Here is a 57,671-nt window from a genome sequence, read left to right as displayed (position 1 = left end):
TTGTTTTTATTTGGCTTGACGTACTCGCCGCAGCCCGGACATTCAGATCATCGGTCGTCGTTCCCGTATACTGGACCTTGGGCGTGGCAAGGGTACTGCCGGGTTTAGCAACATACGAGCTGGATACATACGCGACGCCGTTGTTGTAATTTATCTTCAACCAGCTGCCACTCGTACCGATGACTTCAACGCTGCTTCCCTTCTTAAGAGTTGCCTTTATTTGACTCGATGTACTCGCCGCAGCCCGGACATTCAAATCATCCGTTGTTGTCCCCGTATACACTACTTTAGCCGGAGCACTTGGCTCAGACGGCGAAGGTGCAGGGGTGCTGTTCCCTGGCTTTGCCACATATTTCGCGGATACATAGGCAACACTGTTGTTGTAATTTATCTTCAGCCAACTGCTGCTCGTACCAACGACATTGACATTGCTTCCCTTTTTAAGAGTGGTCAAAATTTTATCTGAAGTTGATGTGCCAGTGCGAACATTTAAATTCGATGTTGTTTGGGCGGTATAGATCGTTTTTGGGGGTGCCACGATTGATCCGCCTGCACTGACATATGTTGAAGAGACATAGGCTGAACCGTTCTTATAGCTGATCTGCAGCCAGCCGTCCGAAGTTTTTCCTATAACGGTCACAGGAGTTCCCTTCTGGAGCGTAGCCAGAATGGTACCCTTCAGATTCGGCAGGAAACGGATATTCAAATTATCAGTCGTCTGGCCCTGATAAGCAGAAACTTTTTGCACGGCTTGTGCCGGCGCTGGTTTTGATTTCACAGCCGCCTTAACTACATAGGCTCCGTCGACATAGGCTGATTTGTTTTTATAGACGATTTTCAGCCAGTTTCCCTTTTCGCTCTTTCCCGCAATGCCGGTTACCTGAAAGGTATCGCCCTGTTTCAGTAGCCCGATTCTGGGCTGACCCGTGCTGGGCGTATTCCGGACATTCAGAGTTGTTGTCGCCTGCCCCGTATAGGGCTGGAAAGAAGCCGCGAGTACGTCGGACGGCATCGCAGAAGCTACCGCCGCTACTGCTGCTGCTGTTGCAAAAGTTCCTATAGCTGCCAGGCTGTGATTTGGATTCAAGGTACTGCACCCCCACAAATTGAATCAAAATGATGAAAAGTTTTCTAATCCGTGTCCAAACTGAAGAACCGTATCCGGCCTAATCGTTTTAGTGGGAAAATATTCATCTCTTGATAAGAAAAGGGAGTCTCAAAGGTTGGTGTAGATGAAGATACATCCGGAGCACTTAAAACGCGCCGCCGTGGAGGAGAGAAATAAACTGCTTTTCTGATTGTTTATGAAAAATAAAAATTGCCGCGGGGACTATGTCAAAAGAAATAGACCAAAGGAAGCAATTTTTAACAGACGCGTATGATGACCATAAAAAAAATCCCCATTCATTTACGCCTGATGTCTATTCGCAAACAGTCAAGTACGGCAGTCCAGCCATCGTCAGCAAAAAATGCTTTTAGATCTGAGACTTTGCGTCACTGCTTTTCAACAGTTTTGCCCTTTAGATATAAGAGATTTTCCATTCTATAGTGTTAATATAGCGCACGCGGTAAAATTTTACAAGTTCTTTCAGTGATTCCGTCCTGCTTCTTCCGGACTCCGGTGGCACTTTCAACATTATTAACCTATGAAAAATGATTCCATTTGCTCATGGCCTCTGTTTACTTTGGTCCATAGGTGATCGCCTGGCTGCCAAACTGTTTCCAGGCAGAGATAAAGTCAGACTTGTCCGCTCGGCTGTTACCCTCGTCAGAAAGTGGGTTATTAAAGTAGACAAACTTCTGTCCATATCCTGTGACAAGCACTGAGTGTTCCATAAATGAAATACGAATGTTTCCCTGCCTTGTATGCCAGTTTACCCATTGAGATTCGGGAACAGGTTGGAAGTTGATACTCGTAATTACCCAGACTGGCCGGCCGGCGACAATCTGTTTTTCTATTTCTGACCAGGAACTTCCCGTCAAATCTTCAACTCTATTACCCAGATATTGTCGTGCAAGATTGGCAACCGGTCGGTGATACACCGCCAGCCCGGGGTTATCTTTTGATCCGTGATACATGTTGCCGACAAATCCTTCATTAGGATTTCCGTTATAACCTCCTGAAGAAAACGGCACTTTCGGCATCTGGTCTGCCAGTACCATCTTGTCTGCAGAAATTCCAGCGGAGCGAAGTAGCATCGCGAGGCTGGAAATTTCGCAGCCATTTGGAAGTTCCGGTTTTTGGCTGACAAACGGTTCAATGAGATGAATTTCTTTCGGCAACGGCTTATCCTGCTTTTTCACCTCTTTTTTTGGTTGAGGTTTCTGCGATGTTTTGGGAACTTTAGGCGTCTGCGGTTTCTGCTTCTTTTTTTCAGAAGGAACTGTGACCCGTTGAGATTCCCCTGATCGAGGACTTTTCGCGGCTATGACATATTCTTTAACGACTAAATGCGTCATAAGTAAAATGACGCTGAGCAGAATCAGAAATATGATACCCGCATTTTTTATCCCCGAATTCATGGGTTTCCCCTCCCCGTCAAGGCAGCCGTCATTAGCCATTCTTCAAAAAATTGTCTGCTAAAAACATTCTATTAATTAAAACTCCGCTTTCATCCTTGTTTTCTTTCTGTAAAGCGAAGCAAATGGTAGATTGTTTCAATTGTTTTAACCGGGACCTTATACTGGTCCGCTGTTTTGATCACGAATCCCAGTATTGCCTCAAGTTCCATTTCTCTTCCGCTTTCAAGATCCTGAAGCATAGACGTCTTGTGATTCTGCACTTCCGGATTTGGAAGCAACACTTTGCTGGTGTAATCAGTGCTTATGCTGACACCGGCCGCATCTGCCGTGCTCAGAAATTCGCTTTTTACCTGAGAGAGGAGATATGCCAGATCAGGATCATCAAGCGCTTCGCCGACCCGAGTACCGGTCAGCGCGGTGAGTGGATTATAGATGATATTCCAGAGCAGTTTTTCCCATTTCACTTGCCTGATATCAGCAGATATTTCCGTTCTTATTCCGGATTCATGAAAAACTTTCACCAGATGCTCCAGCGATTTACTGCTTTTCCCTTTCTTCCATTCCCCGATCATGAGTGTACCTTCCCCGACATGGTTCACAATTCCCGGTGCTTCACGGATAATCGATATAAATGCCGACCCTCCGACCACCCGGTCATCACCGAAGATTTCAGCAAGCCTCTCCTCGTTGCCAATGCCGTTCAGCAGGCAGACGATTTCTGTTTTCGGTCCGGACAGTGTACGCAGTTTGGGAATAACGTCATCCAGCGCCGTCGATTTAATCGCGAGCAGAATAAAATCATAGTTTTCCTCCGCCCGAAGCTGCTCCGCATCGACCACCTTCACCGGCAGTGAAAAATCACCACGGATGCTTTTAACAATCAGATCATGCTGACGGAGCCGCTCCAGTGTCCTCCCCTTGGCGACAAACGTGACATCCATGTCTTTTCTTTCCAGAAGCCCTCCGAAAAAACAGCCGATCGCTCCGGCCCCAAGTACCGCAATTTTCAAGATCTTACACGCTCCTTATTCGTCGCGGATCTGTTTCAATCCGAGCCACTATTCTTCATTAACTACTTTTTTTCTTAATTTATTCTTAAAATTCATTCTAGCGTATTTTAATTATATTTTCTAAGACAGTGTCACCTTTTCAGACCCGCTCGATTTGAGGGCTTCCCGGATCGGAATCATTGTCTGGAAAATCCGTTCCTCCTTTTGCTGAAGCATCGCCTCGGTTTATAATATAAATAAGTGAACTCTCAGTGAAAAAGGTGATTTTTTTTGGACAACATTATTATCTATTGTGACGGAGGTTGCCGCGGTAATCAGGAAGATCATAATATTGGCGGCTGGGGCGCCGTTCTTCAGTATGGCGGCCGCTCGAAAGAATTGCATGGCGGCGCAGCGGACACAACAAACAATATTATGGAACTGACGGCAGCAATCCGTTCTCTTGAAACATTAAAAACAGAACATATTCCGGTCTCTTTTTATATCGACAGCGCCTATGTTGTCAATGGCATGAACAGCTGGGTGGCGGGCTGGGTCAAAAAAGGCTGGAAAACTGCCAGCGGGCAGCCTGTAAAAAATAAAGAATTATGGATGCGGCTGAACGAACTCGCAGGCAGACAACAAGCGATTACTTTTAATAAAGTTAAAGGGCATCATGGAGTTACCCTGAATGAGCGTGCAGACGAGCTGGCCAATCAGGCCATGGATGAAATTGAGAGCAGGAGTTAATACAAAAACCTGATCGGGATTCCGCTCCCGGTCAGGTTTTAATTTTTTCATTGGAATCTTAGAACGGCCCGATTCTCTTTCAACGATTCCTGCACATTAAGGACGCGCTGATTGGATGAACCCCGGAATTTAAGTTTCAGATTCCGTTTATCAATCTCAAACGGTCCGTCAACCAGTACATCGATCTGATTCAGCATTTCTCTGCGTTCCGGATCATTCACCAGATCCTCAAAGTGAAAGCCTGTCCAGCACCAGATATCCTTGCCCTTACATTCCGATTTAACCCGCCTGACCAAATGTGTCAGCGTTTCCGGGTGATCGAAGGGTTCACCGCCAAGAAGGGACAGGCCCTGCACAGGCAGTTCCGGCTGATTCAGATCGTCAATAATCTTATTTTCAACATCTTCCGTATATGGTTTTCCGAAACTCGGGTTCCAGGCAACTGCGTTCCAGCAGCCTTTGCAATGGAAATGGCAGCCGCTCACAAACAAAGAGTGGCGGATCCCGGTTCCGTTCAGAAAATCAAAACGTTTATAGTCCGCATAATTCATTGTCTTCCGGATGCGGTGGACATGTTTCTGTCTCCGCATCTTCCCCCTCTCATTCGCCTGTCTGTCAGCTCTGCTGTTTTTCCCGGCTGTTGATTTCCTTCAGGCGGCCTTTGATCGGTTTGCGCTGAATAACGGATCCCAGATAGCCGCACAGCCGACGGATGCATGAGGTGGTTTCCGGATTGTGGTTGCCGCAGCTTGGGCACTTGAAGCCTTCCGCCGTCGACTCAAATTCCCCTTCATAACCGCATTCATAGCATTTATCGATCGGTGTGTTTGTTCCGAAATAGCCAACTCGGTCATACGCGTAATTCCATACGGCTTCCAGCCCTTCAGGGTTATTGATCAGGGATGGGAACTCACAGTAATGGATGAACCCGCCTGCCGTATATGGTTCATAATCTTTTTCAAAATCAATTTTTTCAAATGGAGTGATTTTCTTCCGCACGTCATAATGGAAACTGTTCGTATAATAGTCCTTGTCGGTAATATCCTTAATGCTGCCGAAATGCTGCTTGTCCAGCCGGCAAAAACGGTCTGTCAGGCTCTCCGAAGGTGTCGCGTAGACACTGAACGCGTATCCTGTTTTAGCACGCCATTGCAAGGATACTTCCTTGAAGCGCTTGACGATATCCAAGGTAAAAGTCTTCGCTTCCGGATTGTGTTCCCATTCCGGTCCGTAGAAGACCGTCGCTGCTTCATAGAGTCCGATATAGCCCATCGAAACCGTCGCGCGCCCGTTTTTGAAAATGTCGCTTACAGAATCCGTGCCATGCAGCCGCTTGCCAGTCGCTCCGTATTGATAAAGGATCGGTGCATTGTTGGCCTTGACCTTATCCAGTGTGTGGATACGGAATTCGAGAGCCCGGCAGACGAGATCCAAACGTTCTTCAAACAGGCTCCAGAAAGCTGCCTTGTCGCCATTGGACTCGAGCGCAATCCTTGGAATATTCAATGTCACCACACCCATATTGTTCCGCCCGTCGGCGATGTACTCGCCATTCTCCTGATAGGAAGGAAGGAAAGAGCGGCAGCCCATCGGCGCTTTGAAATCACCGGTAACTTCCACGATCCGGTCATAATTCAAGATGTCCGGATACATCCGTTTGGTTGAGCATTCGACGGCCAGTTTTTTAATGTCATAGTTTGGATCATCCGGATGAAGATTCAGACCGTTCTTAATGGTAAATACCAGTTTTGGGAAAACAGCGGTCTTGTGATCGCGGCCCAGTCCAAGAATTCTGACCTTCAGGATCGCTTTCTGAATTTCTCGGGCGAACCATGATTCCCCAAGGCCAAAATTCAAAGTGAAAAATGGTGTCTGACCATTGGAACTGAACAGAGTATTAATTTCATATTCCAATGACTGCATCGAGTCATAAATTTCTTTTTCCGTCATTGCGTAAGCGTATTTTTCCTGTGCCTCCGGATCAGAAAGCCATGCCTTGGCTGTCTTCAGATACTTCTCAAAACTGATTTTCGCGTAGGGTTCCAGCACTTCGTCGGCCCGGTTAAAGGAAGTCCCGCCGTAAATATTAGACGAAACATTGGCCACAATCTGTGCCACCAGCGCCGTCGCTGTCTTAATCGATCTTGGCTGCTCCACGTCGGCGTTGCCGATCGAAAAACCGTTTTCCAACATACCTTTGAAGTCAATCAGCATACAGTTGTACATGCTGAAGAACGGGGAATAGTCCAGATCGTGAAAATGAATGATCCCCTCATTATGCGCATCAGCAAATTCTTTCGGAAGAATATGACGCAGAGCATAATCTCTTGCTGCGACTCCGGCAAGCAGATCGCGCTGCGTATTAAACACCTTTTCATCTTTATTGGCGTTTTCATTCGCTACATATTCATCCATATTTATTAAGTCGCGGATTTTATCGTCCAATGTTTTGGTTTTCTGTACAGGCTCTTTGATCAACTACGTCATCTCCCGATCAACTTTATAGGAGTATTATAATCCAATATATAGTGTGATCAAGAGTGGAAAATCTACAAGATGTAGTTGTTTCGAGAGGATTTCGCCATTTTTTATGATAACAGTGCGAAAAAAGAGGATTTTTCTGTTTTGTGACGATTTTGTTAACACGAGGTAAAGCAATATAATGTGTCTCATGTTTTTTGTGTATTGCGAAGAAAGTCCTGACACTCTATATATCGTGTGTCCTTTCACAAATTTTAAGTGCTTCTCCAACTTATTTCTTATTCCGGAATTATCCAGCGCTATTTCTTTAATTCGTTAACGTGAACTCAGATATATCGTTATTGACTTCAAAACTTTTGTCGTGGCTTAGGTGAACTACTCGGCTATTAATAGCCGAGTAGTTCACACTGAATTTTTTCGCTCGGACTAGCCAATAAGGCACAGCCCGAAAAAATGAACAGATATAAGATAAAGAAGCTTGGAATAACCAATTTGCTAATTTTCATCTGATATTCGCCCTTTGAAAATTTGCATCAACCAAAGGTTTTTTTCAGAAAATGATACAGCCCGTTTTCCGCATAGGAAAAATCGGTGACCTCATCGGCCTGTTCCTTAATATGATCCGGCGCATTCTTCATGGCCACGGCATGACCGGCAATCTGAAACATCGGGAGGTCATTTTCTCCGTCACCGAATACGAGTGCTGATTCAGGTGACAGATGAAAATAACGAAGCAGTATCCGGATGCCGCTCGCCTTGGAAATGTCCTTGGCGTTCACTTCAACATTGCTGTGAGATGAAGAGAAATAATCGAAGGGTTTCTCATCACTGAGTGACGCAAGCTCCGTTTTCCATTCGTCCATTTTCGCGACACTTTTACTGAAAAAATAAATTTTACTGATTGCCTCCTGCTCGCTGGCACTTAAATCCTCCTTCCAGATCATGTCTCCGAATACTGCTTTTTTACGTGACAGCCATTCATTTTCGGATACCGACTCAGGCTGATCTCCGCCAATCTGTTCTTCAAAATACGTCCTGTCGCGTGTCAAAGCTATCTTTCCTCCGCTGCTTGGATGCAGCTGGTAGTAGAGCTGTTCAGATTCTGCACGATGCAGCAATTTTGCGACAAGCTGTCCCGGCAAGGCACTCTGAAAAATTTGTTTCGTCCCTGCATATACAGACATGCCGTTTGCCGTGACAATGCCTTCAATCGGGAAATCGGTTGGCAGCACCTCCTGCGCTTCGCTGAGCGAACGGCCCGTTACAGCAAAAATGCGTACGCCGCGATCCCGAAGTATCTTCAGATAATCCGTTAATTCCGCATTCACTGTGTTTACCGGCGTCAAAACCGTCCCGTCGAGATCTGTCATCACTGTCTGATACATTTTTGTCCCACCTTCTTCATAAACGTCCCACTATACTGTTTTATTTTACCATACAATGACAGCGCTTTAAAAAATGATTTGAAAAAGGATGCAGAATTTTTTACTTTCCGCACCCTTTAAAAATTTGATCTTTTGCACTCAGTGAACGGCCTGCAAGGACTCTTCAACACTTTCGGTGATGATCTTCATCGCCGCATCAATCTGCTCCTCTTTCACGATCAGGGGCGGAATAAAACGAATCACATTATGATCCACGCCGCAGGAAAGCAGGATCAGTCCTTTCTCCAATGCCTTCTCGCGGATCGCCGTGACAAGCGCCGCATCCGGTTTACCTTCGTGGTCGACGAATTCCGCACCGATCATCAGGCCAAGTCCTCTTATTTCAAGAATTTCTTCATGTTTTTCTTTCAATGCTTCAAGCTTTTTCTTAAAATAGGCCCCGATTGCCGCAGCATGGTCGGCAAGGCCTCCTTCGAGCAGATCAAAAACCGCCACCCCGGCCGCGCAGGCTACCGGATTGCCGCCGAATGTCCCGCCATGGGTTCCTGCGGGCCATTGGTCCATCAGTTCACGCTTCGCCACAATGGCGCTCAGCGGAAAGCCATTGGCAATCGCCTTGGCGAGGGACATGATGTCCGGTTTTACGCCAAAATTTTCATACGCAAAGATTTTCCCTGTCCGACCAAATCCGGTCTGCACTTCGTCGAATGCAAGAAGGATTCCGTGCTCGTCGCAAATCCTGCGTAACGCCTGCAGAAAAGCCTTGGGTGGCACAATATATCCGCCTTCACCCTGAACAGGCTCGAGGATCATGACGGCCACCTGCTCCGGCTCGATCAGATCATGGAAAATTTCATCAAGCTGATTGAGGCAGCGGGCCACTTCCTGTTCTTCTGTCAGCCCCGTACGCGAGGCATAAGGGTATTCGGCATAATAGACACTTGGCAGCAGCCCTTCATAATTTCTCCTGTACTTCGCGTTCGAAGCGGTCAGTGTCGCCGTCGCCAGTGTCCGCCCGTGAAAACTGTGCTTGAACGTGATGATGCCGGGGCGACGCGTCACCTGTTTGGCCAGCTTAATCGCGGCTTCGTTCGCTTCCGCGCCGCTGTTTGAAAAGTAGATTTTATAGTCCGGCCCGACATGACCCAGTATTTTTTCGGCCAGATCAATATACGACTGATAATAGACGACATTGTGTCCCCCATGAACGAGCTGCTCCATCTGTTCCTTAGCTTTTTCAATGACCGCCGGATTGTTGTGTCCGCAATTGACTACGGCGACGCCGCTGGCAAAATCAAGATATCTTTTGCCCGCCTCATCCCAGACATAGGCACCTTCTCCCCTGACAATCCCGAGATGTGTGGCGCGGCCCGCAACAGGAGGAAAAAGATCGAGTGACTTTTCGTACATACTTTTTTCAGACATGATGGCAACAACCTCTTTACTTTTAGTTGTAGGCTTTGTTAACTGTTTGTTGTTTTTCGCTCCATCAATGGAGTGAAAAAAATCAACAGTGAATTTAAACTGAGCCTAGTTATAAAAAGAACCCGGGCTTACCCAAAACAATGGATCATTTATTATATAATAATTTAAAAGATCGTTTGATTCATCCTTCGATATTATTGAAACCTGTCTGTACAAGGAGCTGCACGATATGGAACTGAGAAATCTAAAAACATTTCGGCTAGCCGCGGAGAAGCTTAATTTTACCCAAGCAGCCAAATTGCTTAATCTCTCTCAACCAGCCGTGACGGCACAGATCCGGTCGCTTGAAAATGAAATCGGGCATCCGCTGTTCTTCAGAATCGGAAAGCAGACCTTCCTGACCTCCAGGGGTGCGATCATGAAGCGCTACGCGGACCGGCTCTTCACTTCACTGGATGAAATGCGCCGGGAACTGTCGGAGCCGGATCCCTCGGGAACTGTCCGGCTGGTGATCGCCGCCTCGGAAACCTTCTGCACGCATTACTTCCCGATGATCATTCGTAAGTACCTGGATCACTTTCCCGGTTCCGGTATCCGGCTGGTATCCTGCGACAGTGATCAGGTGATCACAGGCATTGACAGCAATGAATATGATATCGGCATCATCTCCGGAACATACCATAAAAACGGCATTACAAATGTGGTCATATCCGAAGAAGAAGATCTTGTGCTGATTGCTTCACAGAATCTGGTCAGGAAGCAAAAGCCCTCTGAACTGGTACACCATTTTCCCTTTATCCGCTATGAAATATCCGGTACGTTTCATCAGCAGATGGAAAACTATATCAGGGAGGCCGGCATTAATCCACAGAACGTGATCGTCTCCAGCAGCCTCGAAGCTGTGAAAAGTGCCGTCATGAACGATATCGGTATCGGCCTGATCAGCCGGAACCTGGTCCGCTCGGAGCTTGTTGCAGGACAGCTGATCGAGATCCCGTTCAACAAAAAGCCGGTGAAAATCATGACCTCGTTGATTATCGCCACCCATAAATTAAGTGATGAACGAACGATGCGTCTGATCCGGCTCATTGAACAGAACTGGAATGCAATCCATACCGATCGCCTCTGACACCGGCTTTACTCGCCCGGCGTGAGGATCCCTTCGGTCATCTCACGGATCAGCCCCGGGAGCACACCGTAGGAATAAGGTTTATAAACACGTTCCATCCAGGTGTGTGCGCGCTTGCCATAGACACCCATATCAAGAACCGGAATGTTCAGTTCCCGGATTTTCTCAAGCGGGATACTGTACGTTCTGCCCCATCCAGGAAAATTTTCGATGATCTCCTCCGTTTCATCCGCGGTCTCACTCATCGCCAGATAACTGCTATCCGCCAGATACGGGAAAAACCGTTTCTTAGCAAACGGTTCGCCGGTTGCTTTTTCAGCCTTCGTCAGAATCCGGTCAATCAACGCGTCACAACGCTGTTCTTCCGCGACTTCTTTCCGCAGGAAGTTATGCGGACAATACGGGGGAGCAAAAAAGACAATGACCTTCGGTTTTTTGTCCCCGGCCTCCGCTTCCAGAGCTTCGATGATTTTGAAACTGGTCTGGCGGAAGTCTTCATTCCTATTCTCCTGAACCGTTTTCTCAGTCACCTGATCAACATTGATACCCGCAGAGCGGAGCTTCTCAGCAAATTCACTGTAAGTCGTCACCTCGACTGACCAGTCGGGGGCGTTTCCCTTCAGGCGTCCGTTTTCAGCGAAGACGGCATATTGCTCTTCAAGAAAGTATTTCAGATCCACGCAGGCTTTTTCAGCCGTTTCTTTCAACTGTCTGAGCGCTGCTTTCGGAGACCGTTCATAAAGAAAATAGTTAAAGTACAGATACGTTGCACCGGCGGTCTGAACATTGTAAAAAGCCTTGCGGTCGCGTAAGTACAGACAGGACGGCGGCAGCACGACCTCACCCGGAATCTGTTCAGCGCAGTCCATCTGATTATTCAGCGCGTTGTTGAGCCGACTCGCAATCAGGGTCGGATCGACGCCCGCCAGTGTTTCCCCGACATGAGTTTCACGCCCTCTGATATAAAAACAGCCGAGGAGTTTTCCCGCAGAACCAGTGTAAACATAGCGGGTCGGATCCCCTTTATAGAGCGGACTGACAAAATCGGCGTTGATCGCCAGCCGATAGTCCAGATGTTTTTCATGTTTCAGCCGGATCAGCTCGTCCGCAGCTTCCATGACTCCCTCATGGTCATTCTCTTCCACAGGATTGAACATGACGAGCAGGCTGCCCTTCAGCAGATTACGGTGCTCCGAATAGTAGAGGAGATTGGCCAGATGGACCGCGTCGCCGCTTTTCATGTCCAGCATGCCACGGCCGAACAGCCAGTCACCGCTCGCCGCGTCCTTCTGAACATCGCTGTCCTTATCAAAATTTTTGAAGTATTCCAGCAGGAAATCCGGATCCAGAGCGTGCTCCTCCAGCGCGCCGAAGTCGTCAATGCCAACTGTATCCATATGTCCATGGTAAATGACCGTCCGACCCTTGGATTCTTCACTCTCAAGCAAAGCAAACACGTTTTTTCTGTCCAGCGGATCATCTTTCAGTTCCTGCGTCCATACCTGATCCGGATGCTCCTGAAAGTACGGGAATGACCGGAGGATCGCCTCCAGTTTTTCGGCAATGGCCACTTCTCCGGATGTCCCGTTGACACTTTTTACACTGACGAGCGCGCGGGCGATTTGTTCCGCCTGTTCTTCCTGTGGCAGATCTTTGATCTCATGATACATGGAAATCCCCTCTTTAATCATTAGTCATCCAGGTTGTCACGCTGCAGCACAAGGGACGAGCAATGAATGCCTCCACCCATCTTATTCAGTTCATCCACTGGAATAGCTATGACTTCTACGCCCGCTTTTTCAAGCGCGTCAATCGTTCGCGTTCCAAGTGATGTGAACAGCACCTTTCCCGGAGCCAGGCACAGGCAATTGGTCGTCATCGGGGGATCAAGCGGATCGGTATAGATCAGATGAATCCCGCGGGCCTGAAGCTCCTGAAGGAACCAGTGCGGCAGATTGGAAGGGTCGACAAGCGCCTTATCCACATCCACCATATTAAATACTTCATCCAGATGAATCATGCTTGACGGCAGATCGACAACAATCAAGTCCATACCCTGCCAAGAAAGAATCGCCCGCAGCTGATCGATGCCCGCCTGATTGACGCGGATCGAACGACCGGTGATCGCGGTTTTCTTGTCCAAAACCATGAAACTTCCGCCCTCGACAAACCCTTCGCCCTGAATGGAGGCGAGAACGGGCATGCCGATCTTTCCCGCCGTTTTCAGGGTCCTGCGTGTTTCACCAACCCTGAACTTCAAAGCGAACCGGGTAAGAATCAGGCCCCCGGGAATCACCATGCCGACATCACGGGCAAACAGGTTGTTGGTCAACAGCTCCCCGTCATCCATCAGCGGAATCACTTCCACGCCCTCCTTCTTCAGGATGGAGGTCATCCGGTCGTGTTGCTCCTGCATCTTTTCCAGATTAAGCGGATCCTTGCTCAGACAGTAGCTGACAATGCTTCCGTCTGTGTCGCGCAAAATTCGCGCATGTGCTTCCGGCTCGTATTTTGCTTTGTTTAATTCAAGAATCTCTTCGCCCGGCCGGTGTACAAACACTTTGCGGACTTTGCCGACCGCGTTGCTGTTTCCCCAGTCGCTCCCCCAGTATTTTTCCAGCAGGTTCCGGCTTTCAAAAGGATCCCTTACCATGTTTTCATCCAGAAATTTATGTAAAACCGACAAAATGATCACTCCTTCAAAAAATTGACGTGAAGTAAAAATTGTGGCATAAAAGTTAACAAGACCACACTCTTTATAATAATATAACATTCGAAACAGCAACACTTAAATTTTTCTATGTCAGCTATCAGCTATTTTTATACAGATTCATCATGCATATTTTTTGACACACGCAGTCAGACTCATGACCTTTTCAAGACTTGTTTTCCCGCCGGAAATGCATTGATCCAAGACCCAAGTGACAGATATATTGAAAATGTCAGATTATTTTCCCAGAAAAATATTTAAGGTCAGATATCCTGACAATCCGTTTGACGTTCTCCGTTCATTCGTCTATTATTAAGACCGTAAACTTCATCCTTTCTGTTTTCGTATATCCTTAATAATACGGTTTGAGGGTCTCTACCGAGGAACCGTAAATTCCCGGCTACGAAAAATATGCATGCATATTTTTCGTAGCCCTTTTTTTGTTTCTTATATTCGGAGGTGAATAGGATTGGCCAAATTGCTGATCAAAAATGCTGAGATTATTACAATGAATGCCCGTGAAGAGATTGTGAAAGGAGATCTTCTCATTGAGGGAGACAAAATTTCATCAGTCGGAGCGTCTATTGATGAAGAAAATGTTGATCAGGTCATTGACGCTTCCGGAAGAACAGTGATCCCCGGTTTCATTCAGACACATATCCACCTCTGCCAGACACTCTTCCGCGGAAAAGCCGACGACCTTCAACTGATGGACTGGCTCAGGACGAGGATCTGGCCCCTGGAGGCTGCCCATGATGAAGACTCTGTTTATATCTCCGCTATGCTGGGCATCGGTGAACTGATTGCCGGCGGATCGACGACCATTGTTGATATGGAAACAGTGCATCATACAAATGAAGCTTTCGAAGCGATCGCCAAAAGCGGCATCCGCGCCCTTTCAGGGAAAGTAATGATGGATAAAGGCGATGACGTGCCCGCAGGTCTTCAGGAAAAAACCGAAGATTCAATCCAGGAAAGTGTCAATCTTCTTGAAAAATGGAACGGGTATGATAGCGGGCGGATCCGTTATGCTTTCGCCCCGCGTTTTGTCATTTCCTGTACAGAGGATCTGCTCGTCCAGGTCCGCGACCTCGCCGAACAGTACGGCGTATTCGTGCACACACATGCTTCCGAGAACCGCGGCGAGATCGCCATTGTCGAACATGATACCGGGATGCGCAATATTATCTATCTGGATCATATCGGCCTCGCCGGAAAAAAGCTGATCCTTGCCCATTGCATCTGGCTCACCGATGAAGAAAAGGCCATCATCAGGAAACGTGGCGTACATGTCAGCCATTGCCCGGGATCTAACCTGAAGCTCGCTTCGGGCATCGCCTCGGTCCCGCAGATGGCCGGAATGGGGATCAATATCGGTCTCGGGGCAGATGGAGCCCCATGCAACAACAATCTGGACATGTTCAATGAGATGCGGCTCGCAGCGCTGATCCATAAACCGGCGAATGGACCGACTGCGATGGACGCGCATCACGTTTTCCGTATGGCAACCATTGATGGAGCGCGCGCAGTCGGTATGGAAGATGAGATCGGCAGCATCGAGCCTGGGAAGAAGGCAGATCTGGCCATTCTCAACATGAACCAATTCCACTGCAGCCCTTCATTCGGAACAGATCCTATTTCCCGCATCGTTTATTCTGCGATCAGTACGGATGTCGAGACCACAATCATCAATGGGAAAGTGGTTATGGAAAACCGGTTGATGAAAACGATCGATAAAAAGATTGTTCTGAAAGAATCCGAACGCGCGATCACCCGGCTGATGAAACGGACCGGAATCCGGGTGTGACTGAAAAAAGTTTGAATAGTCTTTTTTAAGGCCGGGCACGTGCCCGGCCTTTTTACTATGGAAATGTACGATTTAAATCCTTTAATCTGAGCAGAATAATTGAAAGGCTTTCCATTTGTTGATTTAATATAAGGGTAGTTAATATACCTTTTAGTTTAAAAAATAGGAGGGATCTTTTATGAGCCAGTTTGAACTGCCGGAACTCGAATTCGCGCCCGATGCCATTGAACCTTACATTGATAAAGAAACAATGACGATTCATCATGACAAACATCATCAGACCTATATCACGAACCTGAACGCAGCCCTTGACAAACACCCCGAGCTAAAAGACCAGTCACTGACCGATCTCGTATCCCACCTGGAACACGTCCCTGAGGATATTCGGACTGCTGTACGGAATAACGGCGGCGGACATTACAATCACAGCCTGTTCTGGAAAATTTTGATCCCCGGCGGTGCGCATGAACCGTCTGGAAGTCTGAGAGAAGCCATAGACAGCCAATTGGGCGGTTTCGAAGCGTTCAAAGAAGCTTTTACAGCCGCTGCCACTGGCCAATTTGGTTCCGGATGGGCCTGGCTCTCCCTGGATACCCAAAACCGTTTGAAGGTCGTGAACACGCCGAATCAGGACAGCCCGCTGATGGACGGCGAAACCCCGCTGCTCGGCATCGATGTCTGGGAACATGCCTACTACCTTAAGTACCAGAACAGACGGCCGGAATACATCAAGAACTTCTTCAGTGTCATTAACTGGGATTTTGTATCCGATGTCTATGAAAAAGTACGGAACAAAGCCGTTCAATAATCGGTGAAAGAAAAGAGGTGCCATCCGGTACCCCTTTTGTTTTTTATAAGATAAAGAGGTATAAATCTGGTCAATAAAACAGTGCGTTGGATGAGATTCAAAGCGAAGAGTCGAAGCGTTGATCCAACACCTCAATAACACAGGGTCAATGATTAGGAACCGGGCTTGTCCGGTTTTTCTTATACAAATAAGAATATAGATTAGCGGTATTAGTATACGAAAAACTAGAATTCAGCTCGCGTCAAAGACTTGGCATCGCCAAGTTTATCTTTAAACGTGATTCTAAATCGGCAATGGGCCCTGCCATCCGCCTGGCACGCGATTCGTTCCACGCTTTCCGCTCTGAGCACATCTTTAAACAACTTGGTTTCATTCGTGCAGGCCGCCCCGAACTGCCGGGCGACTTCAAAAATCGGACAGTTATACTCCGTCAGTTCATAGGTCGAATCATTGATTTGACGCAGCCGGCTCATGTAGCCGTTCTTTATCCGTAACTCGTTTAACTTCCGGGTTCTGGCCTCCGGAACGGATCGGCTGTCGAGTTTCGCCTGATACTCCATAAAGAGCCGGTTTTTCCGCCTGTCAAACAGCGTGTCTACAGCCTGATCGCCGTAGAGATCCGTAATATCTTTTAAAAGTTGAACAGTCATTGTTTCATAATTCTTCGGAAATACCTGATCAGCTCTTTCACCAAGCGAAAAGATCTGGACCGGACGTCCGACCGGTTTTCTGATATCTTCAACCTGAACCAGCCCGTCATGGATCAAAGACATCAGATGCTTGCGCACGCCCATCTCGGTCATTTGCAATATACCGGCCAGATCATGGGCAGAAAGTCTTTCCTGCTCCTTCAGAAGATCCATAATTTTGCCTTTAGTGCCGGTCATTATGATTGTCACGAAACAGCCCCCCTGCTTGATTTTACAAACTGTTTGGTTTATGAATAATAACGTAATCATTTTAAGCAAGAGTGTCAAGAGGTGAGCTTATGCAGGAAGGTATGGGACTGATTCTGATCGAACTCTGTGATTATAATCTTCTCGCGCCGCAGCATCTGGAAAAGATCGCCGCCCATCCCGAGGTGGCGGTGATGAGCTATGACTGTCTGAATATTTGCGGCATGTGCAGCATGCGCCCATTCGCCATTGTGAATGGACAACGAATTTTCGCTCCGACTGTAGAGGAATGTGTGGAAAAAATCGAGCAGAAAGTGAATGAAGAAATAGAAAAACTTGCCTGAGATCATTCTATTTTTATAGATGCCATTAGTAAACGAATCATGCGCAACTGCTACAATTGCTGAGGCACTTTTAATCTTATGGTGCTGACTGAATCTGTGTTCTCCATAGACTTTTCTGTCTTTTTTATTCATTCAGCACCGTTTTTCGGCCGTTACCAGCGCCGTTTGACCATTTACCGGCCGAGTTCGGGACTTTACCAGCCGGATTTTAACATTTACCAGCCGGATCCGGAATTTTACCAGCCGACTGAGGCAGTTTACCGGCCGCTGATATAACTGGGTTGCCATCAGGACGATTTTTAATAGGATGATGGATATTTCGGCGCTGTTATACCTTTCGGGTCTTACTGCATGTCATGAAACAAAAAAGGAACTTTTACCCCCAAGGGGAAAGTTCCTTTTTTATTTATGGTTTAGACGCATGTAAAAATTTAACGCACACCGGATCCGGAACGGAAATAGACGATTCGAGCGGAGACAGCCGGCCTGTCTCCACATCCCGTTCATACAGAAACAGGTCGCCGGAATTCTGGTTGGCAGCGATCAGAAAATGTTCTGTGGGATCCAGTTCAAAGTCGCGGGGCCAGTTCCCCCGGGTTGAAACATGCTCCACTAAATCCAGTTTTCCCGATTCCGAATCGACTCGAAAGACCGCGATGCTGTCTGCACCTCGATTTGAGGCATAGACATACTGCCCGTCCGAGGTTATCTTGATCGCCGCGCCCTGGCTGTGGTCCTGAAAGTCGGACGGCAATGCGCTGATTGTCTGGATCGTCGAGAATTGTCCGGACTGATGATCAAAATGAAGAGCAATGATTTCGTTGCTGAGCTCCGACATCACATAAGCGTAAGGAGCGGACGGATGAAAGGCCAGATGGCGCGGCCCGGTTCCCGGTGTAAAATCCAATACGCTTTGTGCGACCAGCCTTCCGTCTTCTTCTCGGTAAACGGTCAACTGATCCGTACCAAGGTCAACCGATGCAATAAAGCGTTCATCCGGTGAAAAATCGACGAAATGAACATGCGGGCCCTCCTGCCGCTCAGGGTCAGAACCTGATCCTTTATGCCAGTCCGTATCCGAAGCCTCTACGATACCTGAATCAGTGATTGGGTAAACGTCCACGGATCCTTTGTGGTAATTAGCGGAAACAACAGTCCTGTTCCCCCGATCCGTACTGACATAGCATGGCGACGCTCCTTCTGAAACACAGACGCCTAGATTCTTCAGGTGGCCCGCCTGATCAATGGAGTAAGCCGCAACTCCGCCCTGACTACCTTTTTTGATTACTGAATACAGACGACGGTTATCTCCGCTGATAACCAGATAAGTCGGGTTTCCCAGCTCAGCCGCCAGGCCGTCCAGTGACAATGTTTTTTTAACCGTGTCCAGCGTAAAAGCATAGATTCCTCTGCTCTCACCCTTCGTATAAGTACCGATAAATCCCTGAAACTGACTCATCCTCTTTCCTCCCGCCTTGAAAGTTATCCTATCCGTTAAGCCTCCGCAGACTCAAATACAAAATACCGCTGAGTAATACTTTGATGACTGAGAAAACGATGGCCAGGCTCAACAGAAGCAGCAGGCAAAAATTAAACCGGCCGATCAATGACGTGATTTGGCCGTTCAGTGACGGATCCAGAAACCGGCTTAACGTGTTCGCCACTGCAATCAGTAGAAAAAGGGTCCCCGCGCCGCTGGCCGCACCTCGGATATCTTCGCGGCTCAACGACATATGGGAAGCGATGCACAAAGAAAGAACGAAAAAAAGCCAAAATGCCGGATTGGCCGCATTTTCCCACGAGAACAGGCCGGAGAAGATGGAGCGGACGGTCTGTCCAAACGTCACCCATGTCACCGGATCAAGGAGTGAAAAATGTTGCCGTCCGATCAAATAATCAAGAATCGTCCGGTAGCTGTCTCTTACCAGAACATAGGTGCAGAGAAAAATGGACAAGCTGCCGCTGACCAGCGGCGCGAGACCGATAAAGAAGTTGCCTGTTTTCTGATACAGGCTGTCCGGATTGTACGCGTGCGTCACGTAACCAATTGTTCCGTCGGGCGCAGTTGCCTGAAGCAATTTAATCCCTGTCACCCTGTGCCCGAAAATGAGGCACATTACCGCGTGCCCCAGCTCATGAACCGGTGTCCCGAGCCACGCTGTAAAGTAAATGCCCTTAATTCCGAAAATCCGGATCACATTTTTGTTGGACTGCCGCTCCAGGGAACCCAAGATAAAACCGCAGAGCACAAGTCCGCCTGTAAATGATATAAACTCAACCAGGCTTGACCACAGGATGCTCAGAATGATGGAGAAAAATGGAGCGACGGACACCGCTTAACGAAGCCCCAGATGCTGTTTTTCAAGGAACGGCTTCAGGGCTTTCCGGTATGGGTTTTCAAGTCCCTGAGCGATCTGCCCCGTCCATGTTTCCTCACGCGTTCCCCCGGTTCTTGTCCGGTAATACTTCCCTACTTCTTCGTCGTAAGCTTTGAGGGCATCTTCTGAAGGCTCCGGGTTATAGTGATTCTTGTGATAGATCACATCAAACGGAAGGCGCGGTTTTTTTTCGGGTTCCTGATCCGGATAGCCAACGGCCAGGCCAAAAATGGGATACACATCATCCGGCAATTGTAGTATTTCAGCCGTTCGATTGATATCATTCTGTATACTTCCGATGTAGCAAATGCCAAGGCCCATTGATTCCGCAGCAACAGCCATGTTCTGAGCAGCGAATGACGCATCGCCAAGGGCAACGATTAATCGTTGCGTTGTATCCAGAGCTGAGGTGTCTTCATTATATTTTTGGCCGATTTTTTTGTTGCGGTACTGATCAGCCACAAAAACGAAAAAAAAGCCGTTATGCTCAACGTAAGACGAGTTATAAGCAATCGTTCTCAACTGCTTTTTGATTTCAGGATCGTCCACGCCAATGATCGAATAGGATTGGGTGAAGCTTGATGTTGAAGCAGCCTGCGCGCTTTTAACCAGCAGTTCAATCTGGTCCTCTGTCAGTGCCTGATCCTTAAACTTACGGATCGAACGGTGGTTTAACAAGGTCTCGATGACTGGATTCGTCTTCATTTAGTGTGAATCTCCTTTATTTCAAGTGATTTTTCCTTCATTATACTTTTTCTGGCCGTATCACGCATGGATCACGCCTTTAAACAGAAAAAGCAGCGAGGGTGACTGCCATCCTCGCCGCTTTTTCTTCCGTTATAGAACGGATTATTTTGCCAATTCTTCTGTCAGAACAGGAACGATCTGTTTCTTTCTGGAAACAACACCCTTAAGAACTGCTGTGTTATTTTTAAGTTCAATGTGGAAGGCTTTTTCCGCAGCGGCGGCAGCCTTGCCAAGAATCAGTGCTTTCGAGTCGCTCGTAAGAATATTCGTTACGGCGAGGACAAACAGGTCAAGATTTTTCGCGTCGATTTCTTTGTTAATGGCTGTCTCAAGTTCTGCCTGACGCGACAGAGCATCATCAAAATCAACCACATTGACCTGTCCGATTTCGACGTTGTACTTGCCCATCTCGAATGGCTTCATATCCAGTCTGATCAGTTCTTCAGCAGACTTGTCGCCGATGTTCGTGCCCGCTTTGAGCATCGCAAGGCCATAGGTCTGAGTGTCGACACCTGAAATTTCTTCAAGCTCTTTAGCAGCCTTGACGTCTTCATCCGTGCAGGTCGGCGATTTAAAAAGAAGCGTGTCCGAAATGATGGCTGACAGCATCAAACCAGCGATCGTTTTCGGAACAACAACACCGTTTTCCTTGTAAAGTTTATTAAGAATCGTCGCCGTACAGCCGACCGGCTCGGCCCGGTAATAGAGCGGCGCCTTCGTCTCGAAGCCTGAGATCCTGTGATGATCGACCACAGAAAGCACGTCCACCTTGTCAATATCGTCAGCGCTCTGCTGCGGCTCATTATGATCGACCAGATAAACAGCCGGCACTTCATTAGAAACCGTCTTTACCAGCCTGGGAGCATCAGTATTAAAATGTTTCAGAACATATTCCGTCTCGCCGTTCAGTGCCCCGAGACGAACGGGTTCCACGGTCTCTCCGAGTTTGTTCTTCAGTTCGGCAAAAGCAATGGCCGAAACAATGGCATCTGTATCAGGGCTCGTATGCCCGAAAACAAGCACTTTTCCCATTTTTCTACCCCTTAATCACATATATTGGCTACGCACGAATCATCCGTTCATAGTCTCTCAACAAAACCATACCTTATGTGCCGCAGAATTTCAATAGCGATGCGCTTACACTTCCGGCTACTCTCTCTTTAGTATTTTTGTATTGGCAATATAAAGAGCCCCGACCAATACTAAAATCGCAAGCGCATAAAGCAGAACGGAACGTGGATCGTCATGGCTGACCACAATCAGGCGCACGATCGCCGTGACACCGATGTATACAAAATAACGCAGCGGGAAGTGGTAGTGGGCCTGAAAGTATTTGATAATCAGGGCGATAAATTCGAAGTACAGAAAGTAAACGAGAATCCCTTCAAGGAGGCGATAGTATGAAGCATTTTCGCTTAAAAATAAATAAGTGAAAAACTGGTAGGTCTCTTTAACAAGAGCGACACTCAGAATAACAGCGAGCGCAGCCAATACGACATTCAGAAGCCATTGCAGCCCCGTTGTGATCAAAATGTCAATTTTCTTATTATTATTTTCCAATGAGTCTTCCCCCCTATGGTTCTGTCAGAACCATCTTCTTGTTTATTCGATCATCTATGCTTTTCATACCTTTTTTCTGTCTTAGGAACAATAGATTTTCCTAATTTTGAGATAATAAACCGTCACTTGGACAAGAGGAATGATTAGCAAAATAAATACAGGATAAGCCGGGAATAAATCGCGAACGACCGGATAAAAGACCATCAATCCTCCACAAAACGGAAAAACAATCCAAATGATGCGAAATGCTTCATAAGATGCTTTTGCTGTGATCGTCCGTTCACGCTCATCATCTGATGGCGTGATGAGTGGATACTGCCAGAAAGAGGGCTGTTTCCTTTTCTTCTTCTTCCCAATATAAAAGTCGATCCTTTCAATCACACTCAATATGAGTAACGGAACCATGGGCATAAGGTTTACTTCAATAAAAAAATTTCCATGCGAATGGACCAATTCCTTAAAACCTTCAGCCAATTGGATGATCGGAATCGTTGCCAGACCAAATGCAAGAATTATTGCCACAGACATCACAAATGAAAAAATCAGTCGTTTCACGTTTCAATCCCTCCTTTTTCCAGTTCAAATACCTCTTCCACGTTCAGACCAAACGCATCGCAAATCTGCAAACCCAGCAGGAGTGACGGGACATAGTCACCCTTTTCAATTGAAGCAATGGTTTGCCTTGTCACGCCAACCCTGTCTCCTAGTTGCCCCTGTGTCCAATCATGCCGCGCTCTCAGCTCTTTAACTCGATTTTTTAAAAACAACAGCGAATCACCCCGTACATGTAAGGCAGAATAAACATTTTGTTAAACTAATTTAACATCTGTTTGAACATAAAGTCAAATAACTTTTAGAAATTTTTTCCCTAAAAAAACAGCCGTCCCCATTTGTGGGGACAGGCTGCATCTATTCTCAATATATTTATTGATGTTTCAGTTTTTCTTCAGCCTTCTCGCAAAAGCATTGCCAAACGACTGGATACACTGGACGATCACGATCAGAATAATGATGACGGCGTACATGACATCCGGCTGAAAGCGTGTATACCCGAACTGATAGGCAAGATCCCCAAGCCCGCCGCCGCCGACCAGGCCGGCCATCGCCGTCTCGCCGATCAGGCCAATTGTCGCGATTGTCAGGCCCAGAACAATGGATGAGCGCGCTTCGCGGATCACCACATACCAGACAATCTTCGGTGTGGAAATGCCCATCGACTGATACGCTTCGATTACCCCGCGGTCGACTTCAAGCATCGCCGATTCCATCAGACGGGCAATGTAAGGCGCGCACGAAACAACAAGTGGAAAAATAACACCCTGAACGCCGATGGTTGTCCCGGCAACTGCCTTTGTCACCGGAAGGATCAGAAAAAGCAAAATAATGAACGGTATCGAACGGATCACATTAATGACCGTGTTTAAAATCGCATACACGGTCTGGTTTTCCGCCTGGCCGTTTTTGCGCGTCAGAATCAGCAAAACGCCCAGCGGAATGCCGACAATGACCGACAGGATCAAGGCGATAGCGGTCATTTCCATGGTCTCAATAAATGCCTGCCAGATGGCAGAACCCCATTGATTTAAAAAGTCAGCCATGTCAGCCGATCACCTCTTCCACAATAATATGTTCCGACTGCAAGAAGTCTACCGCGTCCCTGATCTTGCCCGTTTCTCCCTTAAGATGTACAAGCAGATTGCCGATCGACTGATCCTTCAGCTGGTCAATGCCACCGGCGATAATGCTCGGCAGAACATCGAACTTCCGGGCAAGCGTTGCGAGTGCCGGATCTTTTGCCGATTCGCCAAGAAAGGTCAGATTCACAAGCTCACCGGTCGAAAGCAGCTCCTTGAGAAGCGGATCAGGTATCTTGAACCGGGACTCATTCCGGACAAACTGCTTTGTCAGAGGTTCCCGAGGCTTTGTAAAGATATCAACGACGGAACCTTGTTCAATAATCCGCCCTTTTTCCATAACCGCTACACGGTCGCAGATCCGCTGAATCACGTTCAGTTCATGAGTGATGAGGAAGATTGTAATTCCAAGCTCTCGATTGACCTTGAGCAGAAGTTCGAGAATCGAATCCGTCGTCGCCGGGTCAAGAGCACTCGTCGCCTCATCACTGAGCAAAACCTCCGGCTCATGAGCCAGCGCGCGGGCAATCGCCACCCGCTGTTTCTGACCGCCGGACAGTTGACTTGGAAATGCCTGACTGCGGTCCTGCAGGCCGACAATCTCCAGATATTTTGCCGCTCTCTCTTTAATGACTTTTTTCGGAACCCCCGCAAGTTTCAGCGGAATGGCGATATTATCATAAACATTTGCCGTTTCCAGGAGATTGTAGCCCTGAAAAATCATGCCGATTTTCCGGCGAAGCTTCCGGAGATCGTTACTTCCCAGCCCGCCAATGTCCGTCCCATCCACAAAAACGTAACCGCTCGTGGGATGCTCCAGCAGATTCACGCAACGGATCAGCGTACTCTTTCCTGCACCGCTGTAACCAATAACGCCGAAAATCTCGCCCTTTTGAATTTCCAGCGAGACATCGTTCAGCGCTTCAATCTTATTTTTTCCTGTAACAAATGTTTTGGATACATTCTGTAACTGAATCATTGCAATAACTCCTTACCACGCCGGAACAACAGAACCGCCGAATTGTTTCTGGATGAATGCTTTAACTTCAGAAGAATGATAGTATTTTTCAATGGTTTTCACAACCGGATCATTTTTATTCTCTGTGCGGACAACGAAATAGTTCGGATATGGATTATTAACCAACGGCTCATGATAAATGGAATCTTTCAGAACCGTCAGGCCCGCGCCCATCGCGAAGTTCGTATTGATACCGGCCGCAGCTACTTCGTCCAGCTGCTTCGGAAGCTGAGCCGCATCGAGCTCGATAATCTGCAGATGCTTCGGATTGCTGATGACATCGCGTTTTGTGGATGTGATGTCGGATCCCTTTTTCAGCTTAATGACACCCGCTTTTTCAAACAACTGCAATGCGCGAAGTTCGTTGGCCGGGTCGTTTGGTACAGCGATTTTGTCGCCGTTCTTCAAATCGCTTAAACTCTTAATGCTTTTTGAGTAAATGCCCATTGGGAATGCAACAGTTTTAAAAGCGTCCGTAATCTTGTAGCCCTTATTCTGAATCTGGTTCTTCAGGAAAGGAAGCGTCTGGTAACTGTTTGCATCCAGTTCCTTATCATTCAGCGCGATGTTCGGCTGATTGTAGTCATTAAACACCTTCAGATGGATGGTCAGGCCGTCTTTCTTAGCCAATTTTGCCACTTCTTCCATAACCTGCTGATGCGGTCCCCCTGTCACACCCACGGTGACTTCTTTTGTGCTCAGGGCACCTGAAGATCCATTACCACATGCTGAAAGTGCGAATACTACTGTAAGAGTCAGTAAAACTGACATTACCTTGACGAATTTTTTCAATCTGCTTTCCCCCAAATCGTTATATGATGGCTTAGTCTTCCAACACGAATACTCAGATCCAGAGAAATGCGGTAAAAAAAACAGCTTCTCCGGCAAGAGAAGCTGTTCGTTTCCGATTCTTCTCTTATCTTTCAAAATCCGGATTTGGATTTTGCAGGAATTAGCACCTTAATCTATGAATCAATTGGGTTGCCGGGTTTCATCGGGCCTGTCCCTCCGCCGCTCTGGATAAGAAGTATTTAATTGGTTAGTGATTTGATTGTACATGGAAATCGACTTTGTGTCAAAAGTTTGTCGTACCTTTTTTATTGGAATTTTACACCAGTGTATAAATCTGTCGGAATATGATCCAAGTCAAGGCATGGCCTGTTACGCCAGCAATGCTGATTATCAATGATTCATCAAAAAATTTTATGAAATCATTTGTTTAATTTAATTTTTTCAGAAGAAATATGAGCCGACAATAAACATTCGAAGGCTTCAATCTCTTCTTCTTTGTCAAAAAATCTCTTGGGGATCATGATCATTCTTAGCGCTGACACATAAAGCAAATAAATATTTTTATAGTCACAAGCGGAGCGAAGTCCGTCCCACCCATAAAACACCTCAGAATTTTTAGTAGAAACATGAAGGCCATCCTTTTGAACTGAAAAACAACGCTCATTCCTCAAAATTGGATCCGTTTTAAATTGAATACGATAAATGATCCATAACATCATTTGCAATAAAACAACAAATACAAGGGTGTAGAATAAAGAAATAATTACTGAGGCTATCAAAGGCGTGTTTTTTGCATAAATTAAGAAGCCAAGGATCAATATCAAAAGAGTGGCGATCCAATCAATCATTCTCATTTTATGGCTTCTTGCTTGTCTATATTCTTTAAAAGTCAACTTGCCGATGAAATTAATGTCGTTATTCTCCATAGGCTGATCACTTCCATATCGATTTTTTTTAAATACTCGCCGAATGACTGTTTGGTATAATATTCGTTTAATTCATAGTAAAAACCTCTAGCCTTGAACTCTAGATTATGCTAAAGCTTCTATCATTCGTGTTGAACTTCTTAAATTGGGTTGAACTTTAATCTGATTCGGTTGAATTTTCACTTAATTAGGTTGAATTCGAACTTTGACTTTCAATTTTCTATTGCACTGTTTTCGTCTTCTACGCCTGAATCGCCGTTACAAACAAAAAAGCTCCCCACTCGCGGGAAGCTCAATTACTTATTTGTTTTCTACCAAAGTCGCGTAACCTTTCGGGTGGCTGCTGTGCCACGACCAGGCATCTGCCAGAATTTCCGGGATGTTTGTGTGTTCCGGTTTCCATCCGAGCACTTTCTTTGCCTTGTCCGACGAAGCAATGAGTGTGCTGGGATCACCGGCCCGGCGTGGTGCTATTTCAGCAGGTATTGATTTGCCAGTCACTTTGCGCGCGGCTTCAATAATCTCTTTGACTGAGAATCCTTCATTCGAGCCAAGATTGAAGACATCGCTCTGACCGCCCTTCAGCAGGTAGCTGAGGGCCAGACGATGCGCAGCAATCAGGTCTTCAATATGCACGTAGTCACGGATGCACGTACCATCTTTGGTCGGATAATCATCACCGAAAATTAATATTTTTTCACGTTCTCCGGCCGCCACCTGCAGAACAATCGGAATCAGGTGTGTCTCTGGATGGTGATCTTCGCCGATTTTTCCCTTCTTGCTCGCTCCGGCAACGTTGAAATAACGCAGCGCAACAAACTTCATTCCATAAGCGCGATCGCACCACTTCATCATTTTTTCCATCGCGAGTTTTGTTTCGCCATAGGGGTTGGTTGGCATTGTCTGCATCTCTTCAGTGATCGGAACCTGCTTCGGCTCACCGTAAGTCGCCGCAGTCGATGAAAAGACAATATGCTTCACATTGTTGTCCTTCATCACTTCAAGAAGAATCTGCATACCGTAGACGTTGTTGTTAAAATACTTCAACGGTTTTTCAACAGACTCCTCGACGAGCGAATTAGCCGCGAAATGAATCACTCCGTCAATTTTTTCATTTTTAAAAACCGAATCGAGAAACGCTTTATCGCGGATATCTCCCTGATAGAATTTAGCCTGCGGATGCAGCGCTTCCTTGTGGCCGGTCTGCAGATTATCGACAACGACAACATCTTCTCCGGCATCAATCAGCTGATAAACGGCGTGCGAACCAATATATCCTGCACCGCCCAAAACTAAGATTGACATAACCTGACTCCTCCCGATGAACTTACAGATACAGATTATTTGAATTTCCAAACACTTTCATTTTCCGCCTATTCTCCGGTTTTGACAAGGACTGATGTCAGAATTAACTGGCGCAGGTCCTTCCGATCAGTGTTTAATAAACCGGATGGCTACCGGCAAATTCAGGGCCCGCTCCAGATGTTTTTTATGCTTTTGGGCGGCCTGTTCTTCAAAAAAAGCATCGTCATGGTAGTAAGCGGTCAACTGCAGCAGCTTTTTTTTGGAGACTTTAACTTTCACTTCATCCACAACATGTTGCCTTGTCCGGTCAAAGTCATGAGCCAGTCTGAGAACGGCCCCGAGCATTTCGTACATTTTCAGTTCATCTTTGCTGGCCATCCCTGCATAAGGCGCAGCAAAATCAAGCATTTTTTCACGATTTTTGAACGAGGCAACCAAGGCAAGAGCAAGTCTGTTATGGTGACTGATTCCGTTAATGCTGATGTTCGTCAATAAATAAAATGTATGCGCACTGCTCGATTCATTGTTCACGTACTCGCCAATATAAGCCAGGTCCGCGCTGTGGGACAGCACCCACGCCATCCTCTTGTCAGAAAATTTACTGACAATCACCGGAATGATTCCATTCAATAGCTGAAAGGCCAGTGCCTTCACATAACTGGTATGGCTGGAATCCAGATTAAAATTGTGTCTGAGATGGCGAATGCTTTCATTCAGGACATACGGAATTTTCTCCACACCCCTTTGATGCAGCATCCATTCAAAGAAGACACCTTCGCGCAAACCTTCATTACTGAGTGTGAACGTTTCACCGCTGTTCATTTGCACGAGCATATTGATGACCGCAGAGGCAGGCACAATAATATCCGACCGGTCCTTGGACAGCCCATCCATATTTTCCCGTGCTTCCTGACCGATCAGAGCCAGCTCATGGGTCAGATTGGCTAATCGTTCACGCGGGATCGTATACTGATGCAAACCAACCATCGGATAGTGCTGGCGAACCTGATCAATTTTTGCCAGGTTTCGCGCCGTACCGCCAACTCCGATTACTGGAAGTCCCTGGCCAACCAGCCAGTCAAACTGGGAGAATGTCCTTTTCAGAAAGGATTCGAGCCTGGACTCAGCCTGGGGGTCACCACTCGCAAAATAAGTTTGGTACAAAGTGACGGCGCCAAACGGAAAGGAGTGCGCATGAATCAGTTCACGATTACGGAACATGGTGACTTCAGTACTCCCGCCGCCAATATCAATTGAGATACCATTTTCAATGAATGTTGAGTTTATGATGGCATAATAGCCATAATAGGCTTCTTTTAAACCGGACAGCAGCCGGACACTGAGACCAGTACGCTCCTTAACACGTGCAATAACCTGATCCCTGTTTTTTGCTTTGCGCATCGCCGCCGTTGCCACCACGTCAACAATGGTCACCTTTCTTTCACGCGAAATAATCGACTGAAAGCGATCGAGAACGGTCAGCAGGACAGCAATGCCTCTTTCGCTCAGATTTTCACTTGCATCTATGTAATTGCTTAATCGGGCAACAGCTTTAAAATTCAATAATTCCTCGAAAAAATAATCCCTGTCTATCCCGATGACAACAAGACGTATTGAATTAGAGCCAATATCAATCATTGCGTGCTTCTGTACAATTTCCAATACGCCCACTCCTCTCAATTAATATTGGTGCGTAAACATGTCCGGCCGACACTTGCAACGATCAGGTTTAAATGAAGTATCGCTTACTGCATCCATTGTTGCTGACAATCATTTTCTGCCACGCCACGTGTCTCGTTTGAATGATCTTGAAGGTTTATTTCTCCGCCTTATCTTTCGACCGAAGATCCGGATAAGTGGGCAGCGTGACACCGCGTTTTTTCAGATCGTTTTCGATCGCCTGAACCATCTGCCGGATGACTGCCACACGGGCGTACCACTTGCTGTTGGCCGGAATGATGTGCCACGGTGCATAGGGCTGATCGGTTTTTTCAAACATTTCTTCGGCCGCGGTCAGATACTTGTCCCATTTCGCCCGGTTCCGCCAGTCTTCATCTGTTATTTTCCAGTGTTTCATCGGATTGCTTTCACGCTCTTTAAAACGTTTATACTGTTCCTCTTTGCTGATATGCAGCCAGAATTTTTCAATAATGTAGTGGTCATCTGTCAGCAGTTTTTCAAAGCTGTTGATTTCTCTATAAGCCCGTTTCCACTCTTTTTTTTCCGCGAAACCTTCCACTCGCTCAACAAGTACGCGCCCGTACCATGATCGGTCAAAAATAGCCACTTGTCCAAACTGGGGAATTTTTCTCCAGAACCGCTGCATATAATGATATCGTTTTTCATGAGGGGCAGGCGCAGCAATAGACGTCACCCGCACACCTCTGGGATCAAGATTGGCGACGGCCCGTCTGATTGTACCGCCTTTTCCCGCTGCATCCCATCCTTCAAAAACAAAGATGACCGCGATGTTCTCTTCGAAGAGCAAATGCTGCAATGAAAGAAGCCTTAACTGATACTTTTTTAACTTTTTTTCATACTCATTTCGGGTTTTAATCGTCTTTGTCAGATCTGTATCGCTCAAACGATCCATCTGAATCACCCCTTAACTTCGGCATCCCCGCATAACGTACTTTCCTTCAGTTTCATGCGCCCCAGCAGTTCGGCTAACTGGCCATCCATACGCCGAAGTGTTTCCTCATCCTTGATCGGCGGATTCCCGGTGCGGCTGATTTGTTTGTCCATCACATAAATTCCTCGCAGAATATCGCCCTTCATAAAAGCAAGCACCGGTTTGAGTGCATAGTCCAAAGCCATAAAATGTTTCTCAGTTCCCCCCGTCATCATGGGCAGGACCGGCATGCCACTGAAAATATCTCTTGGAAGCACGTCTAGCAGCGCTTTTAACACGCCCGTCAGAGAAACATTGTAAACCGGCGAAGCGACGATACATCCGTCTGCGCCGGCCAGAAAATCCGCAATTCTGTGGATCTCCCGGGCTTGAAAATCAGCGTGAAAAAGCGTTTCCGGCGACACTTCGCGAACAGATATGATTTTTACTGAAACGCCATGCTCCTGAAGCTTATCCCCCATAAACTGAAGAACCTTTTCCGTGCGCGATCCTGGAGCAGGACTGCCTGATAATATCACCACTTTATTCATATTACCCCTCTTATTCCAAAACACGGCAGACCATGTTCATTTTTTCTTTGTCTCTTCAGATTATGAACGAGGCAGTTAACAGTTGCAAACCCTTGATCTCCTGTTTCCATTATTGACCGCAGATCAGCATAATTGCGGAAAAACAGTTCACACTAATGAATGGCGACAAAGCGCCAAAATCTTAGAGAAAGCTGTGAGTCAAATGTCCGATTTTAATTTGAAAGCCGAAAACTTGAAAAACCAGCAACAGAAGTCGGAAAACCTTGCAAATGAAGAATTTGCCCAGCCGCTGGATGAACATTCTATTGAAGAAAAAGAACGTGCCCAGAGAACCGGAGACGGGCACGATTGCGGTCCTGAACATAAGCAGGATAAAAAATAAGTGACACAAGGGGATCCGCGTGAAGCCATACGGATCCCCTTTTTTATCTTCTGTTCCGTTCTAACTTTGGGCTCTGTGTTAAATCTTGTCTGTTGCTTTTCGTCTCAAGCGTTCGTTTGGTCTGCTGTTTCCGCAAAAGCCAGCACCCCTTACGCTCAATCAACAAAATCAACATTGAGCTTTAACATAGCCTAGTTTTTAAATGAGTGGATTGGTGCCGGAATACGGCCGCCGCGTGCGATAAATTCCGCGGCTGAATGACTGCTCACGGCCATGACGGGGGCTCGTCCAAGAAGTCCGCCGAATTCAACGTTGTCCCCGACTTTTTTGCCCGGGGCAGGAATGACCCGCACGGCTGTTGTTTTGTTATTGATCACACCAATTGCTGCCTCGTCAGCGATCATGGCCGAAATCGTTTCAGCCGGCGTATCACCGGGGATCGCGATCATATCAAGACCGACGGAGCACACCGCGGTCATCGCCTCAAGTTTCTGTATGTTAAGAGCCCCGACTTCCACAGCTTCAATCATGCCCGCGTCTTCAGACACTGGTATAAACGCTCCGCTCAGCCCGCCGACATGGCTGCAGGCCATGACGCCTCCTTTTTTAACCGCGTCATTCAGCAGGGCAAGCGCCGCTGTCGTGCCATGTGTCCCTGCCGACTCAAGGCCCATTTCTTCAAGAATGCGCGCTACTGAGTCACCTACGGCCGGGGTCGGAGCAAGAGAAAGATCGACGATCCCGAATGGAACCCCCAGTCGTGTCGAGGCTTCGTGCCCGACCAGTTGCCCCATGCGCGTAATTTTGAAGGTGATTTTCTTGATCGTCTCAGAAACAACGTCAAACCGTTCTCCTTTAACTTTTTCCAGAGCGCGCTTGACAACGCCGGGACCGCTGACTCCTACATTAATGATACAGTCCGCCTCGCCAACTCCGTGAAAAGCTCCAGCCATGAATGGATTGTCTTCGACCGCATTCGCGAAAATAACCAGTTTGGCGCAGCCCAATCCCTGTGCATCAGCCGTCCGTTCCGCCGTCTCTTTGACGATTCGGCCCATTTCCCCGACCGCGTCCATATTAATACCCGAACGTGTCGAACCGACATTGACAGAAGAGCAGACGAGTTCAGTTACAGCCAGTGCCTCCGGAATCGACTGGACCAGCCTTCGATCTCCGACCGTATACCCTTTCTGAACCAACGCACTGAAACCGCCGATGAAATTGACTCCCGTCGCTTTAGCCGCCTCATCTAGTGTCTTCGCATAAGCCACATAATCCTTGTCCCCTGAGGCCCCGGCAACCATCGCAATAGGTGTTACTGAAATTCTCTTGTGAATGATCGGGATACCGAATTCATTCTCGATATCTTCTCCCGTTCTGACCAGATTTTGAGCTAGTCGGGTTATTTTATCATAAATTTTCTGACGCGCTTTTCCTCCGTCGCTGTCGATACAGTCAAGCAGGGATATCCCCATTGTAATCGTACGGATATCTAGCTTTTCTTCCTCGATCATCCTTATTGTTTCCAGGATCTGATTTGTCTCCATCGTTTCCGAGAACCTCCATTTTATAAACTGTGCATCGAAGTAAAAATTTCTTCACGCTGGATCTTAATCTGCACGTTCAATTCATCGCCCTTGTCCGCCAGAGCTTTCTTGACGTCTCCAAAAGTTTCTTTGGCTGCTGAGAGATCAAGAATCATCATCATTGTAAAATAGCCGTTCATGATCGTCTGGGATACATCCAGAATATTCACCTGCAGATCGGCGAGCTGCCGGCTGACGCCTGCAATAATGCCGACATTATCCTTACCGATTACTGTTAGGATGGCTTTCATAAAGAACACCTCTGATTTCCATTTTTTAGTCAATCATTAAAAGGGCACGCACGAAGACGTGCGAGTACCGGACATTGACAAAAAGACAACTTTCTTATAAGATAATCATTGTCTTTGTCAGGCGCTGCCTAAAGGTGCGGGTGTAGTTTAATGGTAAAATTAGAGCTTCCCAAGCTCTCGTCGTGGGTTCGATTCCCATCACCCGCTTAAGTGAATCAATATCCTTGAAAGAGCGATCCGTCGCTCTTTTTTATTTTGCCGGCCGCATCAGATGCTGGTTACCTTTCCAAAACTTTTCAAGTGGTCAATTTTGTTATAGTCAATAATTTTCCACGAATTTCCCGCAGACACAATATGACTGATACACGTGTTAAAAAGTTTGGTTTTCCCAGTGCCGATCTTTCCATCCGACAGGATTGCCAGAATCACGTTGATCAGTCCTCCATGCGCGACAAGCAGTACATTTTCATCGGGAAATTGGCCTCTGATCGTCTCAATACCTTCTGTAGCCCGCTTACAGATGTGATCGAAGGATTCCAGATCCGGAATATCCCCGTCCGGGAAATGTTTGTCCCGCTCCACCACCGTCATTCCCGAAGCCTGACCATAGTCTTTTTCAATAAAATCACTGCTGATATAAAGGGGAAGATGACCGACAAAATGGTTGCAGATCATTGCCGTTTCTTTGGCACGCAGAAGAGGACTGGCGTAAATCGCCGCAAATTCTGTATTTTTCAAATAACGGCCGACCATTATTGCCTGTTCTTCGCCCCGGTTGTTCAACGGAACATCTTCACGTCCCTGAAGCTTTCCCATCGCGTTCCAATCTGTTTCACCATGCCTGACCAGGCATATTGCTGTCATAACTCATCCTCCATCTGTTGATTCAAAAAGCTGCGTAAATTCATTATAGCGAAAAAAGAAGGATTATGCCCTGACAAAAAACGAATTTTTGTCATTATTTGTGCAAATCGCATGACGAATAATTAAAAAAAGACGCTGCCTGATTCAATTCTCTCAGACAGCGACTTTTAATAACATCGGAGTGTTACCTTTGTCCTTTAATATATGGAACGCCATCAGCCTTCGGAGCCTCCGCTCGTCCGACAAAACCTGTCAGGACAATCAAGGTCAGCACATAGGGTGCAATCAGCATGATGACTGATGGAAGCCGGTCAAGGTACGGGATCTGCTGGCTTGTAATACTAAGTGCCTGGGCAAATCCGAAGAAAAGAGAACCCAGCATCGCTCCGATCGGATGCCATTTTCCGAAAATCATGGCAGCAAGTGCCAGGAAGCCCTGACCTGCGATTGTTGAAATATTAAAGTTTGAAGTGATGGTCACCAAGTAAACCGCTCCACCGATGCCACCAAACACACCGCTTAGAATAACGCCGATATAGCGCATTTTGATCACGCTGATCCCGAGAGTGTCCGCAGCCGCCGGATGTTCACCCACCGCGCGCAGCCTGAGCCCGAAAGGCGTCTTAAACAATAGATACCAAACTGCAAAGGACGCGAGAATCGCAATATAAGAAGTGTATGTTACCTGCTGGAAGAAGATCGGACCGATAATGGGAATATTATGCAGCACAGGAATACTGATTTTATCAATATTGTTCGTAATGTACGGTGTCTGACCCTGACCATTATAAATCATTTTGACCAGGTAGATTGTCAGCCCGGAAGCCAGAAAGTTGAGCGCCACACCGCTGACTGTCTGATCCGCCCTGAATGATATGGACACCACGGCATGAATCAATGAAAATATACCGCCGGCGACGCCGGCAATCAATATAGCGATCCACGGCGACGCCTGGCCCATCCCGGCATGTTCAAGTGTTAGCGTAGCGACAGCTCCGGTAAAAGCGCCCACCCACATCAGCCCTTCCAGGCCAATATTCACAACCCCGGACTTTTCGGAAAACACACCGCCAAGAGATGTGAAAATCAGCGGCGCGGCCGTTAGAAGAGTCGAAGGAATAATAATCGTGAGTACCTCATAAAAGCTCATTAATTACGCCCCCTTCCGGAAAAGCGAAGCAATGCCCATTTAATAACATAGCTCGATCCGATAAAGAAAATAATAAGTGCGATGACAATCTGAATCAATTCTACAGGAACGCCAGCGACTGACTGCATCGTCAGGCCGCCGGTCTGGAGGCCGGCAAAAAGTGCGGCTGCCAGAACAACGCCGACAGGTGTATTCATGCCGAGAAGCGCAACGGCGATTCCGTTAAAACCAATCCCGGTAAACGCCGAATTGATGGTCATATACTGGTATGTTCCAAGGCCTTCCATTGCTCCTGCAAGACCTGCAAACGCACCTGAGATGGCCATCGACAAAATAATATTTCGACCGACGTTCATTCCCGCATATTTTGATGCGTCCGGACTGAATCCGACAGATCGGAGTTCATAGCCCATGGTTGTCTTCCATAAAATAAGCCACATCAATATAACACCAATAATAGCGACGATAAAGCCCCAGTGAAGCCGGGAGCCTTGCGTAATATTAGCAAGAAAATTGGATGCAAGCGAAGCCGAAGCCGGGATTGTGGGCGTCCGTTCGCCTTCCGTGTAAAGAAAGTTTTTTATAATGTAAGCTGTCGCATAGAGAGATATATAGTTCATCATGATTGTTGAAATAACCTCATGAACTTTAAATCGCGCTTTCAGTAAACCCGGAAGATAGCCCCACAAACCACCGACGACTGCACCGGCAATTATGGATAGTGGAAGCAGAATAATTCTCGGAAGCCCGTCCAGTTCAATCGCGCAGGCGACAGAGGCCAGCCATCCGGCCATCAGCTGTCCTTCAACGCCAATGTTGAAAAGGCCTGTCCTGAAAGCAAAAGCAACGGCCAGCCCGGCGAGAACCAGAGGAATCATTGCCCGAATCGTTTCTCCGGCATAATAAGGCTGAAGAAAAATGGATTGAATGATAGACCCATAAGCCAGAAGCGGATTATATCCGCCGGCCAGCATGATGAGGGCCCCGCAAAGAAGGCCCAGAAAAACTGATACAAGAGGGACGACGAGTGTCATCCAGTTAACTTTTTTCAATAGCCCGCTCATTCCCGGCTCTCCTCCTTTTTATGGCCGGCCATCAGCAGACCCAACTCATGTTCACTCGTTTCTTTTGGATTGACAATATCGATGATGTGCCCTTCATAAATCACCGCAATGCGGTCGGCTAAATGCAAAATTTCATCCAGTTCAAAAGAAACAAGCAGTATGGCTTTGCCTTTTTTCTTTTCTTCAAGCAGCTTCCCATGGATAAATTCAATTGCACCGATATCCAGGCCGCGTGTCGGTTGCGCTGCGACAAGAAGTTTCGGACTCCTGTCCACTTCACGGGCAACAATAACCTTCTGCTGGTTGCCTCCTGAAAGAGAACGTGCCAGTGTTCTTTCCCCGGGCGTTCTCACATCATATTCTTCGATCAGCTGTCTGGCTTTTTTTGAAATCACTTTCTGGTTTAAGATTCCCGCTTTCGCGTATGGCTTCTGATAGTAAGTCTGAAGCACAAGATTTTCGCCAACGGTAAAATCAAGTACGAGTCCATGCTTCTGCCGGTCCTCAGGTATATAGCCCAATCCGGCTTCAGTTATTTTTCTTGTCCTGTGGTTGGTCATATCACGACCGTCGATCTCAATGATACCGGATTTCACCTTTCTCATGCCGGAAATCGCTTCGATCAGTTCAGTTTGTCCGTTGCCGTCCACACCGGCCACGCCAAGAATCTCTCCGCCATGCACCGTCAGGCTCAGATCATTCACAGCTTTGACTTTTCTCGAGTCCAGCACAGTCAGATTTTGGACATCAAGAATTTTTTCTTTGGGTTCATAAGGTTCATCATTGATCTGGGTATTGACCTGGCGCCCAACCATCATATTGGCCAGCTCATCAGGATTCGTCTCGCCCAGGCTGAGGGAATCAATGACTTTTCCGCGCCGGATGACGGTCACTCTGTCACACGCTTCAAAGATTTCCTTAAGCTTATGTGTGATCAGGATGATGGACTTGCCCTCGCTAACCAGCCGTTTCATGATTTCAATCAGTTCCTGAATCTCAATCGGTGTTAGTACGGCGGTCGGTTCGTCAAAAATCAGAATATCGGAACCGCGATACAAAGTTTTCAGAATTTCGACACGCTGCTGCATGCCTACAGTAATATTTTCAACCTTTTCCAGAGGATTCACATCAAGTCCATATTTTTCCGACAGATTGCGGACAATTTTCACAGCCTTGTTCATGTCCAGCCTGCCATGGATCCTGGGTTCTCTGCCAAGAATAATGTTTTCAGCCACAGTGAATTTTTCAATCAGCATAAAATGCTGGTGAACCATGCCAATTCCCAAGTTGTTTGCATCGTTGGGATCTGTGATCTTCGCTTTTTTCCCATGCACTAATATCTCGCCTTCATCAGGCTGATAGAGACCAAAGAGGATATTCATCAGCGTTGATTTGCCGGCTCCGTTCTCTCCGAAAAGGGCGTGTATCTCACCCTCATTAACTTGGAGGGTTATATCGTCATTGGCAACAATGCCCGGAAATGCTTTCCGGATATGTCTCATTTCAATCGCGTAGGCCATGCCTTTTATCTCCCATCCCGGGTGTTGTTGATCTTTATTGTTAGACGGATCGACAGAGCAGCCGTTCCGAGCTGTCATCTTCCGTGAACAGTCAATGGAATAAATTCGTGTGTTCCTTACATGAAATCTTTCATTCTATGTAACAGAATAACAAAAAACAGATGACTGGAGAACCTGTATCCATTATTTAGCATAATTTCATATTAATAATGATGGATGGAGCGCATAGACCCACCCCATCCATCAGGAAAAATTTTTATTTCAGTGTAGAAAGAAAAGACTTATATTCAGCGTCTGTCTGCGGCACCTTAATGCTGCCGGCAACAATTTTCTGTTTGTAGCTGTTTACTGCGTCAAGTGCTTTCTTAGAAACGTTCTTTGTTGTCGGAGCAATGCCGACACCATTCTGTTCCAGACCGTACTGAAGCACCTGGCCGCCTGGGAATTTCCCTGCTTTTGTCTTTGCTGCAACATCATAAATTGCCTTGTCAACGCGCTTAACCATTGAAGTCAGAGTGACATTTTCAGGAAGTCCCTGAGCATACTGATCTTTGTCAACACCGATAACCCAGACTTTCTTGCCTGTCTTTGCGCGGTTCTTTGCTTCAGTGAAGACACCGTTTCCTGTATCGCCGGCCGCTGCATAGATGATGTCAGCGCCCTGTGTATAGAATGTTGAAGCAATGGCCTGTCCTTTGTCCGGAGCGTTGAAGGCACCGGCATACTGTACATAGATCTGTGCTTTCGGATTGACTGTTTTGACACCGGCTTTGAATCCATTTTCAAATTTTTTGATCAGAGCTGAATTGATACCGCCGACAAATCCGATTTTGTTCGTTTTCGTTGTCAGACCGGCAACAACACCGACAAGGAATGAACCCTGTTCTTCTTTGAATGTCATGCTGGCTACGTTTTTCAGCGGCTTGTTGTTTTTGTCAACAGCAACAGCATCGATAATTCCGAGTTTAGCATTAGGATTCTGTTCGGCAATTTTCTGAACATCGTTCTGCATCAGGAATCCAATACCAAAAACGACATTGTAATTCTGATGAACGAGCTGGTTCAGGTTCGGAGAATAGTCAGAAGCCTGGGTTGACTGAAGGTATTTCACGTCTGTCCCGATTTTAAGATTATTATCCTTGCCGAATTTCTGAAGGCCTTCCCAGGAAGACTGGTTGAATGACTTGTCGTCAACGCCGCCTGTGTCCGTTACCATGCCGGCCTTAAATGCTGTCGTCTTGGTAGATGAACCGGAAGTGTTGCTGCTGCCGCAACCTGTAAGAACTGTTGCGAGAACTACGACGCATGCGACGAGAATTGCTATTCTCTTTTTAAGCACAAAAAAACCCCCTGTTATTCTTAATGTCACATCTCACAGATTTAACTATAGCCTATCCTAAAAAAAAAATAAATATGAAATTGTACAAAAAAAACGTAAATTTAGCGAACTTGGTCAAAAAATGTTCGTCTTTAGGAAGCGAAAACTCTGAAAACTCTTACATATGTATATAAAATCAGCAATATGCACAAATTCAAAGACCGAAAGAGAAAGTTCTTTTATATTAATTGCGGTGACCAACTAATGCTCGTATAAATTCTATATCTTTTCTGGTTTTGATGGGGAAATGTGTCGGATTATCTGACATATTGATTTTTTCTCCTGAAACTGCGGAATGTTATACTATTAGAGTCTGTTCAAAAAGGTGATGAAGGAGAAGCAAGCCAATGAAGAGATTCGTCGCTGATCATTCGGTGACCTTTTGAAAACCTCTATTATTAAAATTGAAAGCGGGGAACGTATCATGAATCATCTGCTTTTTATTGAAACAGGCGTCGGTGTCGATGTACACGGCCAAGATGTAACGACCGCGGCTGTCCGCGCAGTGGTCGACGCCATTCATAAAAATTCGATGCCCGGAATTACCGATCTTCTTCCTGATCATGATCTGAATAACATGGAAGTCACGATCAGGCTTGCGGTCCCCCTCGACAAAAAATCGCTCGATCTTGACCGGGTGAAAGCTGAAATACCTTATGGAACAGTTACTGTGATTGTTATGGATGGGGGAATGGCCACCCCAAGCGGAATTTTCCTTAAGGATAAAAACGACAAAAATGATTTGATGTACATTGTTAACGCTTCTGTTGAGGTGGGATACTGAGTTTTTCTTGCATGGTTGGCGGGAACTGCGTAATAAAACATTGCTTCTTTAGGAGTCAGAGACGGGTCTAACTAGGGAAGTAGGGTGACTGGAACTACGATTCTGTCCATTCAGAGAGCCCTATCAACGAACTTGGAATCAAAATCAATAAAAAATTGAGTGCCATCAATAAAGATCTATCATCTATCGATGAAAATAGACACTTTATCAATAAAAATGAAAGGAGAATCAACAAAACTAAATATTCAGAACAAGTCTACCCATTCACGATCAAGACTTTTCTGCTTTTGGACAAAGCCAGCGGGTTCCATCGTTTACTATCCACATCGTATCTTGAACAAAAGGAATTTGGCTGCTTTTCGCAGTTCATATTTTACCGCGAAATATCTAAACTTGCGTACTGGATCAACGGCGTTCCTCGAACCAAAAAAAAGACTGGGCATTGTTTGTGCCCAATCCTTTTTATTATTATTTTTTTAGGGATTTTGTTAAAATTAGCGCTAACCCGAAAGTGAAAACTGAAAGTATCAGCACAAGAAGAGTGGCATTGTACGCTGGTTTAAAATGAGTTTTGTCATCAGTAATTTCAAAAACACCGAGAGGTCTGACAGAAAGATAGCCGCCTCCGCCCCCACCGCTTGCCGGATCCTCAGATGGGGCTCCAGGATCGCCGGAAGCCCCACCGCCTCCGCCTCCGGTTATCCGTAACCTGGCTACCGGAACAACCTTTTTGTCTGACAAAACAATTGGATCGCCGAAAACCGTTGTCACGTCTTTATCCTTCAAAGCATTCAGAATACTGCCTGCGAAAGATGAGTGCCCACTGGTGTTTTCATGTTCTGATTGAATGTCCGTACGGATTTTATCCATGTTGATCGCCTCCGCTTCCATTTTTTTGTGCCCTTTTTTAAAAATGGAGGGTTCTACTTGTTGACTTTGCCTCCAGAATAACCGTTTCAAGTTCTTCAGGCCGGTCCAGCAGATAATCGGGATCTGCAGCTTTCAGTTCTGCATCCGAACCCGATCCCCATGTCACGGCGCATGTTCTTATTCCGGCGGCCTGTCCCATCTGCACGTCATAAATCGCATCGCCAATCATAATAGAGTCATCCGGTGACGGATCTCCAAGTTTTTTCAGTGCGGCATACACACCGTCGGGAGCCGGTTTAGGCCGAAGTGTTTGACTGTCTCCAAAACAAACCATCGTGTCCAGCCAGCGGCCAAGCTGCAGCTGACCGACGTTCCGCTTCGCAACGGCCGCACTTTTGCTCGTCACCAGAGCGATGCTTACACCGCTGTTTTTCAGTGCGGACAGAACTTCGGGAATATGCGGGAATGAGCGGATTGTGTCCTGCTCACTCTCCTGGTAGAAATTCCGAAATACATCCAGTATTTCATCCAGAACACGCTCTGAGAAAGTGCGTCCAATCATTTTCGGCAGATCGACTTCAAGCGGAATACCCATGCCCGCCATGATTCGTTCATCCGTCGGAACCTGAAATCCAAAATGTTCAAACGTCTTTCTTGTAGCGACAATGCTGCACTGTTTCGTGTCGGCCAGAGTGCCGTCAAAATCAAATAAAGCTGTTCGATAACCCATATATTACTATTCATCCTTTCCTCGGAAACTTCCTGCCTTACTCCAAGGTTTTACGCTCTTTTTGCCAGTTCAATCATTTTCGCAAAAAACTCATCTGCTTGCACATCGTAAACTACCTCAACCGGTCGGCCATTATCAGCTTCTTCAATTTTTCCCTGGCGGGGTTCTTCCGTGTGCACAACCGTGCGGACAGTTCTTGCCCGAACGAGTTGCGGAAACCCGACAGACAGGGTTGTCAGCACATCCCATAGGAAGTAAGTGGAATTGGTTTCAAAAGAAATAAGCGGAGGGACCGCCGCATAGCACTGGCCGATAAAGTCCAGACCGGTGTATCTCCTCAATGATGCCCATTGATTGCGCACCGGCACTGTAAGTGGTACCTGATGTGTGCTCTCCAGTGCCACCATCCTGATCGGAACAGTACTCCGCCAGACGCGCGCCACCGCTTCCGGATCCCAGAAGGCATTCCACTCCGCCGATCCGTCGTGCTCCGGCTCCTGCACATTGCCGACCGGATTCAAAGTTCCACCCATCCATACCAGACAATCGATTTTTTCTTCAATATCCGGCGCCTCATCCAAAGCGCGCGCTACATCAGTCAGCGGACCTGTGCAAAGTAAGGTCGTTTTCCCGGAATGTTGCCTGACTTTTTGAATCAGATGCTGATGGGCAGGTAATGATGCAAGCGGTGCCTCTATCTTTCCCGATTCGTTCAGTAGAGGCAGCGCGTCTACAAAAAAAGGATGCATCCGCCATTCTTTCGGGAACGAATTATGGCCACGCGAATCTGAGCGCGCGACCTCCACCTTTTTCTTGCCGAAACGATCAATGATCTTCCGGCTCGCCTGCACTCCTGGTGTCAGATAACCATCGGCGGGGATAACCGACACACCGCTCAACGCGACATTACTCATCTGCAGCAGGAGAAAGAGCGAAACGAGATCATCAACGCCCGCATCATGGTTAAAATAAACAGTCTGCCCGCTCACTTCAGCACCTCCTCTTCCGTGCAGTTGAATCGTTTGTATAGCTTGTCCCGATGGGCATTAACCAGATCCTCCAGGCTCAGGTGGTAAAGATTTGCCAGTATTGCCAGATTGGAGAGCACGTCCCCCATTTCTTCAGCGAGATTCATCCTGATTTCTTCCTTGGTCAGTCTGCTTTCCTCTGGATGATGGTCCCGGCCGATTTCATAAGTTCTCACCGCTCGAGAGACCTCACCGACTTCCTCTAGCAAAAATCCAACACGTATGTAAGGTGGAAGATCCTTCCATCCCCTTTTCCCGTAAAATTTTTTCTCCCATTCCTGGACTTCATCTAAATTCAATCTTATGCCCCTCCCGCTCTTACGGATATTCCAGTTTTTCTTTTAGTTTATCATGCATCCGGCTGCTGAACCGAAATAATTTTTCTTCGAAGCCACCGATCAGTCCCCGTAAATTTCACTGTTGACATTTCATGTGTCTTTACACATGTAAAACATGACTCTATAATAAGATGAAGCTATCATACACATTTTATTAAAAGCGTCTGGATGAACGTCAGGCGCTGCAATCATGAATGCAGGGGGATATTATGACTGGCACAAATCATCAATCAGAAAGAAAATTGCTCGGTGTTGCCGGAATGGCGTGGTTGTTCGACGCCATGGACGTCGGCATGCTTTCATTTATCATTGTCGCGCTCAAAGCCGAGTGGAACCTGAATGAAGCCCAGATGGGGTGGATCGGGAGCATCAGTTCGATCGGTATGGCCGTCGGCGCCCTGATTTTCGGGCTTATGGCCGACCGGATCGGCCGCAGAAATGTACTGATTTTGACCTTGCTTGTCTTCTCGCTCGGCGGTGGGCTTTCTGCCGCCGCTGCAGGCCTCGGATTATTTATGGTTCTGCGTTTCTTCGTCGGGATGGGACTCGGGGGCGAACTTCCCGTCGCTTCGACTCTGGTTTCAGAAAGCGTGGCTACAGAAAAACGAGGCCGGATCGTTGTACTGCTGGAAAGCTTCTGGGCATTGGGCTGGATCGTAGCCGCACTGATTTCTTATTTTGTGATTCCTCAGTACGGCTGGCGGATTGCTTTGATCATCGGCGCTCTGCCCGCTTTTTACGCCATCTATCTCAGATGGAATATTCACGATTCTTCTAAATTCGAAGCGCAGAAAGCTCTTGAAAAGCAAGGCATATTCAAAAAAATCACTGAGACATGGTCCAAAAAATACATCCGGCAGACGGCAATGCTCTGGATCCTCTGGTTCTGTGTCGTTTTCTCCTATTACGGTATGTTCCTCTGGCTGCCCGGCATCGTAGTGGCAAAAGGCTTCGACATGGTCAGAAGTTTCCAATATGTATTAATTATGACTCTTGCCCAGCTTCCGGGTTACTTCACTGCCGCATGGCTGATTGAAAAATGGGGCAGAAAGTGGGTGCTGATCGTCTATCTGCTCGGCACAGCAGTCTTCGCTTTCTTCTTTGGCGTCGCAACCACCCTGCCGCTGCTTCTGACCTCGGGCATCCTGCTCTCCTTCTTTAACCTCGGCGCGTGGGGCGCACTTTACGCCTACTCACCAGAGCAGTATCCTACAGAAATCCGAGGAACCGGAACCGGATTGGCGGCGGCGTTCGGACGCATCGGCGGGATCTTCGGCCCGCTGCTCGTCGGCTACCTTCTTGTCCGACATGTTTCGATCGCGTCCATTTTCACGATATTCTGTATATCCATTGTTATCGCGGTCTTTGCTGTATTGCTGCTCGGAAAAGAAACCAAAAACAAAGAACTGGTTTAATGTATATACGTAATAATGGCCTCCCGAAACCGGGAGGCCATTTCTTTGCCTTTTTCCATTTATATTTCCTCTGCCTGCTGTTCTTCAGGAGCCACCGTCCGTTTGAGAAACAGGGAGAGAACCAGGGATGCCAGAGCAATGAGCATCGATATGAGGAAAGCACCGTTCATCCCTGAAACCAGCGCACTCAGCATTTGGTCAGGTGCCGTCGGATGAGATGACCGGCTGAGATAGGACTGAGAGCCTGATGCCATAATTCCTACGAACAGCGCTGTTCCGACTCCACCCGCAACCTGCTGCAGCGTGTTCATGATCGCTGTCCCGTGCGGGTAAAGTTTCTTCGGCAGCTGGTTGAGTCCGGTTGTGGAAACAGGCATCATCACCATTGCCATACCGATAAGCAGGGCCGCATACAAAATAATGACATATAATGAGCTTTCAGAAGACGTCAGTTTGCTGAACAGCCAGATGACAACACTCATGAGCACCAGGCCGGGAATGACAAGCCACCTCGGTCCGAGCTTGTCAAACAGCTTACCCATCAGCGGCGAAAGGAATCCGTTGATCAGCCCGCCCGGAAGCAGCACAAGCCCCGCGCTGAACGAAGTCAGCATCATGACTTTCTGCATGTAAAGGGGGAGAAGAATCATTGTTGAGAACAGGGTCATCATGACCAGGATTAGAATGATGGTCGAGAGCGCAAACATCGGATACTTAAATGTTCTGAGATCCAGGATCGGATTTTCAATCACCAGCTGGCGCCAGACAAAAAGGATCAGGGATACCGCCCCGGCGATCATAAAAATCGGTCCCATCAAGCCCCCTTCCGCACTGGATCCCATTCCATAGACGAGTCCGCCGAAACCGATGGTCGACAGGAGGATGGATGGGATTTCCACTTTCGGACGCGTCACTTCCGAAACATTTTTCAGAAAATAAGCGGCAAAAAGGATTGAGAAAATGGCGAGCGGAATAACCAAGTAAAACAGCCAACGCCAGGAGAAGTAGGAAATGATCAGTCCGGACAAAGTCGGTCCGAGCGCCGGGGCAAACATAATAACAAGCCCGATCAGGCCCATCGCCGCTCCCCGCTTTTCGGGAGGATAGATGTACAAAATGGTATTCATCATGACCGGCATCAGAAGACCGGAACCGGAAGCCTGGACGACACGCCCGAGCAGCAAGAAACCAAAACTTGGCGAAAGGCCACAAATAACGGTTCCCAACAAAAACAGGCCCATCGCTCCCAAAAACATCTGCCGGGTAGTGAACCAGCCGGTTAATAAGGCTGTTACAGGCATCAGAATGCCAATAACAAGCATATACGCTGTGGCCAGCCACTGAACGGTCGTGGCCGATACGTTAAATGTACGCATTAAATCGGCCAGAGCGATATTCAGGAATGTTTCATTTAATATGGCAACAAATGCGCCAATAATCAGGGCTACTGTAATTGGCCCTCTTCGGATTGTCTGATCCCCTGCTGCACTGATCTGTGTAGTCATGTAATGAAAACTCCTTCTCTTTTTTATACAGTTTCGTAAAAAAGAGCCCGGCGAAACGGATTCAGGTTCCGCTAAGCTTTTTTTATTTCTGTTTTTTTAGTTGATGCGCATTTATTTTCTCATATATTCCATCCAAGAAAAAGAAATTTACATAACCGTTCCAGAAAATGAATTTTTTTTGCACAAGGAGTGGGTCGTTTCAGTCATTCCCCTCACACTTATCGTATTAACAACAAAGCGTCCGCACTGTGAGGCGGACGCTTTTTAATCTATTTTCAAAAAAGCTTATCCTTCTGATTACCGCTGAGCCGACCAAAACCATGTGTCTGATCTTGCCACGCGGTCATTATCCGATTTTTTACTTGCGGAAAGCTTTGATGACAGATCCATAAACCAGTCGCGGTCGGATGTGATCAAAGCCAGATCAGTGATGCTTCGCAGCTGATCGTTGTTCATTGGCAACACCGGGAATGGCTTGATCAGATAGTTCAGGGTCTCAACAGTCCGGCCCACCGTTGATTCACGGTCACAGGCAACGACGTTAACTTTTACAGTGCCGTCATCGCTGTCAAAATCGACAATATATCCGTGCATCAATTCTCCGTTTACCGTTCTCCCTTTGACCCAGTCACCTTTGTTCCACTTGGTTTCTTGCTTCATCCTCTTTCACCACCGATCCTGTAAGAGTTTATCAGTCTGTCCGAACCTGCCGCAGCTGGATATGCCTCCGATAAAAAACTGCTTTTCTTATTTTTCATCACTTTATTCATTTCTTTAAAGAGGAGATCGATTGTCCACTGCTCAAGATAGTTTTCAAGCATTCTTTCCCCTATGGAAAAAGCCTGGTCAAGTACCAGTTGAATGCCCACCATATCCTGATCTTGTCCACATTTTTTGGAATCAGAGCACCAATTGAGTTTCAGTGCGGAACAGGAGGTAATCCTGTAGATCCTGGCTAGTGTACAATCCGCCGGATCGCAGCTTAAGCGGTAACCGCCACCTAACCCTTCCTTCGTCGCTACAAGATCGTTATTTCGAAGAAGGCTCATAATCTTGCGGACACGTGCCGGATGAGTATGCACTTTCCCTGACAGAGACTCACTGTTCCAGATTTGATCCGGTGCGCTGGCCAATATGATCAGGCAATGGACTGCTATCGTAAATTCACTGTTCATACTATTAATTCCTCTTTATAAAGATTAGTGTAATTATAGTAGATACAGTTTATAAAATCAATTGATCAAGCTGCAAAAAGTGTGCTGGAAACTTTTTACTCGGATCATTATTCTGAGAGATTCATATGCAAGATCACACTGTCTATATGCCAAAAAGCCGCCATGCATCAGGGATGGCAGCCTTCATCTTTTGAAAGTCTGTACTCCATCAGGGATCAGTTTCCGGTTCAGGGTCTTCCTTCCATCCCTTGCATACATCCACCCATTCCTTTGCATGGCCAAACTCATATAACTCATCAATACTCAGTTCGATTGCCGAGTTGCTGCTGCCGCATGCTGGAAAAACTGTTTCAAACCGTTTCAGTGATTCATCCATAAATACCGGCCAGTTAGTTTTCAGCGCAAACGGGCAAACACCGCCCACCGCATGCCCGACCAGCTCAAGTGTTTCTTCCGGAGATAGCATGTGTGCCTTGAAGCCAAAAGTATGCCTGAATTTTTTGTTATCGATTTTAGCATCCCCGGCGGAAACAACCAGTATCGCCCCTTCCTTATCCTCTCCCCGAAAGGCCAACGTCTTTGCAATGCGCTCTGGTTCTACATGCAGATGTTCCGCTGCAAGATCCACCGTTGCACTGGAAAGTGTGAGTTCAATAATATCCTTTTCACGTCCGAATTGTCGGAAATAAGTCCTGACATTCTCAACAGACATTCTGATTCCCCTCGTTTCTTACACCTTTTTTATTAAATTTCAGTGTAACAAAAAAGCTTGGTAAGTCAACAATTAGCCCGTCAGGCAAGCTCCTTTTGCAAATTCGGAAAAACTATTATAAATTATAGGTACATCTGAAAATGTACGGAGAATGAAGAAGGGGTAGTCATGGCTGAATATTTAACAGGAAAAGAAATTTGCAGCAGATACAATGATATTGAAAATGATGCTTTTGGAACAGAGGACCATAAGTTTATTCTCACCGAGGTCGACAAGGAATCCCTCTATGACGCGCCATGCACGTTCAGCAGCAATGGCAGGAATCTGATGACGTTCAAGGAATGGGAGAATCACCCTGAAAATTACGATGATTATCATACAGACAATATCAAACAAATGGTTGACTATATCCATGACGGGGGAAAATTCCCGCCATTGATTTGCAATAAAGATTTCGGGCTCTATGACGGGCAGCATCGTCTGACTGCCTACAGCATGGTTCCGGAAATCAGGGACGTCGAAATTTATAAAGAGATCTGATACTCAAGATTTCAAAAACTCGGGAGGCATTTAATGATCCTTGAGTTTTTTTACCATTCATAAAATCGGCATTGCAACAAATGGCCGCTGAGATAGAATTCAAGATCGTTTTCTGAATCCAGACGTCGGACGAACCTGAGTCACAAAAATGAATGCTTCTGATGACAATCCAGAAATAAAACAGACACAGCATAATGATTGCAAGGGACATCGAAACAACTCTTTTCTAAAAAGATTTAGTCCAACAAATCCTTCTGCATAATTTTTTCAAGAAAGCGGAAATTAACAGTGTTAAAAATTTTCAGGAGGTGCCGCAATGACCATTCAGCGCGCGCAGGAAATTTCAGAATCACCGACTATGGTTCATGTAACCTATAACGGGGATTCCGTCTACATTCAGCATATTGATACAAATAAGGAAACCGCTCGAATCTATCCATTGAGCGATCCTCGGAAGGAACAGGATGTCCCCGTTTCAGATTTAATGGAAAGCGATAAGTCAATGGTGCGCGAATAAATAAAGGCTCACTGATCTAGACATGAAGAGGACTGTCACCCAGTCGAAATGGCGACTGATGTGACAGCCTTTTTCTTTATCTGCACGGATGCCAGGGAACTTGCGAACAGGGCGGCTGGCCCGAGAGATAAATATTCATTATAGTATTTTTTAAGAATTTATGTTTGTTTTAGGTTATTTTCTTATTTTTTCCCATGAAAAATGATCATGACACGTCTATTATTTGGATTTACGATAGTCGAATTTTATCCATTTTCACGCTAAACTATCAGCATAAGCATTTGAAGATTTTCCATTCGACGTTGAAAAAGGTGAAGGCCATTGATTATAAAGAAAAGGAACACACCGCGCATTCTCCACCAGCTGCAATCCTTAAAATGCCGGATTTCAATCCACCATTCCCAGTATACTGAGATCAAGAAAAACGAATTAAGACGATTTAAGGGATTTAATGGCGAGAAAGCCATAGATTATTACTTATCGGAACTACCGGGAGATAGATATTTTATTTTCCACGGCCTTCGTCTCCCCTTAAATGACAATTGTTTTCAAATGGATACGTTAATTCTCACCCAGTATTTTTTACTCATTATTGAGATTAAAAATATTGCCGGCACAATCTATTTTGATCCCGTCTTTCACCAAATGATCCGTACCTGGGGTGAGAAGGAGGAGGGATTCTCCGATCCAATAACACAGGCGCAACTGCAGAAGACACATCTCGCTCGCTGGATGGTAAAGTATCATTTGCCCAGACTCCCCATCGAATTTTTTGTTGCGGTAAGCAGCCCCTCGACAATCATCAAAACATCGCCAGGAGATACAACTGTTCCTCAGAAAGTATGTCACATGCATCAGATTCCTGAAAAAATTCAGTCCATGACACAAGTTTATCCTAAGGAGACGATTACTCTGGCCGATCGAAAGAAAATCGAATTTCATTTTACAAAATATCATACGCCACCTAAAATAGATATTTTAAAAGAGTATCAAATTGATCCTGACGAATTGATCACAGGTGTCCATTGTCCTCAATGTTCCGCAATTCCGATGAAGCGTATTCCGGGAGCATGGCATTGCCAATCCTGCGGGTGCGTATCAAACAATGCACATATCAAAGCGCTCTTCGACTATTTTCTTATTGTGTCCACAACAATCACAATAGAAGAATTTCAAAGATGGACACACTTAGAATCTCATAAAACTGCTTCAAGACTACTAAATGAGCTTAATCTCCCCGTATCGGGGAATAACAGATGTAAAATTTTCCATCAGCCGATCGGATTCGATGACGACTAATGGGGGCTGTCCAATTAAATCACTTAACTGTCCGATTTCGAGTGATCTCTGTCCAATTAATCCAGATCTCTGTCCAGTTTCTTTCAGTTCCTGTCCGATTTGGCACCTCCTCTGTCCGATTCAGTGTCTTCTCCAAATAATTTTCCTGTATTGAATACGATGTAGAAAAAGGCCTGCTCCGGAATCCGAGCAGGCCTTTTTCATAATTATTTTAAAGCACTTTACTCAAAAAGGCTTTCGTTCGCTCCTCCTGAGGGTTGCTGAACAGTTCGTGCGGCTCATTCTCTTCCACGATATAACCGCCATCCATGAAAATGACCCGGTCACCGACTTCGCGGGCGAAGCCCATCTCATGAGTGACCACAACCATCGTCATACCGTCCTTCGCCAGCCGCTTCATCACATCGAGAACATCGCCGACCATTTCCGGATCGAGGGCCGAAGTCGGCTCATCAAACAGCATCATTTTTGGTTCCATAGCCAGTGCCCGGGCAATAGCAATACGCTGCTTCTGCCCGCCGGACAAAGAATCCGGGTAAGCATCCGCTTTTTCTTCCAGACCAACTTTTTTCAGTAATTCAATGGCCTTTTCCTTTGCCTGATCCCTTGCAATCTTCTTGACCTTCATAGGAGCCAAGATAATATTCTCAAGAACAGTCATGTGCGGAAAAAGATTAAACTGCTGGAAAACCATGCCGACATCCTGACGAATTTTATTAATATTTGCTTTCTTGTCGGAGATGTCCGCTCCTTCAATCAGGATGTGACCCGAAGTAATCGATTCAAGCTGGTTAATGCATCGAAGCAGGGTCGACTTGCCAGAACCCGACGGTCCAATGACTACAACAACTTCCTGCTTTTCCACACTTACATTGATATTTTTCAATACTTCGTTTTCACCAAAGGATTTTTTTAGATTTTCTACCTGTATCATCATTTTGTGGCCATCCTTCTTTCCAGGCGATGTACAATGAAACTCATGATCAGCGTCAGAATCAGATAGATGAACGCGATGGTCAGATACGGCTCCCAAACGAGTGTATATTGTGCGTTCATCTCTGTCGCCACATAGGTCATTTCAGGTGCAGCAATCGCTGAAATTAGAGAAGAATCCTTAATCAGACTGATAAATTCGTTGCCCATCGGTGGGAGCACTCGCTTCACAGCCTGAGGCAGAATGATATAACGCATCGCCTGCCAATGACTCATGCCCAAGGATCGGGCAGCCTCCGTCTGGCCTTCGTCAATCGATTGAATACCTGCGCGGAAGACTTCTGCGATATACGCCGCTTCATTCAGCGAAAGGGCGATAACTCCGGCAACAATAGCATTGGATTGGCCCAAAATTTTCGGAACGACACCAAAATGAATAATCAAAATCTGTACAAACAAAGGGGTGCCCCTGAAAAAACCGATATAGCAAACAAAGGGAGCTGAAAGCCATTTATTCTTCATCATTTTTCCAAATGATACGATCAGGCCAAGAATGGTTCCAAACACAATACCTGCGAGCGAAAACCCAATGGTGAACATCATACCACTTAGGAAGAGGGGCCCGTATCCCCAGATCAAATCAAACCGAAAGCCCAAATAAACCCTCTCCTAACTTTAAAAAGTTGCCTAACTGTCAGGGTTAAGCAACTTTTTGGTCATTCATATTTCATTAAAGTTTTATTATTTCTGCTGTGCTTTCAACGTTGCCAGATCTGGTGTACTCTTAAACCATTTTTCATAAATCTTGGTATAAGTGCCGTCACTGTAAATTTTATTGATCGCCTTGTCAAAAACGGGTTTCAGTTTGCTGTCTTTTGGATACATAAGGCCATAAAATTCAGGAACGAAAGCCTTTTTGTCGTCAATGACCTTCAGGTTTTTGCCTGGATTGAGTCTTGCATACTGCTCAATAACTGTATTGTCGGCTACAACTGCATCTGCCCCATGATTCAGCATTTCCATGATTGCAAGGCTAATCGTCTTGAATTTTTTGATTTTCGGGCTGTTCTTGCCAAGAATCTTTTCTACAGCGATCTGACCTGTTGTCCCTGTCTGAACAGCCACAGTCTTACCCTTTAAATCGGCGGCTGACTTGACCGCACTATCCTTTGGAACAAGAATCTTGTTTGTTGAAAGGAAGTATGGCACAGAAAAGTCATAAGTTTTCTCACGGTCGCTGGTAATCGAAATCGCGGAAATACTCATATCCGCTGTCTTGCTTTTCAATTCAGCGAACACCGGATCCCATCCGACATTGACTAGGTTGTACTTATAGCCTGCTGCTTTGGCGAGAGCCTGCATCACATCAACATCAAAACCGGTCATTTTCCCTTTGTCCAAATATTCAAAAGGAGCATAAGTCGCATCATTCACAACGCGCAGTGTTTTCTTAGTCGTCGTGCCATTGCCTGAACCGCTGGAGCTGCCGGAAGCACAGGCCGTCAGTGCGAGCACCAACGCTAAAATAATGGAGAGAACTGAAAATTTCTTGATCATCTTTGAATTGCCCCCTGTTTCTGTCTCGTCATTGTTTCTTAGGCTTAAATTAGTTTTTATTATACCCTCATTTTTTTGAGATTGGCAAGATGAATGTAGAATTTTTAAATAATTTCCGACTTAATTGAAATTCATGTCGGCTGCATGAACAAATTTTTTCATCAAATAAGAAAAACCGGGCGAGCCCGGTCCCTAATCATTAACCCTGTGTTATTGAGATGTTGGATCAACGCTTCGGTTGCTCGCTTGCCGCGGGCGATCCGTGAGCCTCCTCGTTCGGTACCCTCGCTGTGGGGTCTCCCTTGGCTCGCTATCCCGCAGGCGTCTCGCACCTCCGCTTTGAATCTCATCCAATGCCCTGTTTTATTGGCCAGATTTATACTTTCTGACCTTTTAAAAAAGAGATCGTGTGATAACCACTACGATCCCTCTTCTTGCTAATCAGGCTAGTCTCCGATCAGCCGAACACTTTAACTCGTTCATCAATCGGCTGAAATTCTTTCGGATCGGCCGGAGCCACGATGTTACCAAATGGCATCTGGCCGCGAAGTTTCCAGTTTGCCGGGATATCAAATGTTTCACGAAGCGCATCATCAATCAGCGGATTGTAGTGCTGAAGCGATCCACCGATTCCGATATTCGCGAGTGCCGACCATACGGCAAATTGAGTAATGCCTGTGCTGTGCTCAGACCACACTGGGAAATTGTCTGCGTATAACGGGAAATTCTTCTGCAGACCTTCAATCACATCCATATCCTCGAAATAGAGAATTGTGCCGACTCCGGCATTGAAGGAAGCAAGTTTCTTCGCTGTCGAGTCAAAGGATTGCCCTTCAGGCAGAACCTTACGGATGGCCTGCTCAGCGATACCGCCTTCTCCCCATAGCTTGTCACTTTCCGCACCGAAAAGAACAACGACGCGTGCTGACTGGGAATTGAAAGCCGACGGAGCATTTTTTACAGCTTCCTCTATTGTGGCTACAATTTCTTCCTTGCTGGATTTAATATCCTTATCGAGCGCATAAATCGTACGGCGCTTTTTCATCCCATCCAAAAATTCATTGGATTTAACAAATGCTTGCAAAGTTTCGGACATTTTACGGGCTCCCTTACTTATTTTTTTTCTTTAACTTACGTAAGTATAGTATCATGGTGAAAAAAAGTAAACTAATTTGTCTTCTGTTCCTGAGTCCCCGCGACAAACCATTTGTCTGCCCAGCGGTGCACTTCATTAAGGACAGGCTGGATTTCCCTGCCTTTATCTGTAAGCCGATAGGTCACTTGCACGGGATAGCCGGTATCCACACAGCGTTTAACAATTTCCAATCCTTCAAGTTCCCTCAGTCTTGCGGCCAGCATCCGGTCACTGAGCTCAGGAATAGCGTCGGCAATATTGCTGAAGTGGCATTCGCCCTTTAACAGGACTTCGATGATTAAACCATTCCATTTTTTCCCGATAACCTGAAAAGCGCGCTCAAATTTTGGACAAAGTGACAGATCCTTTTTCATGTTAATCACTCCTGCTTATATTGTACTATAACACGAAAAAATAACCTACAAGTAAGAAAAAAATAAGAATAATTTTTTGAACGTTTATGATTCACACCCTTATTCTATGATGCGCCCGGTTTTCAAGCATGTCGTTTGTCACGCTTTTCTAGAATCTTATATTTCATTGATTTAACGAACGGAAATGCTTGATCTCTATATTGGAAAAAACAGAAGTGCCGCCTTCGGAAAAGAGCGCGATCCCCTGATCACTTAATTTTGGAAAGATCTCATCCGAATAGACAACTTTTCCATCATCAATAAACACTTCAATACTCGTCTTATCGACTAATATTCTGAGATGCGCCTGTTTTTTTCTTACATCAAACGGCATTCTGCTTTCCAGATATCTCTTGCTTTCGTCCGGTTGTCCGGAAAATGCCCGGTTGAGATAGGAATATTTTCCCTCCACAAAGATTCCAGTATCAATATGCCTTTTTTGGTCTGATGACTCTCTGAGTTGTAATCCAACATTTCTGGCATCAGACCACCTGATATCCGCATCCAATTGATAGGCATCGCCCTTAAAATCCAGTGTTTTTGATCCGCTCACTTTAATCTGTTTCAATCGGTCTGTTGACACAGTCAGCTGTTTCAGCGAATTCACCGGCTGAGAAATCAGAGTGTACGTGTTGTTATCTTGTTTCTTCAGCCTGATCTGCCGGACAATCGAATCCATACCGTTAAATCCATTTTTCAGCGTCGGTGTACTGTTCGGATAATCCCAATTATTCATCCAGGCCAGCGCATAGCGTTCTGAATATTTGTCGGTGCTGGTCCCATTCTCGAATGTAACACCGGCATACCAGTCAAACCCATAATCCAGCCATTCTGGCTCAGCATGATCCGCAATAAATTCCTGCCCATTATAGGTGCCTGTCCAGTAGGCATAAGTATTGGGCAAACCGATTGATTTCCCATTTGCACTGCTGCCGAGGATCCATTTGTAGGTTCCGTCATCAGCCCTCATTATGAAAAGATCCGGGCACTCAACGATGCCAATATTCATTGTAAAGAAACCTCCGGTATACCGCCAATGTTTCAGATCACCCGACTCATAAAAACCGATTTTTGTCCCTTCCGCGAGGAGCATGACCCATTTATCAGCATGATCATCCCAGATGATTTTAGGATCTCTGAAATCTTTTACTCCGGGATTCGCCAAAACAGGCTGATCACTGTACGATTTAAACGTTTTTCCTTTGTCTGTGCTGTACCAAAGATACTGCTCCTGCTTTCCTCCATCCGCTGAAGGCTGTGTCACAATCGCCACGACTGCGTTCTTCCCAAATCCAGCACTATTTTTTGTATCAACAACAGTCGATCCCGACCAGATGTCGCCATTCTTCGTTGTGTACTTAGGAATCGCCACCCCCTCATCCTTCCAGTGCACCAGGTCTCTGGATGTTGCCTGACGCCATTCTGTACCATTGCCTTTCGGGTAATCACGATTATAGAGATAATAGAAATGATATTTTCCATCCAGATAAAAGGGCCGCTGAGGATCATTCATCCAATGGTCAGGTACCGTGAAATGGTACGTTGCCCTGTAAGTTTTCTCCAGTTCAACCGGTTTCGTCGCCTTTTTATTAAGATTCAGGTTCATGATCCAAAGAGTCATGATCAGAATCAGACCGACCAGAAAAATCCACAACCATTTTTGCTTTCTGTAAAAAAACTGTTTCAATATTAGCGCCCCGATCATTTTTTATAATTCAGAAATGATAACGTCACCCTATCATTTTTCACGAAAAAAAGAAAATGCCGCTATACGACATTTTCCTCTTATTGCATCATCTATAACCAGGAAATCACTGGTTAAATCATTACTGATCAACCGTCAGCTGTCCCTGTTCAAGAATGCTGTCTTTTACTATTGAAGTTTTAGATCCTTTAATGTTGAGCAGGAAGCTCGGGGCGAACGTGGAATGGTGATCGTCAAAGAGTCCCCTGTTCGTCATATAGCTTGTAATGACCACGTTATCGCCTTTTGTCTGTGGCACTGCAAAATGAGAGTACGTCCAGGTCAGGTCATTCGGATCAAGCCCCATCTGCAGAACCAGGCCGCTCTTGTTCAACGGTTTATACGTGCCGGTCAAGGAATCAGAGACAAATCCCAGCATGTATACATCCTTGTCACCGATCCCGTTAATGGTCATTTTTGCCCCTCTGGAATCTGTAAACAGGTACCACTTTCCATTCATTTTAAAGATATTTGCGCGTTCGATTTCATCAGTGATTGTGTTCGACGTAATGAGTGGCTTCATGACTTTCTTAAGCGTATAATCATCATTCAGTTCAATAATGCCCAAGGCACCATTCGCGAGCGTCGCAAGATTTTTCTTCGGACTTTGCAAGAGAGCCGCTCTTTCTTGATTAAAGAATGATTGGCCCCCGCCGTAATAGGCACGGTTGTTGAGCTGGTCGTCACCCTGATATCCATCGTCAGTTCCCGTATTCGCTTCAAAGACAAGATACTTGTGGCCGTTATCTTCAACATAATGCGGATCTCTCAGCGTGTGGTTGTCCGAATCTGTCTGAGTACCCTGCTGAACGGTTTGATAGTATTTGCCGTCGCCATCAAAAATAGATTTATAGTCTTGCACACCATCGACTTTCAATGTATCCGCGTCCGGCTGAGATACATTAATCTGAGCGGTCGTCAGCGTTTGTTTCCCATAATGCCCGGAATCCGGTGACCAGCTGTCACGGTCCGTATAGAACAAACGAACATTTCCATCAGAGGTTAAAGTCGCCGAGCCCGACCACTCTTCTGACTGATTCTTAAGGATCGGATCATTGGCGTTTAAGTGATCATCCTTCTTAAAGACACGTCCGGCATTCTTCCAACTGTCGAGGCTTGTGTCGCCCACCTTTTGATAGAAAAGATAGATGAATGTATCACTGCCGACTTTGGGATTTCCCGCCAGAGCGAACACGATATGATAACCGTGATAATTGGCTGCCGTTCCATCGGCATTCTGGAGCGGCCAGCTGTCCCATACATCCAGATCAATTGGATTCCCAGCAGCATCAACACCTTTAGCTGAAGGGATGTTCTTGATCGTCTGCGGATTAAACTCCGGCACCTTAAACTTGTCACTCTGTTGCTGATTCGGAATTTGCAGCATATCATGACGCGTAATATGCGAAATACCATAGTCCTCATTAATACTTGCTGAATCATTGGATTTTGCAAATGTCTGAGCGGATCCGCCGAGCAAAAAGGCTGCCACGACTGCCGCTGCTGTTGTACGTTTCAATATTTTTCTGATCTCCATAGCTTCCTCCCTATCCCCATTTCTATCGCTGGGGTTTTGTGACTCAAGGATACTTGGGAAGTATTGATCAGGTCAATTGGACCAAATGTATCATGATAGACAAGAAATTCTTTCATGGGGGTATAAGTAATTAGAACAAAAGGTATAGATCATATTACATATATTACGTATTCACTATGTATCAAGTTCGTTTGTGTACCTATAATAGACAGCTTTATATTTTGGAGATACAGTGATGTATAGGTCAGCCTGTTTTATCTATTCAGGAGAACCTTGTGCCGAACTGCGAGTTAAGTCCGTATACTTGTGTAAATAGGGTGATCTGAATATGAGGAAATGAGCAGGGGGTTCTGTTTTTCTGGAGGGGGCTGGCCAGCCCCCTCCAGAAAAACAGCGGGATTCGATTTCCCCTGTTTCTTTCATTTTTTTCATAGAAAATGAGCCGGAGCCCATCATCTCAGTTAGAATAGAGTCG

The 57,671-nt window shown here is 46.3% G+C and carries 59 protein-coding genes, 1 tRNA gene, 1 pseudogene and 3 riboswitches (1 of these 64 running past the window's edge); of the genes and pseudogenes, 13 read left to right on the top strand and 48 right to left on the bottom strand.

Annotated elements, in window-relative coordinates; genetic code table 11:
- The 3 genes from E4665_RS10485 to E4665_RS10475 form a co-directional block, all read right to left on the bottom strand.
- Positions 1-1,087 carry the 5' portion of an SH3 domain-containing protein gene (locus E4665_RS10485; protein WP_135348752.1) on the bottom strand. The gene continues 1,064 nt to the left of window position 1, outside the view, so 1,087 of the gene's 2,151 nt are visible here — the first part of the coding sequence; its start codon is at positions 1,085-1,087; its stop codon lies beyond the left edge, outside the window.
- Between the two features lie 353 nt (positions 1,088-1,440).
- A riboswitch (cyclic di-GMP riboswitch) is annotated at positions 1,441-1,528 on the bottom strand.
- A gap of 152 nt (positions 1,529-1,680) precedes the next feature.
- The gene (locus E4665_RS10480) at positions 1,681-2,523 is read right to left on the bottom strand and encodes a C39 family peptidase (RefSeq protein WP_135348751.1); all 843 of its coding nucleotides are present in this window, start codon (positions 2,521-2,523) and stop codon (positions 1,681-1,683) included.
- An 89-nt stretch (positions 2,524-2,612) separates the two neighbouring features.
- Positions 2,613-3,533, bottom strand: a complete 921-nt coding sequence (locus E4665_RS10475) for a ketopantoate reductase family protein (protein WP_135348750.1) — start codon at positions 3,531-3,533, stop codon at positions 2,613-2,615.
- A 270-nt stretch (positions 3,534-3,803) separates the two neighbouring features.
- Between E4665_RS10475 and rnhA the strand changes: the two genes are divergently transcribed.
- The gene (gene rnhA, locus E4665_RS10470) at positions 3,804-4,262 is read left to right on the top strand and encodes a ribonuclease HI (RefSeq protein WP_135348749.1); all 459 of its coding nucleotides are present in this window, start codon (positions 3,804-3,806) and stop codon (positions 4,260-4,262) included.
- 47 nt (positions 4,263-4,309) lie between these two features.
- On the opposite strand, the gene nrdG is transcribed toward rnhA, so the two are convergent.
- From nrdG to E4665_RS10450, 4 genes and pseudogenes are all read right to left on the bottom strand, one after another.
- Positions 4,310-4,852 carry an anaerobic ribonucleoside-triphosphate reductase activating protein gene (gene nrdG, locus E4665_RS10465; RefSeq protein ID WP_135348748.1) on the bottom strand — a complete coding sequence of 181 codons (543 nt, stop codon included), beginning with the start codon at positions 4,850-4,852 and terminating at the stop codon, positions 4,310-4,312.
- 25 nt (positions 4,853-4,877) lie between these two features.
- Positions 4,878-6,719 (bottom strand): annotated as a pseudogene (gene nrdD / locus E4665_RS10460) (anaerobic ribonucleoside-triphosphate reductase); the annotation flags it as partial.
- A gap of 557 nt (positions 6,720-7,276) precedes the next feature.
- A complete protein-coding gene (locus tag E4665_RS10455) occupies positions 7,277-8,128 on the bottom strand; it encodes a Cof-type HAD-IIB family hydrolase (RefSeq protein ID WP_135348747.1) in 852 nt (283 codons plus the stop codon).
- Positions 8,129-8,266: 138 nt separating this feature from the next.
- Positions 8,267-9,553, bottom strand: coding sequence for an aspartate aminotransferase family protein (locus E4665_RS10450; RefSeq protein WP_135348746.1), 1,287 nt, complete (start codon positions 9,551-9,553; stop codon positions 8,267-8,269).
- Positions 9,554-9,782: 229 nt separating this feature from the next.
- Here E4665_RS10450 and E4665_RS10445 point away from each other — a divergent pair, with 229 nt between their 5' ends.
- Positions 9,783-10,682 (top strand): LysR family transcriptional regulator, encoded by a 900-nt coding sequence (locus E4665_RS10445; protein WP_135348745.1) that lies wholly within the window; start codon positions 9,783-9,785, stop codon positions 10,680-10,682.
- Positions 10,683-10,690: 8 nt separating this feature from the next.
- Here the strand turns inward: E4665_RS10445 and E4665_RS10440 are convergent, their stop codons facing one another.
- Positions 10,691-12,352 (bottom strand): M20/M25/M40 family metallo-hydrolase, encoded by a 1,662-nt coding sequence (locus tag E4665_RS10440; protein WP_135348744.1) that lies wholly within the window; start codon positions 12,350-12,352, stop codon positions 10,691-10,693.
- 20 nt (positions 12,353-12,372) lie between these two features.
- On the bottom strand, positions 12,373-13,377 hold the full coding sequence (locus E4665_RS10435) for a dimethylarginine dimethylaminohydrolase family protein (protein ID WP_241654810.1): 1,005 nt from the start codon (positions 13,375-13,377) through the stop codon (positions 12,373-12,375).
- Between the two features lie 337 nt (positions 13,378-13,714).
- A riboswitch (purine riboswitch) is annotated at positions 13,715-13,815 on the top strand.
- Positions 13,816-13,861: 46 nt separating this feature from the next.
- On the opposite strand from E4665_RS10435, the gene E4665_RS10430 reads away from it, so the two are divergent.
- Both E4665_RS10430 and E4665_RS10425 read left to right on the top strand, forming a co-directional pair.
- Positions 13,862-15,199: a 5'-deoxyadenosine deaminase gene (locus E4665_RS10430; protein ID WP_135348742.1), complete on the top strand. Its 1,338-nt coding sequence runs from the start codon at positions 13,862-13,864 to the stop codon at positions 15,197-15,199.
- A 178-nt stretch (positions 15,200-15,377) separates the two neighbouring features.
- A complete protein-coding gene (locus E4665_RS10425) occupies positions 15,378-16,007 on the top strand; it encodes a superoxide dismutase (protein ID WP_135348741.1) in 630 nt (209 codons plus the stop codon).
- Positions 16,008-16,231: 224 nt separating this feature from the next.
- Here the strand turns inward: E4665_RS10425 and E4665_RS10420 are convergent, their stop codons facing one another.
- Positions 16,232-16,906 (bottom strand): helix-turn-helix transcriptional regulator, encoded by a 675-nt coding sequence (locus E4665_RS10420; protein WP_135348740.1) that lies wholly within the window; start codon positions 16,904-16,906, stop codon positions 16,232-16,234.
- 89 nt (positions 16,907-16,995) lie between these two features.
- On the opposite strand from E4665_RS10420, the gene E4665_RS10415 reads away from it, so the two are divergent.
- Together E4665_RS10415 and E4665_RS10410 are read left to right on the top strand one after the other, a co-directional pair.
- Positions 16,996-17,247 (top strand): YuzB family protein, encoded by a 252-nt coding sequence (locus E4665_RS10415; RefSeq protein WP_241654803.1) that lies wholly within the window; start codon positions 16,996-16,998, stop codon positions 17,245-17,247.
- A gap of 78 nt (positions 17,248-17,325) precedes the next feature.
- Complete coding sequence (locus E4665_RS10410) at positions 17,326-17,523, top strand: hypothetical protein (protein ID WP_135348739.1); 198 nt, start codon at positions 17,326-17,328, stop codon at positions 17,521-17,523.
- Between the two features lie 130 nt (positions 17,524-17,653).
- Here the strand turns inward: E4665_RS10410 and E4665_RS10405 are convergent, their stop codons facing one another.
- From E4665_RS10405 to ssuE, 15 genes are all read right to left on the bottom strand, one after another.
- A complete protein-coding gene (locus E4665_RS10405; protein ID WP_135348738.1) occupies positions 17,654-18,706 on the bottom strand; it encodes a lactonase family protein in 1,053 nt (350 codons plus the stop codon).
- A 28-nt stretch (positions 18,707-18,734) separates the two neighbouring features.
- A complete protein-coding gene (locus tag E4665_RS10400) occupies positions 18,735-19,580 on the bottom strand; it encodes a M50 family metallopeptidase (RefSeq protein WP_135348737.1) in 846 nt (281 codons plus the stop codon).
- A gap of 3 nt (positions 19,581-19,583) precedes the next feature.
- Entirely contained in the window at positions 19,584-20,330 is a 747-nt protein-coding gene (gene nfsA / locus E4665_RS10395; RefSeq protein ID WP_135348736.1) for an oxygen-insensitive NADPH nitroreductase, read from the bottom strand.
- Positions 20,331-20,474: 144 nt separating this feature from the next.
- Complete coding sequence (locus E4665_RS10390) at positions 20,475-21,404, bottom strand: manganese-dependent inorganic pyrophosphatase (protein ID WP_135348735.1); 930 nt, start codon at positions 21,402-21,404, stop codon at positions 20,475-20,477.
- A gap of 117 nt (positions 21,405-21,521) precedes the next feature.
- Positions 21,522-21,932: a phosphate-starvation-inducible protein PsiE gene (gene psiE, locus E4665_RS10385; RefSeq protein WP_135348734.1), complete on the bottom strand. Its 411-nt coding sequence runs from the start codon at positions 21,930-21,932 to the stop codon at positions 21,522-21,524.
- An 81-nt stretch (positions 21,933-22,013) separates the two neighbouring features.
- Positions 22,014-22,487 (bottom strand): DUF2178 domain-containing protein, encoded by a 474-nt coding sequence (locus tag E4665_RS10380; RefSeq protein WP_135348733.1) that lies wholly within the window; start codon positions 22,485-22,487, stop codon positions 22,014-22,016.
- Positions 22,484-22,699, bottom strand: a complete 216-nt coding sequence (locus tag E4665_RS10375; protein WP_135348732.1) for a helix-turn-helix transcriptional regulator — start codon at positions 22,697-22,699, stop codon at positions 22,484-22,486. The genes E4665_RS10380 and E4665_RS10375 overlap by 4 nt, the downstream gene beginning before the upstream one ends.
- A 168-nt stretch (positions 22,700-22,867) precedes the next feature.
- A complete protein-coding gene (locus E4665_RS10370; protein ID WP_135348731.1) occupies positions 22,868-23,530 on the bottom strand; it encodes a methionine ABC transporter permease in 663 nt (220 codons plus the stop codon).
- Position 23,531: 1 nt separating this feature from the next.
- Positions 23,532-24,545 carry a methionine ABC transporter ATP-binding protein gene (locus E4665_RS10365; RefSeq protein ID WP_135348730.1) on the bottom strand — a complete coding sequence of 338 codons (1,014 nt, stop codon included), beginning with the start codon at positions 24,543-24,545 and terminating at the stop codon, positions 23,532-23,534.
- A gap of 12 nt (positions 24,546-24,557) precedes the next feature.
- On the bottom strand, positions 24,558-25,376 hold the full coding sequence (locus tag E4665_RS10360; RefSeq protein WP_135348729.1) for a MetQ/NlpA family ABC transporter substrate-binding protein: 819 nt from the start codon (positions 25,374-25,376) through the stop codon (positions 24,558-24,560).
- 121 nt (positions 25,377-25,497) lie between these two features.
- Positions 25,498-25,611: riboswitch (SAM riboswitch) on the bottom strand.
- A 184-nt stretch (positions 25,612-25,795) separates the two neighbouring features.
- Positions 25,796-26,302 carry a YcxB family protein gene (locus tag E4665_RS10355; RefSeq protein WP_135348728.1) on the bottom strand — a complete coding sequence of 169 codons (507 nt, stop codon included), beginning with the start codon at positions 26,300-26,302 and terminating at the stop codon, positions 25,796-25,798.
- 300 nt (positions 26,303-26,602) lie between these two features.
- Positions 26,603-27,607 (bottom strand): UDP-glucose 4-epimerase GalE, encoded by a 1,005-nt coding sequence (gene galE, locus E4665_RS10350; protein WP_135348727.1) that lies wholly within the window; start codon positions 27,605-27,607, stop codon positions 26,603-26,605.
- Between the two features lie 126 nt (positions 27,608-27,733).
- A complete protein-coding gene (locus E4665_RS10345; protein WP_135348726.1) occupies positions 27,734-29,269 on the bottom strand; it encodes a Ppx/GppA family phosphatase in 1,536 nt (511 codons plus the stop codon).
- A gap of 154 nt (positions 29,270-29,423) precedes the next feature.
- Positions 29,424-30,206: a polyphosphate kinase 2 family protein gene (locus E4665_RS10340; RefSeq protein ID WP_174845482.1), complete on the bottom strand. Its 783-nt coding sequence runs from the start codon at positions 30,204-30,206 to the stop codon at positions 29,424-29,426.
- Positions 30,206-30,769, bottom strand: coding sequence for an NADPH-dependent FMN reductase (ssuE, locus tag E4665_RS10335; protein WP_135348724.1), 564 nt, complete (start codon positions 30,767-30,769; stop codon positions 30,206-30,208). The genes E4665_RS10340 and ssuE overlap by 1 nt, the downstream gene beginning before the upstream one ends.
- 82 nt (positions 30,770-30,851) lie before the next feature.
- On the opposite strand from ssuE, the gene E4665_RS10330 reads away from it, so the two are divergent.
- On the top strand, positions 30,852-31,151 hold the full coding sequence (locus E4665_RS10330; RefSeq protein ID WP_135348723.1) for a hypothetical protein: 300 nt from the start codon (positions 30,852-30,854) through the stop codon (positions 31,149-31,151).
- 191 nt (positions 31,152-31,342) lie between these two features.
- Here the strand turns inward: E4665_RS10330 and E4665_RS10325 are convergent, their stop codons facing one another.
- Positions 31,343-32,698, bottom strand: coding sequence for a PFL family protein (locus E4665_RS10325; RefSeq protein WP_135348722.1), 1,356 nt, complete (start codon positions 32,696-32,698; stop codon positions 31,343-31,345).
- A gap of 20 nt (positions 32,699-32,718) precedes the next feature.
- A complete protein-coding gene (locus E4665_RS10320) occupies positions 32,719-32,988 on the bottom strand; it encodes an ACT domain-containing protein (protein ID WP_135348721.1) in 270 nt (89 codons plus the stop codon).
- Between the two features lie 136 nt (positions 32,989-33,124).
- Here E4665_RS10320 and E4665_RS10315 point away from each other — a divergent pair.
- Positions 33,125-33,195 (top strand) — tRNA-Gly (locus E4665_RS10315).
- A gap of 60 nt (positions 33,196-33,255) precedes the next feature.
- On the opposite strand, the gene E4665_RS10310 is transcribed toward E4665_RS10315, so the two are convergent.
- The 5 genes from E4665_RS10310 to E4665_RS10290 all read right to left on the bottom strand — a co-directional run bounded on the left by E4665_RS10310 (position 33,256) and on the right by E4665_RS10290 (position 38,925).
- Positions 33,256-33,852: a histidine phosphatase family protein gene (locus E4665_RS10310; protein WP_135348720.1), complete on the bottom strand. Its 597-nt coding sequence runs from the start codon at positions 33,850-33,852 to the stop codon at positions 33,256-33,258.
- Positions 33,853-34,036: 184 nt separating this feature from the next.
- A complete protein-coding gene (locus E4665_RS10305) occupies positions 34,037-35,002 on the bottom strand; it encodes an ABC transporter permease (protein ID WP_135348719.1) in 966 nt (321 codons plus the stop codon).
- Positions 35,002-36,066 (bottom strand): ABC transporter permease, encoded by a 1,065-nt coding sequence (locus E4665_RS10300; RefSeq protein WP_135348718.1) that lies wholly within the window; start codon positions 36,064-36,066, stop codon positions 35,002-35,004. Before E4665_RS10300 ends, E4665_RS10305 begins: the two co-directional genes overlap by 1 nt.
- Complete coding sequence (locus tag E4665_RS10295) at positions 36,063-37,586, bottom strand: ABC transporter ATP-binding protein (protein WP_135348717.1); 1,524 nt, start codon at positions 37,584-37,586, stop codon at positions 36,063-36,065. Before E4665_RS10295 ends, E4665_RS10300 begins: the two co-directional genes overlap by 4 nt.
- Before the next feature lie 256 nt (positions 37,587-37,842).
- Positions 37,843-38,925 (bottom strand): BMP family lipoprotein, encoded by a 1,083-nt coding sequence (locus tag E4665_RS10290; RefSeq protein ID WP_135348716.1) that lies wholly within the window; start codon positions 38,923-38,925, stop codon positions 37,843-37,845.
- Positions 38,926-39,388: 463 nt separating this feature from the next.
- Here E4665_RS10290 and E4665_RS10285 point away from each other — a divergent pair, with 463 nt between their 5' ends.
- Positions 39,389-39,748 (top strand): Lin0512 family protein, encoded by a 360-nt coding sequence (locus E4665_RS10285; RefSeq protein WP_135348715.1) that lies wholly within the window; start codon positions 39,389-39,391, stop codon positions 39,746-39,748.
- Positions 39,749-40,216: 468 nt separating this feature from the next.
- Here the strand turns inward: E4665_RS10285 and E4665_RS18150 are convergent, their stop codons facing one another.
- From E4665_RS18150 to E4665_RS10265, 4 genes are read right to left on the bottom strand one after another with little or no spacing between them, the layout of a single operon-like run.
- A complete protein-coding gene (locus E4665_RS18150) occupies positions 40,217-40,618 on the bottom strand; it encodes a hypothetical protein (protein ID WP_167815181.1) in 402 nt (133 codons plus the stop codon).
- 37 nt (positions 40,619-40,655) lie between these two features.
- Positions 40,656-41,348 carry an HAD family hydrolase gene (locus E4665_RS10275; RefSeq protein ID WP_135348714.1) on the bottom strand — a complete coding sequence of 231 codons (693 nt, stop codon included), beginning with the start codon at positions 41,346-41,348 and terminating at the stop codon, positions 40,656-40,658.
- A 50-nt stretch (positions 41,349-41,398) separates the two neighbouring features.
- Positions 41,399-42,337, bottom strand: a complete 939-nt coding sequence (locus E4665_RS10270; protein WP_135348713.1) for a nucleoside hydrolase — start codon at positions 42,335-42,337, stop codon at positions 41,399-41,401.
- A complete protein-coding gene (locus E4665_RS10265; protein WP_135348712.1) occupies positions 42,334-42,675 on the bottom strand; it encodes a MazG nucleotide pyrophosphohydrolase domain-containing protein in 342 nt (113 codons plus the stop codon). Before E4665_RS10265 ends, E4665_RS10270 begins: the two co-directional genes overlap by 4 nt.
- A 248-nt stretch (positions 42,676-42,923) precedes the next feature.
- Here E4665_RS10265 and E4665_RS10260 point away from each other — a divergent pair, with 248 nt between their 5' ends.
- Positions 42,924-44,129: an MFS transporter gene (locus E4665_RS10260; RefSeq protein WP_135348711.1), complete on the top strand. Its 1,206-nt coding sequence runs from the start codon at positions 42,924-42,926 to the stop codon at positions 44,127-44,129.
- A gap of 59 nt (positions 44,130-44,188) precedes the next feature.
- Here E4665_RS10260 and E4665_RS10255 read toward each other — a convergent pair whose 3' ends face one another.
- The 4 genes from E4665_RS10255 to E4665_RS10240 all read right to left on the bottom strand — a co-directional run bounded on the left by E4665_RS10255 (position 44,189) and on the right by E4665_RS10240 (position 47,521).
- A complete protein-coding gene (locus tag E4665_RS10255) occupies positions 44,189-45,634 on the bottom strand; it encodes an MDR family MFS transporter (RefSeq protein ID WP_135348710.1) in 1,446 nt (481 codons plus the stop codon).
- Positions 45,635-45,931: 297 nt separating this feature from the next.
- Positions 45,932-46,294, bottom strand: coding sequence for a hypothetical protein (locus tag E4665_RS10250; RefSeq protein ID WP_135348709.1), 363 nt, complete (start codon positions 46,292-46,294; stop codon positions 45,932-45,934).
- A complete protein-coding gene (locus E4665_RS10245; RefSeq protein ID WP_135348708.1) occupies positions 46,291-46,809 on the bottom strand; it encodes an RrF2 family transcriptional regulator in 519 nt (172 codons plus the stop codon). The genes E4665_RS10250 and E4665_RS10245 overlap by 4 nt, the downstream gene beginning before the upstream one ends.
- A 208-nt stretch (positions 46,810-47,017) precedes the next feature.
- The gene (locus E4665_RS10240) at positions 47,018-47,521 is read right to left on the bottom strand and encodes a YbaK/EbsC family protein (protein ID WP_135348707.1); all 504 of its coding nucleotides are present in this window, start codon (positions 47,519-47,521) and stop codon (positions 47,018-47,020) included.
- Positions 47,522-47,689: 168 nt separating this feature from the next.
- On the opposite strand from E4665_RS10240, the gene E4665_RS10235 reads away from it, so the two are divergent.
- The 3 genes from E4665_RS10235 to E4665_RS10225 all read left to right on the top strand — a co-directional run bounded on the left by E4665_RS10235 (position 47,690) and on the right by E4665_RS10225 (position 49,877).
- The gene (locus E4665_RS10235; RefSeq protein WP_135348706.1) at positions 47,690-48,061 is read left to right on the top strand and encodes a hypothetical protein; all 372 of its coding nucleotides are present in this window, start codon (positions 47,690-47,692) and stop codon (positions 48,059-48,061) included.
- 316 nt (positions 48,062-48,377) lie between these two features.
- The gene (locus tag E4665_RS10230; protein WP_135348705.1) at positions 48,378-48,578 is read left to right on the top strand and encodes an H-type small acid-soluble spore protein; all 201 of its coding nucleotides are present in this window, start codon (positions 48,378-48,380) and stop codon (positions 48,576-48,578) included.
- A 321-nt stretch (positions 48,579-48,899) separates the two neighbouring features.
- On the top strand, positions 48,900-49,877 hold the full coding sequence (locus E4665_RS10225; RefSeq protein ID WP_135348704.1) for a nuclease-related domain-containing protein: 978 nt from the start codon (positions 48,900-48,902) through the stop codon (positions 49,875-49,877).
- A gap of 211 nt (positions 49,878-50,088) precedes the next feature.
- Here the strand turns inward: E4665_RS10225 and E4665_RS10220 are convergent, their stop codons facing one another.
- The 8 genes from E4665_RS10220 to E4665_RS18375 all read right to left on the bottom strand — a co-directional run.
- Positions 50,089-50,811 carry an amino acid ABC transporter ATP-binding protein gene (locus tag E4665_RS10220; protein ID WP_135348808.1) on the bottom strand — a complete coding sequence of 241 codons (723 nt, stop codon included), beginning with the start codon at positions 50,809-50,811 and terminating at the stop codon, positions 50,089-50,091.
- Entirely contained in the window at positions 50,811-51,467 is a 657-nt protein-coding gene (locus tag E4665_RS10215; RefSeq protein WP_135348703.1) for an amino acid ABC transporter permease, read from the bottom strand. Before E4665_RS10215 ends, E4665_RS10220 begins: the two co-directional genes overlap by 1 nt.
- Positions 51,468-51,551: 84 nt before the next feature.
- Positions 51,552-52,367, bottom strand: coding sequence for a basic amino acid ABC transporter substrate-binding protein (locus E4665_RS10210; RefSeq protein WP_135348702.1), 816 nt, complete (start codon positions 52,365-52,367; stop codon positions 51,552-51,554).
- 457 nt (positions 52,368-52,824) lie between these two features.
- Positions 52,825-53,463, bottom strand: a complete 639-nt coding sequence (locus tag E4665_RS10205) for a nitroreductase family protein (RefSeq protein WP_135348701.1) — start codon at positions 53,461-53,463, stop codon at positions 52,825-52,827.
- Between the two features lie 71 nt (positions 53,464-53,534).
- Complete coding sequence (locus E4665_RS10200; protein ID WP_135348700.1) at positions 53,535-53,876, bottom strand: winged helix-turn-helix transcriptional regulator; 342 nt, start codon at positions 53,874-53,876, stop codon at positions 53,535-53,537.
- A 163-nt stretch (positions 53,877-54,039) separates the two neighbouring features.
- On the bottom strand, positions 54,040-55,536 hold the full coding sequence (locus tag E4665_RS10195; RefSeq protein WP_241654809.1) for a glycoside hydrolase family 32 protein: 1,497 nt from the start codon (positions 55,534-55,536) through the stop codon (positions 54,040-54,042).
- Positions 55,537-55,741: 205 nt separating this feature from the next.
- A complete protein-coding gene (locus E4665_RS10190; protein WP_135348698.1) occupies positions 55,742-57,196 on the bottom strand; it encodes a glycoside hydrolase family 68 protein in 1,455 nt (484 codons plus the stop codon).
- A gap of 258 nt (positions 57,197-57,454) precedes the next feature.
- Positions 57,455-57,671 (bottom strand): hypothetical protein (locus tag E4665_RS18375; RefSeq protein WP_206663580.1); only part of this gene is annotated, 217 nt, incomplete at its 5' end.

Source organism: Sporolactobacillus shoreae (assembly GCF_004684935.1).
Classification (GTDB): domain Bacteria; phylum Bacillota; class Bacilli; order Bacillales; family Sporolactobacillaceae; genus Sporolactobacillus; species Sporolactobacillus shoreae.
This window is presented reverse-complemented; position numbering and strand designations above follow the sequence as displayed.

Excerpts from the sequence above, each read along its gene's own strand:
- E4665_RS10450 (WP_135348746.1), bottom strand. The coding sequence starts at position 9,553 with ATGTCTGAAAAAAGTATGTACGAAAAGTCACTCGATCTTTTTCCTCCT.
- nrdG (WP_135348748.1), bottom strand. The coding sequence starts at position 4,852 with ATGCGGAGACAGAAACATGTCCACCGCATCCGGAAGACAATGAATTAT.
- E4665_RS10415 (WP_241654803.1), top strand. The coding sequence starts at position 16,996 with ATGCAGGAAGGTATGGGACTGATTCTGATCGAACTCTGTGATTATAAT.
- nfsA (WP_135348736.1), bottom strand. The coding sequence starts at position 20,330 with ATGAAGACGAATCCAGTCATCGAGACCTTGTTAAACCACCGTTCGATC.
- E4665_RS10370 (WP_135348731.1), bottom strand. The coding sequence starts at position 23,530 with ATGGCTGACTTTTTAAATCAATGGGGTTCTGCCATCTGGCAGGCATTT.
- E4665_RS10250 (WP_135348709.1), bottom strand. The coding sequence starts at position 46,294 with ATGAAGCAAGAAACCAAGTGGAACAAAGGTGACTGGGTCAAAGGGAGA.
- E4665_RS10195 (WP_241654809.1), bottom strand. The coding sequence starts at position 55,536 with ATGACTCTTTGGATCATGAACCTGAATCTTAATAAAAAGGCGACGAAA.
- E4665_RS10390 (WP_135348735.1), bottom strand. The coding sequence starts at position 21,404 with ATGGGAAAAGTGCTTGTTTTCGGGCATACGAGCCCTGATACAGATGCC.
- E4665_RS10255 (WP_135348710.1), bottom strand. The coding sequence starts at position 45,634 with ATGACTACACAGATCAGTGCAGCAGGGGATCAGACAATCCGAAGAGGG.
- galE (WP_135348727.1), bottom strand. The coding sequence starts at position 27,607 with ATGTCAATCTTAGTTTTGGGCGGTGCAGGATATATTGGTTCGCACGCC.
- E4665_RS10440 (WP_135348744.1), bottom strand. The coding sequence starts at position 12,352 with ATGTATCATGAGATCAAAGATCTGCCACAGGAAGAACAGGCGGAACAA.
- E4665_RS10205 (WP_135348701.1), bottom strand. The coding sequence starts at position 53,463 with ATGTCCGAAACTTTGCAAGCATTTGTTAAATCCAATGAATTTTTGGAT.
- E4665_RS10310 (WP_135348720.1), bottom strand. The coding sequence starts at position 33,852 with ATGACAGCAATATGCCTGGTCAGGCATGGTGAAACAGATTGGAACGCG.
- E4665_RS10455 (WP_135348747.1), bottom strand. The coding sequence starts at position 8,128 with ATGTATCAGACAGTGATGACAGATCTCGACGGGACGGTTTTGACGCCG.
- ssuE (WP_135348724.1), bottom strand. The coding sequence starts at position 30,769 with ATGAATAAAGTGGTGATATTATCAGGCAGTCCTGCTCCAGGATCGCGC.
- E4665_RS10235 (WP_135348706.1), top strand. The coding sequence starts at position 47,690 with ATGGCTGAATATTTAACAGGAAAAGAAATTTGCAGCAGATACAATGAT.
- E4665_RS10480 (WP_135348751.1), bottom strand. The coding sequence starts at position 2,523 with ATGAATTCGGGGATAAAAAATGCGGGTATCATATTTCTGATTCTGCTC.
- E4665_RS10245 (WP_135348708.1), bottom strand. The coding sequence starts at position 46,809 with ATGAACAGTGAATTTACGATAGCAGTCCATTGCCTGATCATATTGGCC.
- E4665_RS10405 (WP_135348738.1), bottom strand. The coding sequence starts at position 18,706 with ATGAGTCAGTTTCAGGGATTTATCGGTACTTATACGAAGGGTGAGAGC.
- E4665_RS10220 (WP_135348808.1), bottom strand. The coding sequence starts at position 50,811 with ATGATACAGGTAGAAAATCTAAAAAAATCCTTTGGTGAAAACGAAGTA.
- E4665_RS10190 (WP_135348698.1), bottom strand. The coding sequence starts at position 57,196 with ATGGAGATCAGAAAAATATTGAAACGTACAACAGCAGCGGCAGTCGTG.
- E4665_RS10365 (WP_135348730.1), bottom strand. The coding sequence starts at position 24,545 with ATGATTCAGTTACAGAATGTATCCAAAACATTTGTTACAGGAAAAAAT.
- E4665_RS10200 (WP_135348700.1), bottom strand. The coding sequence starts at position 53,876 with ATGAAAAAGGATCTGTCACTTTGTCCAAAATTTGAGCGCGCTTTTCAG.
- E4665_RS10260 (WP_135348711.1), top strand. The coding sequence starts at position 42,924 with ATGACTGGCACAAATCATCAATCAGAAAGAAAATTGCTCGGTGTTGCC.
- E4665_RS10325 (WP_135348722.1), bottom strand. The coding sequence starts at position 32,698 with ATGGAGACAAATCAGATCCTGGAAACAATAAGGATGATCGAGGAAGAA.
- E4665_RS10300 (WP_135348718.1), bottom strand. The coding sequence starts at position 36,066 with ATGAGCGGGCTATTGAAAAAAGTTAACTGGATGACACTCGTCGTCCCT.
- E4665_RS10320 (WP_135348721.1), bottom strand. The coding sequence starts at position 32,988 with ATGAAAGCCATCCTAACAGTAATCGGTAAGGATAATGTCGGCATTATT.
- E4665_RS10240 (WP_135348707.1), bottom strand. The coding sequence starts at position 47,521 with ATGTCTGTTGAGAATGTCAGGACTTATTTCCGACAATTCGGACGTGAA.
- E4665_RS10285 (WP_135348715.1), top strand. The coding sequence starts at position 39,389 with ATGAATCATCTGCTTTTTATTGAAACAGGCGTCGGTGTCGATGTACAC.
- E4665_RS10410 (WP_135348739.1), top strand. The coding sequence starts at position 17,326 with ATGGTGCTGACTGAATCTGTGTTCTCCATAGACTTTTCTGTCTTTTTT.
- E4665_RS10230 (WP_135348705.1), top strand. The coding sequence starts at position 48,378 with ATGACCATTCAGCGCGCGCAGGAAATTTCAGAATCACCGACTATGGTT.
- E4665_RS10445 (WP_135348745.1), top strand. The coding sequence starts at position 9,783 with ATGGAACTGAGAAATCTAAAAACATTTCGGCTAGCCGCGGAGAAGCTT.
- E4665_RS10425 (WP_135348741.1), top strand. The coding sequence starts at position 15,378 with ATGAGCCAGTTTGAACTGCCGGAACTCGAATTCGCGCCCGATGCCATT.
- E4665_RS10355 (WP_135348728.1), bottom strand. The coding sequence starts at position 26,302 with ATGGAGAATAACGACATTAATTTCATCGGCAAGTTGACTTTTAAAGAA.
- E4665_RS10275 (WP_135348714.1), bottom strand. The coding sequence starts at position 41,348 with ATGGGTTATCGAACAGCTTTATTTGATTTTGACGGCACTCTGGCCGAC.
- E4665_RS18150 (WP_167815181.1), bottom strand. The coding sequence starts at position 40,618 with ATGGATAAAATCCGTACGGACATTCAATCAGAACATGAAAACACCAGT.
- E4665_RS10210 (WP_135348702.1), bottom strand. The coding sequence starts at position 52,367 with ATGATCAAGAAATTTTCAGTTCTCTCCATTATTTTAGCGTTGGTGCTC.
- E4665_RS10295 (WP_135348717.1), bottom strand. The coding sequence starts at position 37,586 with ATGGCCTACGCGATTGAAATGAGACATATCCGGAAAGCATTTCCGGGC.
- E4665_RS10305 (WP_135348719.1), bottom strand. The coding sequence starts at position 35,002 with ATGAGCTTTTATGAGGTACTCACGATTATTATTCCTTCGACTCTTCTA.